Source organism: Serratia sp. J2, assembly GCF_046269175.1.
GTDB lineage: Bacteria > Pseudomonadota > Gammaproteobacteria > Enterobacterales > Enterobacteriaceae > Chania > Chania fonticola_C.
This window is the reverse complement of sequence record NZ_JBKABN010000009.1, coordinates 1-57,671: the sequence shown is the minus strand read 5'-3', so window position 1 is coordinate 57,671 and position 57,671 is coordinate 1. Positions and strand designations below refer to the sequence as shown.

Genomic DNA, 57,671 nt, shown 5'->3' with positions numbered 1-57,671 from the left:
CTTCGAGAGCTTTACCATAGCGCCGTTTCAGCACTTGCGCCATCGCGGCATAGTCATCACCCGGCGTGATACCGGTAATATTGTAGCGCCGATACTCCGAGCGCAACGGGCCGTTACTGTCGAACACCACGCAGGAAGCAACGGTCTGCTCCCCCATCGTGTGGCTGATATCGAAACACTCCATCCGGTTTATTTCGGTCAGGTTCAGCGTTTTCGCCAGTTCCGCCAGCCGCTGATGGATAGTCGATTGCTGAGAAAGTTTGGTGACCAGCGCCGTCGAAGCGTTGGTACGCGCCAGCTTCAAGTAACGGGCACGGTCGCCACGCGGCTTGCTCTGGATCTGGATCTTGCGGCCAGCCAGTTCGCTTAGCGAGCTAGCCAGCAGATCTTTTTCCGGTAACGTAAAGTCCAGCAGGATCTCTGCTGGCAAGGTGCGCGCCTGGCTGCCTTGTAAATAGAACTGGCCCACAAAGGTTTGCACCACTTCACTCAGTTCTGTACCACCCGGTACTTTCGGGAAGTAGCTGCGGCTGCCTAACACCTTGCCCTGGCGAATAAACAGCACGTGTACGCAGGCCATACCCGCATCGAAAGCCACGCCGATCACGTCCAGATCGTCGCTGTCTCCTGAGACAAACTGCTTTTCCGTTACTCGCCGTACCGCCTGGATCTGATCGCGGATACGCGCAGCTTCTTCAAAATTGAGTAGTTTGCTGGCGTTTTCCATCCGCTCAATCAACTGGTGCAATACCTGCTGATCCTTACCGGACAAAAACAGGCGCACATAGTCTACTTGCTGGCGATAATCTTCCTCACTCACCAAACCGGCAACGCATGGCCCCAGACAACGGCCAATCTGATACTGCAGGCAAGGACGTGAGCGATTGCGGTAGACGCTGTTATCGCATTGACGCACGGGGAACAGTTTTTGCAGCAGCGCCAGCGTTTCACGCACGGCGTAAGAATTGGGGAACGGGCCAAAGTATTCGCCTTTGGCATGCTTGGCACCACGGTGTACCGTCAGCCTTGGGTGGCTATCGGCACTCAAAAAAATCAGCGGATAGGATTTATCGTCGCGCAACAGAACATTATATCGGGGTTGATACAGCTTGATATAATTATGTTCCAGCAGTAACGCCTCGGTTTCCGTATGAGTAACGGTAACGTCAATTTGCGCGATATTTTTGACCAGCGTTTCCGTCTTACGGCTACTGACCTGAGTGCGGAAATAGCTCGCGAGACGTTTTTTCAGGTCCTTGGCTTTACCCACATAGATCACCGTCCCCGTCAGATCATACATGCGATAAACGCCAGGCTGACTGGTTACGGTTTTAAGAAATGCCGGTGCATCAAAACGATCATTCACTGCTTAACAATGTCTCCGCGTTGAACAGCCCGTGTCTGATCGCCAGATGGGTCAATTCAACATCCCCGCTGATATTCAGCTTGGTGAACATACGATAACGATAACTATTCACTGTTTTAGGGCTGAGATTCAGCTGTTCTGAGATCTCATTCACTTTCTTCCCTTTAGTGATCATCAACATAATTTGTAATTCACGCTCAGACAAGGTGCTGAACGGGTTTTCCGCCTGCGGCTCCAACTGGCTTAATGCCATTTGCTGGGCGATGTCCGAAGCGATGTAACGCTGGCCGGCATGTACCGAACGGATCGCGTTAATCACCTCTTGCGGTGCTGCGCCTTTGCTCAGATAGCCAGCCGCGCCCGCTTGCATCACCTTGGCAGGCAACGGGTTCTCAGTATGAATAGTCAACATGATGACCTTGATATCGGGCGTGTAACGTACAATCTTACGGGTGGCTTCCAGCCCCCCAATACCCGGCATATTCATATCCATCAGAACGATATCGACAGAGTTGCCGCGGCACCATTTTACGGCGTCTTCACCGCATTGTGCTTCGCCAACAACTTTAATGCCTTTGATATCTTCAAGAATGCGTCGTATCCCTGCGCGCACCAGTTCGTGGTCATCAACAAGAAGAACGCTAATCAAGGAAAATTCTCCAAAATAAGGGAGTAACGCAATCAATCAGCCTCTGTCATCTAAACAGATATTACTTGGTTTTCAGCAAAGAATGAATACAGATTAATACTTACTCTCGGTTAACTATGGCCAGGTTTGTCGACCCCTGCGCCACCTTTGTTACGATTAAACCACTGGCTAGCGGATAAAAAACCATCAAGCCTATTAGGCTCAATACATTATCACCATGATACGCCATTTTACGCCATCTGGCGGGAAAATTAATCGCTGTTTTCACAAAACCAGATAATAACCACCCCACCAATTATCACCCGTAACTATATGAATCACAAAAAAATAACAAAATTATGCCATTTTTAATCACGTACAAACCGCTATAGGGAAACCCTTATTCAGAATACATAACCGCTGTGGACGGCGAAAAAGGTGACATTTCAAGAGAAAATAACCGACCTAAATGTCAATAGCTTGCAGATGAAATAGTTATTCATCACGTCGAATTAAGCCAGTATTACTTTATAAAATCCACGCAGTCTGAAAGCACGCACCCCATCACTAACTATAAATGAGTATGTGAAGGAATTACACCACTAACGGAAAAAATGCCCTGCCAACCAGCCCTCACGGGCATCGTGCCCCCGCCACCCGGCCACACGCGATACGAACTGCCAATGCTGTGATATACTCCGCGCCCTAAATGAGGCACGGGGTCTGCCTGGGTGAGTCGGCAGCCGGTTGTTGTGCATCAAACCACATTTTCACATTTCACTTCAGGCTTACGCCTTAAAATTCAGGAGATAAAATGAGCAACGTTGACTTCACTACGTCTGCAGACCCACAAGCGCTGGCCACCGAAGTTGCCTGCCTAAAAGCGACTTTGACGTTGATATTAAAGGCCATTGGCCAGGCTGATGCCGGTAAAGTGATCATCAATCTGGAACGCTTTGCCGCTCAGGTGGATGACCCGGATCAGGCTGAAATCTTCAAGAACAGTATTCAGCAGATCAAGCACGCCTACCGCCAATAATCCGTGCACTATCAGGCCCCCCGCTTGGGGTCTGATAACGGCTTGGCGGTGTATTTTAGCCCCCCTCAGCGGTTGAATGATAAGTTTCGTAACAGAATATTTTCTATCATTGTCTTAATCAAGATCTACCCCCTCCTATTAATCAATAGTTAAAAAACAACAATAGGATTAGTCCCATTTAAACATTAATAATGTTGTGGGATTTTTATTACCCCATTATTGTTCGTGATGCGAATAAATAGCCCTATAGACTAGGAATTAACTCATCTTTCGCACAGTATCTGCACGGGCATGCTGGCAAGCGCCGTTTTCTTTGGGGGTAATTGGCCCGCAAGGCGCGGGCCGGGTTTGATGAAGGCTAACCAGTGAATTATCGGACTACCATCACCGAGATCTTGGCGTGGCGTACAATGGCGGCCGCATTCGAGCCGAGCAGGTAAGTTTTGACACTAGGACGGCGGGAGCCAATCACGATCAGATCGGCTGAGATTTCCTCAGCAAGTTGTAACACCTCGTCACGTGGCGAACCGAAGCTGATGGTATAAGACAGACGCTCCAACGGCAGGTCGATCTTCGCCATGAGTTTCTTCAACCCCTCCACCGCCTTCACTTCAGCCTGATTTTCAAACTCTTTGATGCCAAACGAATAGGCGGTCACAAACGCCGAAGCATCCGGCAAGGCATGGAAGAAATGCACCTTGGCCCCAGACATCTTGGCCAGATACTCCACGTGTTCGAGCGCATGTTCAGTCAATACGTCTTCTGCAAGATCTACCGGTACTAAAATGGTCTTGTACATATTCAATCCCCTCTCTGTATTACCGTGATGAACACAGCTTACCGCTGGCCAATGGGAGCTTGTACCTATTTATGATGCTTTTGTGATCAGCAGGTGTAGCTGGTGGCTTCTCGACCTTTTGGCCACAGTGACTCAACCAATGATTTATACTTTTGTGATTTGAACCGCAAAACTAACCAAATGTGCGCTGCACGCTCGGCGATCCTCTGCCAAGCCGCGCCAGCTGCAGCAATAAACTGATTAGAACTCAACTGCTCCCCGCGCAACACCCGCTATTAACGCCCCTCAAGCACCGGCAGGCATCTGGATTAGTTTAATCGCCTTTTATCATTAGTTTTTCTCATGCGAATTTTATAAGCCCCTGTTTAATCAATGAGATAACCACTGCCGGTACTGTTCATTTACCGCAGTAAAGAGTAATCTTCCGCCCCCTAGACGTCCGATTTGCCTCCCCTGAGTAAAGAATAATCGGCTTTTATCCCACCCCATTATGTTGTAAATATGTTGCACAAAGGTGGTGATATTGAGTTACCTTAACTTTTGTCGGAAAAACCGGCGAATACAGATAAAAAAGAGCCACTTCAGAGCTCGCCATTCCACTCATGACAGGTAAAAACAGGACAGCATAAGATGGTAGATCATTCTAAAATAGCAGTGGACGCCACGCCCGGATCAGAAGATCACCTAAGGCGAAACCTCTCAAACCGACATATCCAGCTGATCGCCATCGGCGGTGCCATTGGTACAGGTTTGTTTATGGGTTCCGGTAAGACCATCAGCCTGGCCGGGCCTTCCATCATCTTCGTGTACATGATCATCGGCTTTATGCTGTTTTTCGTGATGCGCGCGATGGGCGAACTGCTGCTCTCCAATCTGCAGTACAAATCTTTCAGCGACTTTGCCGCCGATCTCCTCGGCCCTTGGGCAGGGTTCTTCACCGGTTGGACTTACTGGTTCTGTTGGGTAGTGACCGGCATTGCCGACGTGGTGGCCATTACCGCCTACGCGCAGTTCTGGTTCCCCGATCTCTCCCAATGGATCGCCTCTTTACTGTGCGTGTTGCTGCTGCTCAGCCTGAACCTGGCAACGGTGAAAATGTTCGGTGAGATGGAGTTCTGGTTTGCGATGATCAAAATCGTCGCGATAGTGGGCCTGATCATCGCCGGTCTGGTCATGGTGGCGATGCACTTCGAATCACCAACCGGCAGCGTGGCCTCCTTCTCCCACTTATGGAATGACGGCGGCATGTTCCCGAAAGGCATTAGCGGCTTCTTTGCCGGCTTCCAGATTGCGGTGTTTGCCTTTGTGGGTATCGAGCTGGTGGGAACCACCGCCGCCGAAACCAAAGATCCGGAAAAAGTGCTGCCACGCGCCATCAACTCCATCCCGATCCGCATCATCATGTTCTACGTCTTCGCGCTGATCGTGATCATGTCGGTAACGCCTTGGAACTCTGTGGTGGCCGATAAGAGCCCGTTTGTCGAGCTGTTCGTACTGATTGGTCTGCCAGCCGCAGCCAGCGTGATCAACTTCGTAGTGTTGACCTCTGCCGCCTCTTCCGCCAACAGCGGCGTGTTCTCCACCAGCCGTATGCTGTTCGGCCTGGCACAGGAAGGCGATGCGCCTAAATCCTTTGCCAACCTGTCCAAACGTGCGGTACCGGCAAACGGCCTGACCTTCTCCTGTATCTGTCTGCTGGGCGGCGTGGTGCTGATCTATCTTATCCCGAACGTCATGACCGTATTCACGCTGGTCACCACCGTGTCGGCTATTCTGTTTATGTTCGTCTGGACCATCATTCTGTGCTCGTATCTGGTCTACCGTAAGCAACGTCCGGCTCTGCACCAGAAATCGATCTACAAGATGCCTGCCGGTAAGTTGATGTGCTGGGTATGCATGGCGTTCTTCGCATTCGTGCTGGTGCTGCTGACGCTGCGCGAGGACACACGCCAGGCGCTGGTCGTCACGCCGCTGTGGTTTATCATTCTGGGGATCGGTTATCAGTTTGTGCGCCGTAAGAAGGCGGCCTGACCTTGGTTATTGCAACGCCGCGTTCTCACGCGGCGTTTTTACAGGCGCAGCATGCAGCGCCTCTACGTTAACTCCGCAGGCTTTGGTTTTCGCCGAATACGCAACTCACTGACAATCACCCCCAACACAATCAACCCTGCGCCAATCAATGCCAACCCTGGCAAACGCTCACCGGCGATACGGCCGACTATCCCAGCCCATACCGGTTCACCGGCATAAATAACCGTGGCACGGGTAGGTGAAACGCTGCGTTGTGCCCAGTTCATCGTCAGTTGGATCACCGCACTGGCTATCCCCAGCCCTACTGCGCTATAAAGCAGATAGTTGGAAAACGCCGGAACCGACTCCCCGGTAGGGGCCATCATCAAAAACGACAACAACGACGCGGTAGCCAACTGCACAATGGTCACCCGCCGCACGTTGACCTTGCCCGCAAAAGCACCGATTAAAATCACCTCGATGGCGATCGCCAGCGCACTGACCAACGTGAGGAATTCACCGCCGCTGAATGCCAGGCTGGAACTGCTTGGCCCGCTCAACAGCATCAGGCCGACGAAAGCTAGCAGAATGCCAATCCAGGACATGATCCCCGGCATACGCCCAAGGACCAACCACTGCAATAACGGCACAATCGGCACGTACATGGCAGTAATAAACGCCGACTGGCTGCTGGTGATGGTTTGCAGCCCCATGGTTTGCAGGCCATAGCCGAACATGATCGAGGTGCCGATAAACACTCCGGCCTTGATTTCGTACCAGGTCATCCCCCGCAGCGAACGCAGAGAGAACAGCACTAGCGCCAACGTCGCGGTGCCAAAGCGTAGCCCGACAAAAAAGAATGGCCCACTGACCAGCATCGCCTGATGTACGGCCAAAAAAGTGCCGCCCCAGAGCATGGTGATAAAGACCAGCACGGCTTCTTGGGGTTTGATTTTCAGAAACAGCGTGGGAGTAGAGTTTTTCTTGACCGTTGACACTGACTTGCCCTTCCTGCTGGCTGCAATAAAATACACAATTTCTGCCAGTATGGGGAAAAGGCTGGCAATGGGCAATATCGTGCCGGATTGGCAGCAGCAATCACCGCCCGGTGCCGAGGGCTTACAACCCATCCTCCTGGAGCTTTTTACTCTTCCTGGGCCGGGACTTCCGGCAGCGTTTCCAACGGCGGCTGTATCCCCTCAGAGATGTAATCTACGGCAGCCAGGGGGCGCTCGTTGCCCATAGCGTCTTCCACCACCACATGTTTGATAGCACCGTCAGAAAGTATCACTCGCTTAATGCCGCGTTCGGGTTCCATATCTCCTCCCTGTGTGAATGTCTGCCCCTCAAGTTTAGCCTGTGCGGCGCTTGTCGGGTTGCGGTCTAAGCGTTTATCTGAATACCCTTCGCATTTTTTATCATCTCCCCCGGTTATCAGCTACGTGCGGCAATACACTTTGTATGGTCAGCGAAAAATCATCACTGGCAGTTATACATAGAAGGTGAAACATCAATCATCCCTATCTTGTTTGCGGAACCCGAGCAGGGTTAAAATGCCGCTCAACCTACCGCTCATCCGTTGAACGTCCGGTCGATCCAAGCTGTGTCCGCCTGTCCACCTACCAAAGCCAGGCGTTCTATTTTTTGCGTACTGCAAAGGGAAATAAGTCAGTGTCTAAAGATTTTGATGAACTAATAAGAGACATGGATCTTATTATTGAAAATGTAGACAGTTTCAAGGCTATGGCCCCACGCATGCCGCCACCGGCGGTAGAAGCGCCGCCAACAGCTCACTCCTACGATTCATTCTGCGAAAACATTGCGCTGAAAGTGGTATTGAAGGTTCTGCTGTCATCGGTAGACAAGATCGTCAAGGTGCAAATCGCCAACCGAGTTGAGCAAGAGATCACTCAGATCGAGCAGCAGGTCGTCTTGGCTGGCGGAGGCCCGGTTGCACCCGAAGACCTGGCACAAATGACCCACTACGTGCGCCGTACCGTTCACGATTTACTCAATTGAGCTCCGCCAGAAAAGCGGTTGTGCGTTGGGAATGGATTGTTTCAGCCCTGATAGCATGACTTGGCGAGTATCGGCATTCAGAGAATGGTTGAATAATCATCGGGTATACCCGAATCAAGCGTACTCCAGGCGTTTCGGCTGCAAGCCGGGCGTTTGGGGTCTCGTCACCTTGATGGCTTTCGCCGGATCGCCTGCCACAAACTCCAGAGTGGGCGAGTAGTAAAAAGGCAGCCATGCCTCGAAATTCTCTTCCCACTCCCATTTGACTGGGCAGGGCCACAGAATATCTTCGTACAGAATGTAATAGATCCACCTCCCATGAGGGCGGCGTGGCTTAAGTGTTTTCATAATGCCATCAATACTTTCTCACCTGTTGCAAGCTGGCCGCGAAATGGGCCGCTCAGCCATAATACCTCAGTGGAGCCACTTGAAGCGAGGAGGCACCACGAAACGCGGTACTTGACAGGTAATTATACGATAACGGCGCGGATTTTGCGGCAAAGTAGCGGAGTTTAATCCACTACTTTGCCGCAATGCATTACTGTGAAGTGATGGTAAATCTTACTACATGTTCAGTGAGGCATAGTGCTGTTGGCAAGTTGGCTTGCTCTTGTCACTACCCTCTGCCCTTAAGGGCGTATCCCTGGTGAAGCACAATATTTTCTATTCGGTATACTGTTGAGAAAGGTCAATTATTCCCTTCTCTTGCCAACAACATACCCATTTTTTGCCACCAGGAAAACAGGTGAAAAACACCCTTGTAATCACTGACAATAAATGTTAACAAAAGCTAATCAATACAGACACCTTAATGAACATTTGAATTATTAGCATGAAAAGGAAAGATTGGCCATGAAGATTAACGTAACGGACACTCCAAATCCGCAGGACGAAGAGTTCGTGATTGACAGCCTCTGGGCGCACAACCATCAGTATGATGCAGTAGATATTCATCCGTTATTCCTGACCGTCACCGACGAGCGTGGGCAGATCGTAGCCGGGCTGGTTGCCAGAACCTGGTGGGGTGGATTAGAAGTCCAGTACCTGTGGGTAGGTGACGAGTATCGCAAAAAAGGCTACGGCCGTGACCTGATGCTGCGGGCAGAGCAGGAAGCCGTCAAGCGCGGTTGCCATATGGCCTATGTCGACACCTTCAGTTTTCAGGCGCAGGCGTTTTACGAAAAACTGGGGTACCAACCGTATGGCAACTTAGCGGGCTATGCGCACCGCCATACTCGCATCTATTTAGCGAAAAACATCTGATAACGCTGAAGTATGAGGGGTTCAAATGGATTCATTTTGGCAGAGCAATGAATTATATTTAAAAGGTCTCATCACCATGATGGAACATTTAAATGAGCCTTGGGGCATTAAAGATTTATCTTCACGCCATATTTATATGAACAAGGCGGCCTATCTTTATACCAACACACCTCTCAATTTCGATATTGCGGGCAAGCTTGATGCCGAATTCCCTGCCGATTGGGCAGAGTTCGCCCCAGACCTGCAAGAACACGATAGGAAAACCGAAGGAACTCGGGATCGCGTAGCCGTCATCGAGACGCACTTCTGGTACGGCAGCGACAGCCTGGTCCCCTTTATCAGCGAAAAATTGCCTATTTATAATGACAAGGAAGAGCTGGTTGGCACCATGTGGAACGCGCGTCCGCTGGACAGTTTCTCACCGCTAAAATATATCAACCAGCAAAAACCCAGCATATTAACCACCGAAGTCAGCATCCAGATTTTTACCCAGTCGGAGCTGGATATCATATTTTTGATGCTGCAACGCTACACCAACAAAGAGATTGCCAGGTTATATGACGTCAGCAATAAAACCATAGAAAATAGAATCTACAACATCTACCAAAAAGCCGATGTGCATACGCTCCAACAGTTCGAAGAGTATTGCAAACTGGTGAATTTGGACAGCTACATTCCAGTACGCCTGATTGAAAAAGGCATCCAATTTATTTAAACGTTAACGAGAGATTATCGTGATTAAAATTGAAGACTACCCATTGAGCCGGGTACCGCAGGATAAGAGGGTCTCCTTCCTCAGCGTCGCCATCGTGCATATGGGTATGCTAACGGCCTTGGACCAGTTTATGTTGGGTGCCGTATTGGGCAACTCAATGACCCTGACCGATGCCTTTATCGCCATCTCTATTGGCAGCTTGATTTTTGGGGTCGTGACGTTCGGGCTAGGTTTGGCCGGGATGAGAGAAGGTATTTCCGGCAGCCTGCTGGCTCGCTGGTGTGGCTTTGGCCGTATAGGTTCGGTGCTTATCGGCCTGGTAGTGGCCGTCAGCCTGTTGGGCTGGTTTGGTATTCAGAACGCCATCTTTGCCAAATCGCTTAACTTCGCCTTGGGCGATCGCCTGGGCTTCCCGCTGTCAGCCTCACTCTCCGGCCTGTTTTTGACGGTGCTGGTCGCTTTTGGTTTTAAAGCGCTGCGCATCACAGCACGTATTGCGGTGCCGCTGTTTATCCTGCTGGTGTTCTTTATTTCCTATAACGTCCTCTCTGGGCAGAAACTGCATGAGGCCATTCTGCTGGCCCCTATGGGGGAAGCGTTAACCATCAGCGCGGGCATCACCATCGTGGTCGGCGGCGCCATTGTTGCCAGCCTGATGACTCCGGACCTGACCCGTTACTCCAAAAACAAACGTCACGTGTTTGGCATTACGCTGCTGACCATTATTGCCGGTGAATTCGTGGTTAACGGCCTGGCGATTTTTATTGCCAAAACGCTCGGCACCGCAGACGTGGTAACGATCATGGCCCAGAGTGCGGGCGGCATCGGTTTGCTGGTAGTGGTATTCTCCACCCTGCGCGTTAACGATCTGAACCTCTATTCGTCGTCCTTGGGCGTGGTGAATGCGGTTGAAGGGATTACCGGTAAAAAGCTGAAATACACCGCAACCACGGTGATTATCGGTCTGTTGGGCACGCTGCTTTCGGTTCTGGGGATCCTGGATCGGTTTGTGGATTTCCTGACCGTGCTGGGCGTGGTATTCCCACCGATCCTCGGCGTCATGCTGGTGGACTATTTCCTGCTGCGCAGCCACCGAGACGCTTTGGACGCCAGCCGCCAGCTTGGACAACTGCCGCAGGAAACGCCGCTCATCGGTTGGGCAGCGATTATCGCCAGCATCGTCGGTAGCGTGATTGGCCTGGTGACGGAATGGGGCGTGCCAACCATTAACTCACTGCTGGCAGCCAGCGTGATTTACTGGCTGTTTAAACGCCTGTTTGGCCGGGCAACCAGCCTGCAAACCGCCTAGTTCCAAGAACGCGAAACAAGCGAGCGCAGCATTCTGCGCTCGCTGAGTTAATCAACCGGTCAGGTCGCGCTACCGGGAATTACAATATTACTGTCCGCCAACGACCCCATCTGATTAAACATCACGCAGGCCGCATCCACGATATGCATGGCAATGGCGGCACCGCTGCCCTCCCCCAGTCGCATATCCAGATGCAGATAAGGTGCCAATTGCAGGTGCTCAAGTGCGGCAGCCGCGCCCTTCTCCGCAGAGAAATGGGACGGCAGCAGGTAATCCCGAGCCTGAGGCGCAATGCCGCAGACCGCCAGCGCAGAGGCATATGAGAGAAAACCATCGAGGATCACCGGCAGACCGGCCGCCGCAGCCCCCAACATCACGCCAGCCATTCCCACCAGATCGTATCCACCCAGCTTCGCCAGTACGTCCAGCGCATCTTGAGTATCCGGCTGATTTACCTCAATAGCCCGGCGCACCACGTCCACCTTGTGGTGTAAACGGTCGCTGGGGAAGTTGGCACCAATGCCGACCACTTCCTGCGGATCGCGGCCGGTAAAGACGCTGACCAGCGCTGCGGCTGGCGTCGTATTAGCCATCCCCAGTTCCCCGACGCCAAACAGCTTCACCCCAAGCGCCGCCTGTTCCAGCGTCAGTTGAGCCGTAGCCAACAGCAACTCCTTCGCCTGCTGGCGCGTCATTGCCGCACCGCGCGCAATGTTACCGCTGCCACGTCCGACTTTCATGTCGATCAGACCCGGCAAGGGGTCGCTGTCGATGCCAACATCCACCAGCTTTACCTCGGCACCAGCATTGGCGGCCAATACGCAGACGCCGGTATTGCCTTTCACCATATTCAGCGCCTGGATCACCGTCACTTCACGCGGTGACACCGCCACCCCTTCGGCATAAACGCCGTGATCGGCCATCATGACGATGATTTGTTTGCGGCTGGCGGCCATCCCACTAAAACCGCGCATCCCGGCTAACTGGGTTGCCAACTGTTCCAGGCGACCAAGGCTGCCCGGTGGCTTGAGCAGGCCATCAATCTTTGCCGCTGCCTGTTGCATGGCAGCCGCGTCCAACGGCTTAATCGAGTCGATTAACGATGACAATGTTTGCATAACTTTATTCTCTGCTTGCAGGCTGCCAATGAGCCTGGCTGTTAAATACTTTTAGCGTGACAAACCCCTGGTTGAGTTCCACCACGCTGTAGGCTCCCTGGGTAAACGGGAAATGCCACATCCCAGCGGCAGGCAGCTTTAGCAGCCCGGCCAGCAGCAGGCTCAGAGAGCCTTGGTGCGCCACCAGCAGACGATCGCCATCGCCCGGTTCGTTCAGCAGACGTTGGGCCTGTTGGTCGATCCTATGTGAAAACAGTGGAAAGGACTCTCCTGCTGGCGGGCAAGCTAGTTGCCAATCCGCCACCCAGTCGGCCCAGGCAGCACTATCCTCCCGCTGTAAATCCTGGTGATGGCGCATCTCCCAGTCGCCAAAATTCATTTCGTTAAAGCCACCGTCGGGTTGGATCACCAGTTCCCGCTGCCCAAGCACGATCTCGGCGGTATGTCGGGCGCGTCTTAACTCACTGCTGATCGCCTGGGTAAAAGGCACCTCGGCCAGCCATTGTGCGATCTGCCTCGCCTGCTGCTCACCTTGTTCGGTCAACGGCAAGTCGGTCATGCCGCAAAATACGCCCTGCCGATTCGCTGCCGTTTGCCCGTGTCGTACCAAAAATAGCCGCATAGCGCCCACTCACAGCAGTGCCAGTAAGAAGATCAACTCGGCAATTTCTATCGCCGCACCCAGGGTGTCACCCGTTTGCCCGCCCAGACGGCGGCGCAAATAGGCCCGCAGCAACAGCACGGCGATCAGCGCATAGCCAAGCGCAAACAGCCCCTGCCCATGCCCTAACAAGGCGACCAAAGCGGCCCCTAGCACCAGAGTGAACAGCGTCTGTCCGCCGCTGATCTTGCCAATGTAAAGGTTCCCCAGCCCATTACCCTCACGGGCATAGGGCTGGCGATACATCATCAACACCACCAGGCTCCGGCAAGCCACTCCTGCTGCCGCCAACGTGGCCAACATCGGTACCCCACGCAGTGCCAGTTCGCTGATCACCAACACCTTGGCCACGACGATAAAGATCAGCGCCAGCCCACCATTGGTACCTAGGCGGCTGTCGCGCATGATCTCCAACATTTTTTCCCGAGTGCGGGCCGAGAACACGCCATCACAGGTATCGGCCAATCCGTCGAGGTGGAAGGCACCGGTCACCAGAGCCAACGCCAGCACGTAGCCCAACGCTGCCAACGGCCCCCCACACCAGGGAGCCAACAGAGTGAATACGGCGCCGCCAATTGCACCGACGATCAGGCCAATCAAGGGGAAACCGACGATGCCACGCTGATAATTGTCCATCGCTAACCCCTGTGTCCAACTGGCAGGCAGCGGGATACGTGTCATCAATTGCAGGGTGGCCCAAAACAGTCGCAAACTCATTTGATCTTGACCTCAATACCAGAAATTACCAATAGCACCGACTCGGCAGCGGCGGCCAAACGCTGGTTAACACGCCCAGCAATATCACGGAAGTGACGTGCCAGACGGTTTTCCGGCACGATGCCCATCCCCAACTCGTTGGTGACCAGATAGATCGCCGCCGGGCTGCGGGCGCAGGCGGCCAGCAAATCGTCGATCTGCCGTTGGATTGCCGTTTCAACCACGGCAAAATCGATGCTTTCCACCGGCGTCTCCCCGGTCAGGTCAAACATCAGGTTGGCGATCAGCGTGGTAATACACTCCAGGATCACCGCCTCTCCCGCCGCCGCCTGTTGGTCGATCACGCTGGCCAGTTGCTGGCTCCCCTCCCAGGTACGCCAATGTGCAGGCCGGGCCTGGCGGTGCAACTTAACCCGTTCGGCCATTTCCTCATCGGTGACCACCGAGGTGGCGATATACAACACCCGGTCACTGACACCACTCGCTAACCTTTCGGCCAGCGAGCTTTTGCCGCTGCGTGCTCCGCCGGTGATCAGGATCATTGGGCCCCCGTTTGTTGGTGCTCGGTCATCAAGCGGTAAATTTTATCCATATCAATATGTTCCCGCATCTTATCGGCCAAGAGATCAAACTGTTGCTGCTTATAATCGGCATAATCGAAAGCCGGGCCGTCATAAACCGGCAACCCTTTACGCTGGCGCAGCTGGTTTAGCAGCGCGCGGCAAAAAGGCGCGCTGTCGAATAGGCCATGAATATAGCTGCCCAGCACGTTACCGGTGGAGTTAACAGCCCCGTCAAAAGCGCTGTCCGGTTGGCCGTTACGTAGGGAAAGGCGGGAGAAAGGCGTAGCCTCTGAGCCAAGCTGGGTGGTGCCCATATGGATTTCATAACCAACGATATCCTGCTCGCCACAGCCAGACCAGAGGCCGGGCAACCCAGGCTCACATTGTGCTGTCACCTGTGTAGTGACTTTTTGCGGTGCGAAGCGGGTGGTAACATCCAGCAATCCCAAACCTGCCATCTGTTCCAAACCGGATTCCACGCCATCAACAATGTGCTTGCCGAGCATTTGGTAGCCGCCGCAAATACCCACGATCTGCACTCCAGCACGGTGCTGATCCTGTAACGCCGCCGCCAACCCGCTCCGTTGTAGCCACTGCAGATCCCCCAGGGTGTTTTTGCTACCCGGCAGGATGATCAGATCGGCACCGGCCAGCGCCGCCGGGTGCGAAACATAGCGCAGCCCTACGTCCGGCTGGGCCGCCAAGGCATTAAAATCGGTAAAGTTGGACATATAGGGCAGCTGTACCACCGCGATGTCCAGCTCATGGCTGCTGCCTGTCGGGGCATACTTACCATTTTGCAACGCCACACCATCCTCATCTTCCAGATCGATATTCAACCAGGGCATCACACCCAGCACCGGCACACCGGTCAGCGCCTCAATCTGCTCCAGACCCGAGTAGAGTAAAGCAATATCGCCACGGAATTTATTGATGATCACCCCTTTCACTCGGGCTTTCTCTTCTGGCTCTAGCAGGGCCAGTGTGCCGTAAATAGCGGCAAACACCCCGCCACGATCGATATCCGCCACCAACAACACTGGCGCATCGGCAATCGCCGCCATGCCCATATTGACGATGTCGCGGTCGCGCAGGTTGATTTCCGCCGGGCTACCAGCACCCTCCAGCACCATGATGTCGTAGCCGCTGGCCAGGCTGTGATACACCTCGCTGATTTGTTGCTGTAACTGCGGCTTGTACTCGTGATAGCTGACCGCGTCCATATTACAGGCCACTTTGCCCATCAGCACCACCTGTGCCTGGCAATCGCTGGTCGGTTTCAACAGTACCGGGTTCATCCGCACATCGGGTGCGATACCGGCGGCTTCGGCCTGAAAAATCTGTGCCCGGCCCATCTCTTCGCCACGGGCGGTAATGCCAGAGTTAAGCGCCATATTCTGCGATTTGAACGGCGCACAGCGATAGCCATCCTGCATGAAGATCCGGCACAGACCGGCCACCAGCACACTTTTACCCACATCAGATGCGGTTCCCTGCACCATCACACACCGTTTCATCACATGTTCTCCGCGTCGCGCTAGCTGAGCCGCGCAAACAATTATTATTTCAAGCGCCAAGCCATAGCAGGCGCAACGCTGCAAACAGCAGCAGAGCCAATAGCGAGGCCGTCATCATCAGACGCGTACTGCGTGGAATATCTGCCAGCTCGATCTCCCGCCGAGCCTCGCCGATCCACGGTTTTTCGACCCGCTGACCAAAGTAGTTACTAGGACCGCCAAGTCGCACTCCCAACGCTCCAGCCACGGTGGCTTCCGACCAGGCGCAGTTGGGGCTGGTGTGCTGATAGCGATCGCGCCAGCCAATGCGAAGCGCCTGGCGAAAGTCCAAACCATTCAGCCAAGCCGCACAGCTCAGCAGTAGCCAGCTAAGCCGGGCCGGTAACCCGTTGGCGAAGTCATCCATCCGCGCCGACACATAGCCGATAGCGCGGTATTTCGGCGTTTTGTAGCCCACCATTGAATCGAGGGTGTTAACCGCTTTATACGCCATCGCCAACGGCGCTCCGCCTATCAGCAAAAAGAACAGCGGCGAAATGACGCCATCCACACTGTTTTCTGCCACCGTCTCCACCACCGCCCGGGTGATTTGCGGTTCTTCCAGGTGTGAGGTATCCCGCCCGACAATCCACGACAGCTTGCGGCGGCTCTCCTCAAGATCGGCACTTTGCAGTGCCCGGTGAACTTCCATGGCAGCCTGTTCCAGACAGCGCCCGGCGAGCAGGGTATAAATCAGCCAGACTTCCGCCAGCCAACCCAACCATGGGTGGATATACTGCATCAGCGTTAAAAAGCCCCAACTGACCAGCCAAACCACCCCGACGACGCCCAGCCACAGCAGCACGCCGCCAAGTTTTAGCGCCCTCTCGCTATGGCAAATCCGGCGGATCGCGCGCTGTAGCGCCGTGATCAGGTTACCGATCCAGCGCACCGGATGCGGCCAGTGTGGCGGGTCCCCCAACAGACTGTCGAGCAGAAAGGCCGCAAACCAGGCTAGCAGCGTCATGGCGCGCACCTTATAGAAGCCTGATGGTGGGTTAATGGCATAAAAAAATCCCGACCTCTCGGGCGGGATTTGGGCGTCAACAGGATACGACCGGGCGGTACAAAATAGCCGCACGTATCTCATGACAACCCCCTTCCCACCGAAGGTGTTGAATGTGTGACCAACTGGCCGGTCTTCTGGCTTAGCGTCATCCTCATCCACTCCCTTCCCAATCCTCAGATCAGTGGCGCAGTGGACTCGTCGGCATCACAGCAGCGGGGGCTGCGGGGGAGTTACACCCCCTTCCCAACCACAACCTGTCATCGTTCAGGGTGTGGGTTATCCAGTTGGCAATAATATGGTTAATAAAACGTTATGGGTTCAATGCACTCAACGCTTCAATTTATCACTTAGTTTTCATCTCGATAGCCTCGACAATGGCCATGCCATAATAACCTGTTGATATGGCGAATACACGCCAAGATCTGGCATTTACCTGGGCGACAGCTTTAGTTTGCAACGGATCAACGGCAATTACCCTGTGCTATCCTGCACGCAAACTTGGCAGGGGAATAGCAAAACCGTGAGTGAACATGGTGGTAACGTACTGGAAATGGCGTTGAAAAACGGCCTGGATCCGGCCGAGATGATTGATTTCAGCGCCAATATCAATCCATTGGGCATGCCCGCCAGCCTGAAGGCGGCGATTATCGAGCATCTGACCAGCGCCGAATGCTATCCCGACGTCGAATATCGGCGTTTGCATGCGGCATTGGCGCGAGTCCATCACTGCCCGCCGGAAAATATCATGGCAGGTAACGGGGCCACCGAGCTGATTTACGCCATAGTGAACCGGCTACGCCCCCGCACGGCGCTGCTTCTTACGCCAGGGTTTGCCGAATACCGCCGGGCATTGCAGCGGATTGACTGCCAGATCGAGGACTTTCCGCTGGATGAAGCCGGTGGTTTTCAACCCGATGAGCGGCTGCTGCAGGTGCTGGCCGAGCGCCAACCGGACTGCCTGTTCCTGGCCACCCCCAACAATCCGACCGGGCTGATGCCTGACCCCACGCTGTTACAGGCCATTGTAGCCTGTTGTCGCCAGCACAATATTGCGTTGATCGTTGATGAAGCCTTTATCGATTTTCTGCCGGATACACCGGGCCTGATCCCGCAAATGGCAGAGTATTCCCGCCTTTATATCCTGCGTTCGCTGACCAAATTCTTCGCCATTCCCGGTCTGCGACTTGGCTATCTGGTCAGCAGCGATCGCGCTGGCCTGCAGCAGATGAAGCAACTGCGCGAACCCTGGACCATCAATGCCTATGCGGCACTGGCCGGCGAAGTGATCCTCGACGATCTCGATTACATCCAGCAAACCCACCAATGGTTGGCAGAGCAGCGTGCTTGGTTGTTTGACGCGCTGACAGCCTTGCCGCACTTGCGCATCTGGCCAGGGGCGGCGAACTATATTTTCTTACGCTGCCTGCGCCCCGGCTATGATCTGCAACAGGCGTTGTTGCAGCACCGCATCCTGATCCGCCACTGTGCCAACTACCCTGGCCTTTCCGCCGACTATTACCGGGTGGCTATCAAAAGCGCAGCGGCTAACCGCAAGCTGATCGCCGCGCTGCAACAGGTGCTGGTGGAGGACTGAGGCGTTTTTAGATATCAAACGTTACCCTTTGATTATTGGAACGGATGCAGCATGGCAATTACGGCGGAGTGGTTGTCTCATACACCAGGCCGTCGCTATTGCCCAACTTAGGGTAATCGAAATCATGGGCTGGAAAGCGGAACAGGCGGTTACGCCAGCGGTCAAACTGCACGCGATAGTTATAGCTATCAGGCAGTTTTTTCATTCTGAACCAGTGCTGGCCGCCATCGGTAGAGACTGTCATATGCAGCGGGTCGTTGAACGCTTTCTCCATCATCAGCAGATCATTACCCGCATAAAGCGTGCCCAAGGCTTTTTTACCGGTTTCCAGCAGCGGTTGCAGCGCGCCATTCTCCCGCAGCCGGTTCAGGCTATAAAGCCACCGTGGCCGCTGGCGTAAGACAAAATCAAAATCCCCTTGCGGGCTGATGTCGGCCGCAACGATATCTCCGCCCACCCACTGGCTGGACTGGATTTGAGCGGATTTCAGATTGAAATCAAGCAGCAATGAAGCAGTTAACCGATCCTCTTCCCCGGTGTTATGGGGCTGATTACTGACGATCACCCGATCGCCGCCGTTATAGTGCCAACTGGCCGCATAGAGAGCAGGCTCGATCCCGCGTTCCGTTAACAACCTGGCCAGATCGAATATCTGTTGCCAATGCTGGCCGAGATCGTCCGACCGGTAGAGTTTATCCTGTTGAACCAGCAGCACGCTCCGCGATCCAGAGAGCCCCAAGAGCTGATAAGTCTGGTTACCACCGGGTGCTTGCCAATGGGGTAACCAACACCAGTTACGCCCACCATCGGCAGAATAAAATACGGCATCTTTGCTATAAGAACGGGTGCCGAACACCACCAGGCAATGCCCCTGAACATCACACTGTTGCTCAGCCACGTAGCCCAAAAAACGGGCGCTGACGCGCAGCTTGCCATTCTCTTCGATGATGAGTTGGCTGACCGGGATCGTGGCACTGTCATCATAGCTCCGGTGCCGGATTGTTCCACGGCCAACCTTTGCCTCCAGCATCAAGCGTAACATGGTGGTATCAGGGGATATCTGCAGGTTTAACAAAGGGGGACCAATGTCTGCCAGCACATCGATCTGCACCGAATTTTCATAGTGAGAGATCAGCGTATTCTGGTCACGCTCAATATCCGTGATCCGCGTATTTATTACATCGCTGATACCCGTTAACAGCACCCCTTGTTGAAAACTGCTCAGGCGTTCCCCACTCATGACTACCGCAGGACGTTCTGCCTGATAGTTTCGCTGCCACTGCCAGTCGGGGGCAAACCCGGCAAAGCTGTCGATATAAAACAGCATCCAGGAAATGATAAGCCCCAATGCCAGCAGGATGATGCGCGTTAGGCTATTGCTGAACATCAGGGGACTTCCTGAATATAGGGTTTGCCACCGTTGCGTTTTTTAAACAACACCAACAGTTGGCGGGCAAAGACAAAGCGCGCCGCACTGAGCGAGTTCCTGCGCGTTATCCAAGTGCAGACCTCCACCAACAGCATGAACACGCAGAAAATCATGATGCTCATCAGAGCAAAGTCATAAAACATGCCTGCGGCGTCCAGCCAGTCCCACTTATCCGGCGCACCGCCCTGCTCCCACCAATCATGCAGGGTGAAAAACACCAGCATCACCAGTAAAAAAGAGCAGCAGCCAAACATCACTTTATACATTAGCTTGAGCTGGTGAAAAGAAACGGCAATCCCGCCGAGCTTGAGATAGGCGCTGCCATCCCTTTCATTACACAGGCCCAGCACCGCATTATCTTGCTGATTGACCACCAACATCAGCGGATCTTCGGCCGCCAGGAAGAACGGATGTTGCCGATAGAACAGCGGATTGAGGTCTTCCATCAGCGAGTTAATTCCGCTACGAAATGAGAACCGCTCTCCATTGCAGCTAAATTGGTACTCGATAAAATCCCGGCGGCTTTTGCCTCCGCCGGTAAAATCGCGGCGGGCGCTAACATCGGCAGCCTCTCCGCTCACGCTGGTCAAGGTGACTTTATCGGTCAATAGCAAATCATTCGGCTGCAGCGCATCCAGATCGTTAGCCAATTCTTTGCTGGCCTGTAGTGACGGCGCACCGCCCCCCGGCTCGGTTAATGATTCGGTGGTGGTAAGGCAAAGGGACGTGTCGCCTTGTTTGACGCTCTCCAGCCCTTTTAACAACTTACGCGTATGACGGCTGGTTCCCACCATCAGCGTATGTAACGAAGCCACGAACCACCAGCAGCCAAAGATGAAAACAAAAAGCAGTAGCACCATCACCCAGATATTCAGCAACTGGAAATAACCCACCGCTGAGAGCGTCATCACCATGATCGCGCCGACCAGCTTCATCAACGCAACCGGTTTGCTAATGTCGGCCAGCTTCGGTTGCAGCTCCCCCTTTTCAGGCGAAACCAGCCAATGCAGCCAGTAGCTACCATCAGCCAACTGATGGGCACCGATATACACGCGATCTCCCGATACCAAACGGTATAACACTTTGGCATCAACAAACTGTTTGCTGTAGGTATAGAACACCTTGTCCCCGGCCAAAATGCGCCGTAGCTTACTTGCGCTGGGCGCGTTGAGATCGTGGCGGATAAAAGACAGCTCATAGAAGCAGATTTTTTTCATGGTTGCTAACGACCAGGCACGGATTAAAAACGATGATCGAGCAGCTTATCCTGCTCTACGGGATAGGCTTTACCATCGAACTTGAGCTCGACGCGGGTCTTGGCAACGACTTTGTTGCTTTCCACGCAATCCTCCCCTTTTCTGCTCGCCCCCTTGTGCGTCGCTATGGTCTGTAGCTGCAGATCCTGGAAGCCGTTATGTGCGCTCTTGCCAAGCGCCAATGCGCGATTGGTCGCGGCGAAATCCCCGACACACTGGCCATCCCACTCACCGCTATATTCATTCATGGTCAGATTATTAAGCACCAAAGTGACTTGCTGATCTTGCAGGGTATAGAGGTTAAGGCGTTCGATGCTGATGGGATTGACCGAGGAAGCTCCCCGGTGGTCAAAGCGCACCCCGAAAGCGCGTATCGCCGGAGACAATTGGTAGCGTGCAGTGTCAATGGTCACGCTGCGGGTAGAAATGGCATCATCCATAATCGCCCTGGGATGATATTTGCTGGCCAGCACCTTGCCGGACTGGCTATCGACCACCAAGACTGCGACGTCATAGTCGGTAAAATCAGGTTGGGTCTCCTCCTTGGGCTCCAGCATCAGCACCGCAATGGTTTTATCCGGGGCATAGGGCCACACCTTGCAGGTGGATAGCTCGGTATTCATGGTCGCTTTGGCGGCAAAGGGCTTAGCCAGATCGGCAAGGAGAGGCTGGCAATCGGCCAGAGAAGAAAAAGAAACCAGGCATAACGAAAGTAAACCTATAACCCTGTTCATAGCAACGTTCCCTGTAACTCTTGAATTAACTCATGCAGTTAAAAGTTGTGCGGAAGATAGCGCAGTACCAAGCGCACTTGGTGTGCAGGGAATCTAACTATAAAATAGGCACAAATCCAGCCGCTTGTTATTTTTTGAGATAAACAGGGTGACTGCTGGCAGCTATCGCAAAGTCACTGCCAGCAAACCATGGTGAGTAATTGGATAAACTCAGATCACTCCACTGAGCAGGCCGATCCCCAGCAGCGATGAACCGCCGCCAATCACCCGCGCCCAGCCGCTATGCGTAGACGAAGACGCCAGCAGATAGCCGATACCCAACCCAGCCACGTGCAGCAACACCGTTGCAATCACCATACCGGAAAGCGCCGCCACCGAATGGGAAAGCTCCGCACCGTGGGCCAGACCGTGGAAGATGGCAAAAGCACCAATAATCAGCGCGCCCGTTATCGCCGACAGTTTCAGCTGTAAGGCAACCATCACCCCTATGCCCAACAGCGAGGCGGCAACGATAAACTCAGTGCCTGGCACGGTCACGCCTGCCATGCCAACCAGCGCACCGGTCAGCAATAAACCGGCAAACACCAGCGGAGCCAGCCACCACCGTTTGGTGTTCATGGCACTCCAGATACCCACCAGAACCATGGCGACCAGATGGTCCATCCCGGTCAGCGGGTGGATAAAGCCTTCGGTAAAGCTTAATACGTGATGAGCGCCACCGTCATGGCCCACATGGGCAAAGGCCAGCATGGGGAACAGCGCCAGTAGGGATACAGCCACAGCTTTGACATTAATACGCATAATGAATACCTAAATTTTCCAGTGAATGAAGGTGATGTTTTTACTCGTGAAAACAGTTGATTACGTTATAAATTCATCCTTATGCTTGCCTGAAATAAGTCGATTGGCGGCAATCAGCGCCTGTCCCAAGGCCAACCCACCATCTCCTGCCGGTAGGCGGGATGGCAGTAAGACCTGTGTTCCGTCCAACTGCTGAAGCAAGAGTTGCCGCAACAGCGCGTTATGCATGACTCCACCGGACAGCACGACGGTATTGATGCCGTATTGCTGCATGGCTCTACGGGCCAGTGCGGCAAACCCTTGGGCCAAGGCAACATGAAACGCATAAGCGCGCTGCGCCGGGGGGGCCTGATAGGCCAGCCATTGCCGCCAGAAAGTAGCCAGATCCAGCTGATTATCGAGCAACGGCAACGAAACCGGCGGTTGATGAGGCGGACTTTGCCATGCCAAGGCTTCCAACTGGCAGGCGGCCTCCCCCTCCCAGGAAAGTTGTTGCGGCACGATCTGCAATGCTGCGGCCACCGCATCAAACAAGCGCCCGGCCGAAGAGGCCAACGGCGAGTTGATTTGCCGCTCGACCGCCCGCAGTAAGATCGTCGCCTGCGGTTGAGGGATCGCCGCGGCCTCTGGCAACGTCTGCCAATCGGGGACAAAACGCTGTAACTGGGCCAACAGGTTGCGCCATGGCTGGCGGGCGGCAACATCGCCCCCCGGCAATGCCACTGCGGGCAACCCACCCAGATGTTCACAATGCTGATAATCCACCAGCAGACATTCTCCGCCCCACAGTTGCCCGTCAAGGCCATATCCCAGCCCATCCAAAGCCAGACCAATCACCTTACCGCCGTCGCGCGGCCAACCATGTTCCGCCAGGCAGGCAACCAGATGGGCATGATGATGCAACGTGGTGACGCAAGGGATCGCCAGCTCTGCCGCCAACGCCTGGCCCTGCTGATGGCTGAGATAACCGGGGTGGGCATCGATGGCGATCGCCTGCGGCACCACGCCGTAGATTTCACCAAACAGCGCAAGCAGTTGCTGCTGCTGTTGCCGGGTGGCTTCATCCCCCAGCGAGCCTAAATGCTGGCTGACCACCGCCTTGTCACCCCACAGCAGGCAAAAGGTGTTCTTGCTGTCGGCCCCCAGCGCCAGAATGGCCGGTTGGGCGGTAAAGCCAGGGGGGAGAGGCATCGCATCCGGGACATAGCCACGTGCCCGCCGCAGCATCTCACTGCCCTGCTCGGTCAAGCGTATTAAAGAGTCATCGGCTCGCTGGACGATCTCGCGGTTATGCAGCAGCCAGACGTCGGCCACGCCAGCGAGTTCTTCCAGTGCCTGCTGGTTGCTCAACGCTGGTGGTTTACCTGCCGGGTTGCCGGAGGTCATCACCAGTGGCCGCGCAACCTGTTGCAACAGCAGATGTTGCAGCGGATTGGCCGGTAACATCACCCCTATCTCATTAAGCCCCGGCGCAATCTCGCCACACAAGGGGCTCTGTGGGTGAGCCGCCACCAGCACTATCGGGGCTGGTGGGCTACGCAACAGCTTTAACAGTGCCGTCGGTTCCGCGACCTGAACACATTGTTGCAGCCAGTAGGTATCCGGCATCATCACCGCCAGAGGCTTGGCCGGGCGATGTTTGCGAGCTCGCAGACGCTGGACCGCAGCAGGGTTGGTAGCGTCACAGGCCAGATGAAAACCGCCGATCCCCTTCACTGCTACGATCTGCCCGGCAATCAGCGCCTGCGCGGCCAGTTGCAGTGCGTCATCGGCGCTGGCGGTGGTTTGGCCTGTGGCATCACTGAGCCACAGGTGCGGGCCACACTCCGGGCAGGCGGTAGGTTGTGCATGAAAACGACGGTCGGCAGGATCCTGATACTCCGCCAGGCACTGCGGACACAGCGGAAAAGGCTGCATCGAGGTATTGGGCCGATCGTAGGGCATCCGGCGTATGATGGTAAATCGTGGGCCGCAGTGGGTGCAGTTGATAAACGGATAGTGATAGCGCCGATTATGCGGCATGTTCAGCTCTGCCAGGCAGGCATCGCAGGTGGCCGCATCCGCCACGATATGGGTATCCACTTGCCCCGCGCCGCTGCTGGCAATGGTGAAACTCGCTGGCTGCTGCGGCCAGTTAAAAGGTGTAGAGGTGACGCTATCGATCCGCGCCAGGGGTGGACACTCTTGCGGCAATACCCGCAAAAAATCCGTTATGGCTGGCGATTGCCATAGCTGGACGATTACCCCGGCTCCGTCATTACTGACCTCGCCGCACAGGTTAAAGCGCCTCGCCAGCAGCCAAACATAGGGACGAAACCCGACCCCTTGTACCTTGCCCTTGATCCGCAGGCGAAGGCCATTGCTGCTGGCGATATTCTCCGGCTCAAAATCTGCCATGTTGTGTTAACTCTCCTGTTGCACTGGCGATCTTTTCCGCGCTTCCTAAAAGGGAAGAAGGTGATTCGGAGCCTCGGTCAGTTATCGTGATCAATCTGTATTTCCCTCACCCCAACCCTCTCCCTAAGGAGAGGGAGCTGCTTTGGTGTCGTTAGCGGGTCCTGTTATCCCTCACCATCGGCTGTGGTCAAGTGATCCTCTGCCACAAACGCAAACTCGATCGGGCCCCTCTCCCTGTGGGAGGGTTAGGAATACCCACACGCTTCCGCCAACCGAATCACTAACAGATCCGTGGCAGAGGCTCATCCAACGGCAGATCCAGCCGACGGGAAACCCCGAACAACCCGGTGAGGCTCACCTGCTGCCGCTCGGTGGTACGGCCAATCACCGCCGCATCGCGCCCCAGCGGATGCTGATGCAGAGCAGCCAACACTTCAGCCTCAGCCTCGGGGGCCACCACCAACACCAGCTTGCCTTCGTTGGCAAAGTTGAGCGCATCCAGCCCCAGCAGTTCGCAAATCCCCCGCACCGCCGGTTTCAACGGCAGCGCCGCCTCTGAAATCGCCATGCCACAGCCGCTAGCGGCGGCAAACTCATGCAGCACCGCCGTCACGCCGCCGCGAGTCGCATCGCGTAAAGCACGCACTCCGGCAATCGGTAACAATGGAGCAATCAGCGGAGCCAACAGTGCGCAATCGCTGCTTAATTCACTCTCCAGGCCCAGCCCTTCACGCAGATTCAGAATGGTTGCGCCGTGATCGCCCAAGGTGCCGCTGACGATAATGCTGTCACCCAGGCGGATGTTAGCGGCCCCCCAATGGACGCCAGCCGGGATGGTTCCTAACCCGGTGGTATTGATAAAGATTTTGTCTGCCGCACCGCGGGGTACCACTTTGGTATCGCCGGTCACAATCTGGATCCCGGCCTGCTGCGCCGTGCTGGCCATCGACTGGACGATGCGTTCCAGCGTGGCATACGGCAACCCTTCCTCCAGGATCATGGCGCAGCTCAGATAACGCGGCTGGGCACCACTGACGGCTACGTCGTTAGCAGTGCCGCAAACCGCCAGTTTGCCGATATCACCACCGGGGAAGAAAATAGGATCGATAACGTAACTGTCGGTCGATACGGCCAAACGATCGCCCGAGATGGCGAGCTCATCCAGTGAGATTCGTGCCTGATCTTCCCGCGCATTTAACGCCGGATTGGCAAAGGCGGGCAGCATGAGTTCTTCAATCAGGGATTGCATGGCGCGGCCACCGCTGCCATGGGCCAGGGTAATTTCCCGCCCGTTGTTCACTTCACGCATTATGCGGTCTCCCTGCGATACTGATAGTAAGCCGAACAGGCCCCTTCTGAGGACACCATCAAGGCACCAAAGGCGTTCTCCGGGGTACATTGTTTGCCAAACAGCGGGCAGGCATCCGGTTTGCAGCGCCCGGTCAACACTTCACCACAGCGCGAACGCGGATCGTCCGCTACCCGCTGCGCCTGTGGTTTAAACCGCAGTTCGGCATCAAAATCCGCATACTCCGGTTTGATCTGCACGCCAGAGTGGGCAATCTCGCCCAAGCCGCGCCATTCGCTGCTCTCTTTCAGGCCAAACACTTCTGCCATCGCCCGCTGAGCCAGAAGATTGCCCAGTTCGGGCACGATGCGCCGGTATTGGTTTTCTACCGCGCAGCGGCCATCACGCAGCTGTTCCAGCAACATCACCAAACCTTGCAGAATGTCCAACGGCTCAAAGCCGGTCACCACCAGCGGCTTATGATAATCCGCAGCGATAAACTGATAGGGTGCGTTGCCGATCACCATGCTGACGTGGCCCGGTGCCAGGAAGCCGTCGATGCGCACATCGGGCTGCTGCAACAGGCTGCGTAAGGTGGGGATCAGGGTGATATGCTGGCAAAACAGGGTGAAATTGCTCAACTGACGCTGGCGGGCTTGCTGCAACGTTAAGGCGCTGGCGGGCATGGTAGTTTCAAAGCCCAGGCCAAAAAACACCACTTCGCGCTGGGGGTTATCCGCCGCCAGCTGTAACGCATCCAGCGGCGAGTACACCACCCGGATATCGGCACCACGGCGGCGAGCATCCAGCAAAGACCCATTGCGACCAGGAACCCGCATCGCATCACCGTAGGTGCAGAAAATCACCTCCGGATGGGCGGCAATCTCCAGGCAGCTATCAATGCGCCCCATCGGTAATACGCAAACCGGGCAGCCGGGGCCGTGGACAAATTCCAGGCTTTCCGGCAACAGTTGGTCAAGACCAAACTTGAAGATAGCGTGGGTGTGACCACCGCAGACCTCCATCACCTGTAACGGCAGGCGCTGCGACTGGGGAATGGCTTGCATCAGCGTTTCGATGCGCCGTAACAGCGCTTGGCACAACGCCGGATCGCGGAATTCATCAACGTAGCGCATTGGCATCCTCGTCATCCCGTGCCAGCCCGACGGCGCGCATATGCTGCAATGCTGCCAGCGTTTCCAGCGCTTCCTGCTCATCGAGCAGGCTCATGGCAAAGCCGACGTGCACCAACACCCACTGGCCGATCAGTTCCTGCGATGAGCCTTCACAGACCAGCGCAATATTGATCCTGACCGCCACGCCGCACACGTCGGCCCAGGCCAGTTGGTGGATATCCTCCCCGACTGCGGTCACCTTACCGGGCACTCCGAGGCACATTATTGCTCCCCCAGCCAGTTCAGCCAGAGATCCATTCCCTCACCGCTGGTGGCCGACAACGCGATCACCTGGATGGACGGATTAACCTGACGGGCAAAGGCGATGCAGTTTTCCACCGAGAAGTTTACATAGGGCAGCAGATCGATCTTGTTGATGATCATCAGCGTAGCGGCGGCAAACATATGGGGGTATTTCAACGGCTTGTCTTCCCCTTCCGTCACCGACAGCACCGCGACCTTGTGCCGTTCGCCCAGATCGAAGCTGGCCGGGCAGACCAGGTTGCCGACGTTCTCGATAAACAGCAGGCTGTGATCCTGCAAATCCAGGCGGTGTGCCGCGTCGTGTACCATCTGCGCGTCCAGATGACAGCCCTTGCCGGTATTAACCTGAATGGCCGGTACGCCGGTGGCGCGAATACGCTCGGCATCGTTACTGGTTTGCTGATCGCCCTCAATCACCGCGCAGGGTAATTTGCCCGCCAATCGTTCCAGCGTGGCCGTTAGCAAGGTAGTTTTGCCCGAACCTGGGCTGGAAACCAGGTTCAGCACCAGAATATGTTGCGCGGAAAAGTGTTCGCGGTTGTGGGCCGCCAGATGGTTATTCTTGCTCAGTACGTCCTGTTCAATCTGCACCAGACGGCGCTGCCCGATACCCGGTGCGTGGCTCCCCGCCTCGCCGTGCCCATAGTGTAGGTCTTGCGAATGCGGTTGCACCTCTGGCGTAAAACGTTCCGCCGCAGCGACACCCGCGTAATGGTGATGTACATCGCCTTGATGGTGATAGTGATGATGGTGATGGATCACTATGCCTGCCGGTGCTTGATGTTCCCCGTCGTGATGATGATCAGGATGATGGTGGTGAGCATCATGATGGTCGTGATGATGGTGGTCGTCGTGGTGATGATGTTCGTCACCTTCGATGGTTTTTTCGCCACTGGCGCAACCGCAAGTCGTACACATCGTTATTCACTCCTCAAAATTATTCCACTTCCAGCTGCTTTAACCGCAGGCTGTCACCGCTCTCAACGCGCAGCTGGTGGCTACCACACTGTGGGCAACCTTCATCATGTTTTTCAATCTGCACGCTCATGCTGCAACTCCAGCACCAGGCGCGGGCCGGCTGGTAGTCCAGCAATAACTGGCACCCCTCTGCCAGCGTATGGCGGGATGCCGAGGCGAAGCTGAAACGCAGCGCGTGCTCTTCAATACAGGAGAGCGCCCCAATTTCCAGCCACACCGCCGTCACCCGTTTAGCTCCGTGCTGCCGAGCCTGCTGTTCAATCAATTCCATCGTGCTCAGGCACAGGCTGATTTCATGCATCTATGCCGTTCTCTGTGACAGGCCAAATAGCGCCCTGCGCCCCGGATTACTGGGGATGTTGCCATCCACCACCGGTAGCGAAAGCGCCATCCGCGCGCTCTGTTGTGCCAACGCCAGCGCCTGCTCGGCCCCCAGATGGCGATCCAACGGAGACATCAGTGAACAGGCCAGGTATTGCCCGCAACCCGCAATCTCACCGACGATGAACCGCACGCTGCCGCAAGGCAGGCTTAACGCCAACTTGTCTCCCACTGCATGGGGCTGCCAAACCTGTTCAGGACCGGGCAACACCAGCAGGCTAAGCATCCACGGCGTGAGAATGGTGCCGACCCACTGCCGTTCAAACAGCTGAAAGCCACAGGCACGCACCGGGATTTGCGGTTGGAAAAACGGCAAATCCTGCATCTCACCGTCGGCAATCGCCTGAAAGGCGGTTTCCAACAGCGCGCTGGGGTTGAGCTGAAAACCGTTAGTCACAGTCTGCATTGGCCACCTCTTTTGGCTCCGCCACCACGCCGCTCTCTTGCAGCGCCAGCAACACCTGGGCCAACGCTGGCTCAATCGCCTGGCTGACCACGGCGCTCAGTCCAATTCCGGGCTCCAGCGACTCTGGCACCACGCCCACCAGGGTGAGCCGACGGGGAAACTCATCCGTCAGCCGCAGCGCCATCAGCACGTCGGAAAGCCCCAGTTGATGGGGCGAAACCTTACGGGTAAACAGCGCCGGGATCTCTTCGTCATACAGCACGGCGACGCTGCCCGGAGCAGCACCGGTCAACACCGCGTCCGCCACAATCAGATGATCGCGATCGGCCATCATTTCCATCAGTTCCATCCCCGAGGTGCCGCCGTCCAGCACCTCAACATGGGCCGGTAAACGATAGCGCTGCTCAAGGGCTTCGACGATGCGCACGCCCACCGCTTCATCGCCCAACAACAGATTACCTATGCCTAATACCAAGATTCTCATTACAGCACCTTGACCCTGGTCACTTCATTGCCAGTGGTGTCTACAATATGTACCGCACAGGACATGCACGGGTCGAACGAGTGGATAGTTCGCACCACCTCCAGCGGTTTGCTCGGATCGGCCACCGGCGTGCCAACCAGCGAGCGCTCGTAAGGACCGGGCTCATCGTTAAAGTTGCGTGGCCCGGCGTTCCAGGTTGAGGGCACTACCGCCTGATAGTTGGCGATCTTGCCGTCCTTGATGACCACCCAGTGCGACAACGCGCCGCGCGGGGCTTCGATAAAGCCCACGCCCCGGATCTCACCGGTCAACGGAATATTCGGTGGGATAAAGGTTTCGTGGTCGCCGCTGCCAATGTTGCTCACCAACGCCTGCCACTGCTGGCCCAGGGTTTCATGCAGTACGCAGGCATGTACCGTGCGCCCGACAATGCGGCCCAGGGTCGACGGCAACTGATCGGCGGTTAACGCTTTGCCGGTCAGGGCCTGGTAATTGCTGTTGACCTTGGCAAAATATTTCTGGGTTGGCGGGTGCTCGGCTTGCAGGGTACACATCAGCCAGGCCAACGGCCCCATCTCTACCGCTTTGCCGTAGAAGGTTGGCGCTTTAACCCAGGAGTATTTGCCATCTTCCTGCCAGCCGGTGTATTTAGGCCTCGTCAGCCCTTCCCACGGTGCCAGCGGTTCATCGTCCTGATACCAGGCGTGCTTGCCGCTCTCCTGAATACCCTTGATCAGATACTCATCGCGCTGGTTGGCGATCGGTCGGAACTTGCCGTTCTCCAGATAGCCCCCCGGCATCAGGAACTGGTCGCCTTTACGATCGATCGGCAGTTCCGGCACGCAGAGATAGCAGTCCGAGCCTTTGCCGAGGGTTAGCCACTCAGGGTAATGCGCCGCGATCACCGCGCTGTCCACCAGGTAAACCTGCTCGATAAAGTCGCCCAGGCGGTCGATAAAGGTTTTCAGGTACATCAGGCGCTCAAGGTTCAGCACGCTAGGCGCATCGAGGTTGATCGGGTTAGCCACCCCGCCCACCGCCAGGTTCTGGATATGCGGCGTTTTACCGCCCAGTATTGCCACTACGCGGTTGGCATCACGCTGGCATTCCAGCGCCTGCAGATAGTGGGCGACGGCGATCAGGTTAATCTCCGGCGGTAACGCCATAGCCGGGTGCCCCCAGTAGCCATTGGCGAAGATGCCCAGTTGGCCGCTGGCGACCAGATCTTTAATCTTCTGTTGCACTCGGGTGAACTCGGCAGCGCTGTTCAACGGCCAGCTAGACAGGCCACTGAGCAAATCGGCAGCCTTCTGCGGATCGGCCTTCAGCGCCGAGGTGACGTCCACCCAGTCCAGCGCCGAGAGCTGATAGAAATGCACGATATGGTCGTGAATGCTGTGGGCGGCGGCAATGATATTGCGGATGTACTGGGCATTGACCGGGATCTCCATCCCCAGCGCATTTTCCACCGTCCGCACGGAGGCTAACGCGTGAATGGTGGTGCACACGCCGCAAATCCGCTGGACGATCATCCACGCGTCACGCGGGTCGTTACCTTGCAGGATCTCTTCCATTCCGCGCCACATGGTGCCGGAGGACCAGGCTTTAACCACCTTGCCGTCTTCGATTTCACAGTCGATGCGCAGGTGGCCCTCAATACGGGTGACGGGATCAATGGTGATGCGTTGGCTCATGCTCTACCTCTAACTGGTTGTTTTCATTCTTATGTTGATGCGCAGGCAGCACCGGTAACAACCGGATCAACAGGATGTACGCACAAACTTCAATTGCCACAAAGCCGATGGAGATCAGCAGTTCGCTGGCCGTCGGGAAATAGTGGTAGCCATTGCCAGGGTCGTAGGCCAGCAACGCGTAATTCAGCCGCCAGAACGACGCTCCGCAGACCATGCTCAGCGCGCCGAGAAACAGCAGGCGTGAGTTGCGGCGGTTACGCTTCCAGCGGAACATCACCAGCGGCACCAACATCAACAGCGTTTCCACCCAGAACGAGATGGCAAAGCGATCGAGATGCCACAGATAGTCCGTTTTGCCGCGCCAGATCAGCTCCCCAAAGCGCAGCACAATAAACAGCAGTAAGAACCCATCGATGATGTAGGTCATGCGGGCAAACAGCGGCGTTTCCTCGGGCCCTTTCCCCCGCAGCCCGGCCTGCACCAGCGAGCCTTCAAATATCACTATCGAGAAGCCCAGAATGCCTGCCGTCAACAGCGAGAACAGCGGTAGCATTTCGTAGCTTTGCCACAGCGGGTGGATTTTGATCCCCGCCGCAATCATCAGCGAACCCATCGAGGATTGGTGCATGGTTGGCAGCAATGCGCCCAGGGCGATCACCAGGAACATCACCTTGTTGAGCCGTTTGAGCGACACCTTCCAGCCCAGCCGTTCCAGCAGCGCCGGGGCGAACTCCAGCGCCACGATGCCCACGTAGATCGTCATACAGACCGCGGTTTCAAACAGCACCGACGAGGTATTGAAATGGCCGGGAATATAGAAGTAAGGCAGGTTCCAGTAACGGCCGACGTCGATGGTGATCGACAGCCCGCCCAGCGAATAGCCGAACAGGCTGGCCAACAGCGCAGGCCGCACCAGCGGGTGATATTCCCCCCGGTTGAACACATACACCGCCCAGGCCAACGCCCAGCCGCCGCAGGCCAAACCGGTGCCCACCAGCAGATCGAATGCGATCCAGATACCCCATGGGTAGCCGCCGTTCAGATCGGAAACATCGCCCAACCCCAACACCAGACGTTTGAGGATCAGCAACAGGCACAGCACCACAAACGGTGCCAGCATCATCACCGGCCAGCTCACCAGCCGCCCGCCGAGTGGCTGCGTTTTATGCGTCGTCATGTTTATCTTCCTTCTTGTCCTGACGCTCGTTACGCTGGTTACGCTGCACCAGGAAAGTGATCCCGGCCAGAGCGGCAAACGGCAACACCATGCCTTTGTACAGCGTGTGCTGGATATGCTCGGAACGTGCACCGGTTGACAACTCCTCCAGCGCTGGCAAGCCGAGATCCTCGAAAGGCACGCCGGTCAGTACCAGCACCTGCGTTCCGCCGCCCTCGTGCTCGCCATACAGGTGTGGTTGGTAATGCGGCACCGGGTGTTCGTAATGGTCGTTGCCTTGTAGGGTTTGGCGCGGGTAACGGTAATTCTCACCGGGCTTACTGGCCAGACGCTGCTTGGCTTCGGCCATTAACTGCTCGCGGGTGCCAAAGATCACCGCCCCGGTTGGGCACACCTCGACACAGCCTGGCAGCCCGCCCTGATCCAGCCGGGCAACGCCTTTCTGGTTACAGAGTTCGCATTTGTGGATCTTGCCGAACGGGTTGTCGTAGTCGTATTTCGGCACGTTGAATGGGCAGCCCACCATGCAGTAGCGGCAGCCGGTGCAAACATCCGGGTTGTAATGCACGATGCCGGTTTTGGCATCTTTGTGCAGCGCCTGAACCGGACAGACAGAAACGCAGTTGGGGTCGACACAGTGCATGCACTGTTTTTTGATATAGGCATAGCCGTTGTCCACCTGGTCTTTGTGCTTGCCGTCTCCGCTGGTCCACACCTGAATAATGTTGTTGGTGTAAGGGCTGAGCTTGTCGTTGTTCGACCAGGTCGGTTCGGTACCCGCGTAGGCATAGGTTTCGCCATGCGGTTCATCGGTATGGTTGATACGTTGGCATTTGCTGACACAAGCCTGGCAACCTACACACAGGGTCGAGTCATACAGCATGCCCAGCGAGTTGGGGATGGGCGGCTTGTTCTCCGGCCCGGCCTGCGCCGCAGGGGCAACCCCTGCCAACATTGCGCCACCGCAGGTCAGTTTTAGAAAGTTACGTCGATTCACGGCTTACTCCTTGCTTGGCGGCTGCTCGTCGTCTTTACGCTGCGTTTTTTGCTGCCGCCCCAGCTCTTTCACCGCCATCAGGCTGACACCGGCAACCAGGCCGACGACACCGCCAAGCAATCCCATCGCCGTTGGGCTGACATGCCCGCCTTCAACGCTACCCACCTCGGGTTTGGCGTTGCGGGGGGTAGGATTTTCGACGCTGGCCAACTGGGCGATCCCTTTGGTAAAGCCGATACCCTGCTCGTTACAGCCGTAGCAGGGATGACCGATCCCGACCGGCCAGATGCCACCGCCCACGTCGCAGAACTCCAGCGTTGAGCAGTTGCCATAAGTTTCTGGCCCCTTGCAACCAAGGTGATACAGGCACCAGCCCTGCCGATGACCTTCATCACCAAACTGTTTGGCAAAACGCCCGGCGTCAAAGTGCGGACGGCGCTCGCAGTTTTCATGGATCAGACGGGCATAGGCGAACTCAGGGCGATTTTTAGCATCCAGCGCCGGTGGCCGTTGATAGGTGATGATATGGGCCACCGTCGCCAGGAAGTTGTGCGGGTTAGGTGGGCAGCCGGGGATGTTGATCACGGTTTTGCCGGGTAAAATATCTTGCAGGCTGACCGCACCGGTCGGGTTAGGACCGCTAGCCGCGACGCCGCCCCAGGCAGCACAGGAGCCGATGGCGATCACCGCAGCGGCATGCTCTGCCGCATTACGGATATGCTCAACGATCGGCTTACCCGCCACCATGCAGTAGACGCCGCCATCCTTCATCGGAATGGAGCCGTCGACCACCAGTACGTATTTCCCTTTGTATTGCTCAATCGCGCGGTGCTTGTTTTCTTCCGCCTGTTCACCGAACGCAGCAGAGAGGACTTCGTGATATTCCATGGAAACCACGTCAAGCAACAGGTTCTCGATCGTTGGGTGAGTGGCCCGTAACAAGGATTCCGTACAGCCGGTACATTCCTGAGCCCCGATCCAGATGACCGGTGGCCGCTGTGGCGAACCTACCGAGTGGGCTATTTCGGCGGCGGCTTTGGTGCTGAGCCCCATGGTGGCGGCGAGTGCCGCACATAACTTCATAAAATCGCGGCGATTCACGCCATCCCGGAAAAATGTTTGATTTTCCCTTATCATTATTATCTATCCCCTGTTGATGACCGACATACAAGCCCGTAAACACAGTGTGCGGGTGGTTAATATATTGTTATTTTCCGGCTACCCTGAGTTGATCTTTATCAACCTTTGCGGAGGTAACAGTTAATATTTGCGTAACATGAGAAAAATCGCTTCAGCAAAAAATATTTTTCTTGCATATTTATCTCGCTAGATTTATTCGCGCACGTATTTAAATAACAATAACTCTCATTATCTTTTAAATAAAAATCCTAACGCCATTAAATAACCCACAAATCAAACAACAACAATAATAATGTATTCTCTTGCATAGTTTTGTAACAATTAATATCTCCCCGGCTTCAGCATAAGCTTTACGACACAATCAAGCGTGATGAGTATAGAAAAGGCCGGGGCAGGAAAACACGTAATATGCCGTTTTAGTTTAAAATTTTATTGCAGAGTCATCGGCGGGGTCATGCATGGCAATGATATTGCATTATGCCGCTATTTTATCGGATGCTGCGTGCATCAGTGACGGTTGGCGGGCGTTGGTCTTTATGCGAACCCGTAGGAATAAAGCAATAAATGACTTTGCTAATCCCTCTGCCAAGCGCGCAATGGGGGGCTTATGTTGCACGAGGCCATAACAATATTGTACCGCCGCTGGATATAATTCACCAACATCCCCTAATTCCACCAACCAAATATGCTACAGATTAAGACTCCGGCCTGAACACAACAATTGCTGCTATAGAAAAAAGGCAACCATCCTGCTTTATTCGCTTGCGCAAAGCGAAAACTTGACCTCAAGCAAACTTCAACTAGCCCGCGCGTGGGTATACTTATTAAGAGGTAATCCAATTATCAAGCTGATAGATGAATTTGCATGGCGAATATTATCAATGCAAATTCATTAATGCAGACGACTTTACTCGCTACAGGTTAGCACTTTTAATAGATCACACCACGGTTGCCTGGCTTAAAACGTCTTGCCAAGAGACATCATGGGTTAATAACAAACCAGACATCAGGCGTTATCGGCAAAGAAATAGGCCAGCACAGGGAGCACTATCATGAACGATAACAACATCCCCGACCTGCTTCATCACCCGTTCAGCCGCCGTAAGCTAATCAAAACCGGCTCGGCTACCGGCTGCTTACTGGCCGCCACCTCAGGGCTGGTGTTGCCCTTCCGTAAAATCGCCGCCGCCGAGCCGTTGCCAAATCCCCAACAGCCGCAAGACAAGGTGGTCTGGAGTTCTTGCACCGTAAACTGCGGTAGCCGCTGTGCACTGCGCCTGCACGTGCGGGATGACGAAGTATACTGGGTGGAAACCGACAACACCGGCGACGATCACTATGGCAACCACCAGGTGCGGGCCTGCCTGCGCGGGCGCTCTATCCGCCGCCGCATGAACCACCCGGACCGGCTGAAGTACCCGATGAAACGCGTCGGCAAACGCGGCGAAGGCAAATTCAAACGCATCAGTTGGGAAGAGGCGCTGGATACCATCAGCGGCCAGTTGAAGCACACTCTGGCGGAATACGGTAATGAGGCGGTGCACGTGCTGTACGGTACCGGGGTCGACGGCGGCAATATCACCAACTCCAACGTGCCTTATCGCCTGATGAACTCCTGCGGTGGCTTCCTCAGCCGCTATGGCAGCTACAGCACCGCGCAGATCACCGCCGCCATGCCCTACCTGTACGGCGCACAGCAGGGCAACAGCCCGGATGATATCGCCAACAGCAAGCTGGTGGTGCTGTTTGGCAATAACCCGGCGGAAACCCGCATGAGCGGTGGCGGAGTAACCTATTATCTGGAGCAAGCCAGGGCAATCTCTAACGCCAAGATGATTGTCATCGATCCGCGCTATACCGATACCGCCGGTGGCCGTGAAGATCAGTGGGTGCCGATTCGCCCGGGCACCGATGCGGCGTTGGTTGCAGGCATAGCCCATGTGTTGATCAGCGAAAACCTGGTGGACCAGCCGTTCCTGGATAGATACTGCATAGGTTATGATGAAACCACCCTGCCCAGCAGCGCGCCAAAAAACGGCCATTACAAAGCCTATATCCTCGGCCAGGGTGACGATGGTACCGCCAAAACGCCAGAGTGGGCGGCTCGTATTACCGGGATACCGGCCAACACCATTATCCAACTGGCCCGCGAAATCGGCATGACCAAACCGGCCTATATCTGCCAGGGCTGGGGGCCGCAGCGTCACGCCAACGGAGAACAAACCGCCAGGGCTATTGCCATGTTACCGATCCTGACCGGTAACGTCGGTATCAACGGCGGTAATACCGGCTGCCGCGAAGGCAGCTTCGATCTGGGCGTGGAATGGTTCGATATGCTGACCAACCCGGTACAGGCCAAGATTTCGGTGTTTACCTGGACCGACGCGATCATGCGCGGCCCGGAAATGACCGCCAAGCGTGACGGCATCCGTGGCAAAGATAAGCTGGACGTACCGATCAAATTTATCTGGTGCTATGCCAGTAATACGCTGATCAATCAGCATGGTGATATCAGCCGTACCCACCAGATCCTGCAAGACGACAGCAAGTGTGAAATGATCGTCGGCATCGAGCACTTTATGACCTCATCGGCCAAATATTGCGACATTCTGCTGCCCGACCTGATGCCAACCGAGCAGGAAGACCTGATCTCTCATGAATCCGCGGGCAATATGGGCTACGTGATCCTGGGCCAGCCCGCCACCACGCGCAAGTTTGAACGCCGCCCGATTTACGAGATCCTTTCTGAGGTGGCCAAACGGGTTGGGCCACAGGCCGAAGCGACCTTCACCGAGGGGCGCAACCAGCAGCAGTGGATCGAATACCTGTGTGAGAAAACCCGCGAACGCAACCCGGAAATGCCAAGTTATCAAGAGATGAAAAGCGCTGGCATTTATAAACGCAAATGCCCGGAAGAGCACGTGGTAGCCTTCAAGGAGTTCAGAGAAGATCCGCAGGCCAACCCGCTGAAAACACCCTCAGGCAAGATTGAAATTTACTCCGAACGGCTGGCGGAGATCGCAGCCACCTGGGAGTTGGCACCAGAAGATGTGATCCACCCGTTACCTGTCTATGCCGCCGGGTTCGAAGGTTGGGAAGATCCGCTGAGCAGCCAATATCCGCTGCAGCTGTTTGGTTACCACTACAAGGCCAGAACCCACTCCAGTTACGGCAACATTGACGTGTTGCAGCAGGCTTGCCCGCAGGAGGTGTGGATCAACACGCTGGATGCGCAGGCGCGCGGCATCAAGAACGGCGATCGAGTGAAGGTCTTTAATGGCCGGGGAGAAACGCAGATCCAAGCGAAGGTAACGCCACGCATTATGCCTGGCGTCACCGCTATGGGCCAAGGTGCCTGGCTGGCGGCAGATATGTTTGGCGATAAGGTCGATCACGGCGGCAGCGTGAATATTCTGACCCACCATCGCCCTTCCCCGCTGGCCAAGGGCAACCCTCAACACACCAATCTGGTGCAGATTGTGAAGCTGTAGGTGGTTTGGGGCGGGTTGCAGTCGGCCGGGATAACGGTGGTCTGCGTATTCAACTGCGGCGCGGAGAATTAATGCTGACGGTGGAGGTGTGCGACGGTAGCGACTCGCTACCGTACTGGCATACAACGCAAGGTGCGGTATGACTGCGATTTAACCATCAAAGCCACGGCAAGATTGGCCCCAAACTGATTAACCGTTATGGGGCCAATCTTTTGCCTTGATTAGGCTGGCAATCATTTTTCTTTCGACATTCTGGCCACTATCTTACGCACCGCGTTGTAAACCAGATCGACCAAACGGTAGCAACCTAAAGGTATGACGAAAACAAGAATTGCCTTAGTAAGCCATGAAGGGAGTTCGATAACAGAAACAGCTAAAATGCCAACGCAATAAAACAGAGGGTTAATAATGAAAAGCATAAGAACAAAAATCCATATGCTAAATAAAAAAGTTGATTTTATCATCATTGTATAATCCTCGGTTTAGGTGATGCGGTATGTCACATGCCGGTATTGGTTTTTAGCCATAAGTCACATTACCAACTACAGCTGTTACCTGAATTCCCACCACAATTGCTATTATTACCTTTCCCACCGCCATTGCCATTGCCGGTGTTGATACAGTTGCCAACGCCTGTAATTGCGCCGCCAAACGCCCCGGCAGCAGCAGTTCCAATGCCACCCCATGCGCCACCAGCCGCACCACCTATAACACCCAGTGCAAGACCTGTGGCACAAGCTGCATCCATACCAGGAGATGAATTGCCGACAAAGCCATTGGCCTGCCCGCCATAGTTAGTGGACGGCCCCCGGCCCTTATTGTTATTGCGGCCTCCGTTATCCGTCCGGTCCCCCCGATTATTCCCTCGGCCGCCAGAAATTTGATCAAGCATCGAATCATCAATCACTTCCATAAACAACTCCTTTGTTAGACAATATAAGGCAACCTCAGTCGAATTATTATTAATCCAGAGCAATTTTATATGCAACACATTATTTATTAGCAATTCAAGTAACAGTTATTAATAAAAGTGATTGACGCGTGGCATATCTCTTTGATTCATCTTATTTTCATGTTCATCGCATGACCACATAGAAAGATGTATAAACCATAAAAACCCCGGAAATAAATCCCAGGGTGTTATATGAAGCAGTTACTTATTTATTTAACCTCAAAGAATAAAGTCTTCGGTATCCGACTGTGCGGCGGTAATAAAGCGAGCAGCACTGCTATTGACCGTAGCACATTTCTCAGTCAATAAGGTGTTATCCGCCACCAGTGCCTGATACCGCGTATTGGTCTGCGCCGCCAGTTGCTGTTGGTAGGCGGCCTGGTGAGTATCCCAACCGTGCTTTTGTGCTAGCCGCATCGCGGTCCGTTGCAGCTTGATATCATCGGGGATATCGCTGCGATCGCAGTTCTCGCGTAGAAAGCGGCTATCAGCCAGTAAGGTAGCAAGCTTCTCTATTTGCATCGGCACTGGCGGTTGAGGTTGATGGGCTGCCTGTTGGCAACCAGCCAAAACGAATAACGGTAGCGCGAACCAACAAAGTTGACGTAGTGAACGAGTCATAATCATTCCCTATAAATAACCAGCGACTCACATCAGCTTAGGTTAGCCCGGCATACACCTCAAGCCTGCCCGAGAAATTTAACATCAGCCCTATTATCAAGCTGATAAGCCCCTCTCAGAATGATAATTTATCACACTCTGTTGTGGACACTACCTGCCGCTAATCCTCTCTGCGATCACGAAAAAACCTGCCCATTCGCACACAAACCGGAAGTCACTCACAAAACCCGCATCCGGCAGGTTTTTCACACCATTATGGCCTGTAAGTTGCTGCTGTTGGCTATCGCGACTTTTTCTCTCACTGAGGAGAGCAAGATGCCTGTAGGAACCTCGCCCGAACGCGTCGATGCGCAAGCCAAAGTCACCGGCCGGGCGCGCTATACCGACGATATGACCCTGCCCGGTATGCGTCATGCCAAATATGTCCGTAGCCCGATTGCCCATGGTCTGGTTATGAGTATCGACACCAGCAAAGCCCTGCAACTGCCGGGGGTTGAGGCCATATTTACTTATCAGGATGTGCCGCAGCACGGTTTTCCGACGGCGGGCCATGCCTGGTCATTGGATGCCAATAAGCGTGACGTAGCGGATAAACAGTTGCTGACCCAGCATGTACGCCATCACGGCGATGGCGTGGCGATCGTGGTCGCCTGCGACGCGTTAACGGCAGAGAAAGCCGCCATGCTGGTCGAAGTGGAATATCAGGAACTGCCGGTGATGACCACCGCAAAAACCGCGCTGGCAGCCGAAGCGCCGTTGTTACACGGCGGTAAAAGCAATCTGCTGAAACAACACCAGCTCAGCGGCGGCGATCCCGAAGCGGCACTGGCTGCGTCAGAGGTAGTAATCGAAGGCAACTACAGCACGCAGGTAGTGCAACATTGTCATCTGGAAGGGGTGATCTCCTACGCTTATATGGATGAGATGGATCGCATCGTAATTGTCTCCAGCACCCAAATTCCGCATCTGGTACGCCGCGTGGTGGGCCAGGCGCTAGATCGGCCATGGTCATCCATCAGGGTCATCAAGCCCTATATCGGCGGCGGGTTCGGCAATAAGCAGGACGTACTGGAAGAGCCGATGGCCGCATTCCTGACCTGGAAACTCGGCGGCGTGCCGATCAAGGTTGAACTGAGCCGCGAAGAGTGCTTTTTGGCATCACGCACCCGGCACTCGTTCGCCATCAGCGGTAAGATGGGCATTAACCGCGACGGCACCCTACAAACCTATAGCCTGGAAGTACTTTCCAATACCGGGGGATATGCTTCTCACGGCCATTCCATTGCCTCAGCCGGGGCCAATAAAATCGCCTATTTGTATCCGCGTATCGCCTTCGGCTACAAAGCCACCACCTTTTACTCCAACCTGCCAAACGCCGGGGCCATGCGCGGCTACGGTGCACCGCAGGTAACCTTTGCCCTGGAATGCATGATTGACGAAGCCGCCGCCCAACTGGGGATGGATCCGCTGGAACTGCGGCTCAAAAACGTCGCCCGCCAAGGAGATCTCAACCCACTCAATCATAAAGAGATCAAGAGCGCCGGGATTATCGAGTGCCTGCAAAAAGGCCGGGAACTGTTTGATTGGGATGCCCGTCGAGCCGCCTGCCTGAATCAGAGTGGCCCCATCCGCCGCGGCGTTGGCGTGGCCTGCCTTAGCTATGCGTCTAATACCTATCCAGTTGGCGTCGAGATTGCCAGCGCCCGGTTGTTACTGAACCAGGATGGCACCGTCCATCTGCAAGTCGGCGCGACGGAAATTGGCCAGGGATCGGATACCGTGTTTGCACAAATGGCGGCACAAACCATTGGCGTGCCCTTTTCTTCCATCTACGTTATCTCCACCCAAGACACCGACATTACCGCCTACGACCCCGGTGCCTTCGCCTCGCGGCAAAGCTATGTCGCCGCCCCCGCCATCCGTCAGGCCGCTACGGAGCTGCGCGCCAAGATCCTGACCCATGCAGCCTATATGTGCAACCAGCCCGAATGGGCGCTGGATGTGATCAACGGCGAGGTGGTGCTGAAGGAGATGCCGGAAAAAGTGTTGTGCTCGGTGCAAGAGGTCTCCATGAGCGCCCATTACGATCAGGAGGTCGGCGGGCAGATTATGGCCGAGGTTTCCTGCAAAACCCGCAGCAATCCGCCCGCCTTTGGCTGCACCTTTGTTGACCTCACCGTCGATATTGAGCTGTGTAAGGTCACCATCAACAAGATCATGAATCTGCACGACTCCGGCCAGATCCTTAACCCGCTGTTGGCCGAGGGCCAGGTGCATGGCGGCATGGGGATGGGCATCGGCTGGACGCTATTCGAAGAGATGATCATCGACGAGCAAAGCGGCATCGTGCGCAATAACAATCTGCTGGATTACAAGTTCCCTACCATTCTCGATCTGCCAGAGTTGGACTGTGCGTTTGTCGAAACCTATGAGCCGCAATCCGCCTATGGGCACAAGGCGCTAGGTGAACCGCCGCTGATCTCTCCCGCCCCGGCGATCCGTAACGCCATCTGGATGGCAACCGGCGTGAAAATAGATGAACTACCGCTGACGCCAAAAACGCTGTATCGCTATTTTTCGCAGGCGGGCCTGATCGAGTAACTGGAGAAAACCATGTACGATATTGCAAACTATTATCGGGCGACCAGCATAGACGATGCCGTACGGCAATTAGCCGCCAATCCTCAGGCCAGGCTGATTGCTGGCGGTACCGACGTGTTAATCCAGCTCCATCATATGAACGGCAAATATCGCCATCTGGTGGATATTCACGGCCTGAACGAGCTGAACGGTATCGAGTTGCTGCCGGATGGCACACTGCGCATCGGCAGCGGCACCACCTTTAGCCAGATTATCGATTCACCGTTGGTGCAACGCCATATCCCGATCCTGGCAGAGGCAGCCGCGACGATCGCCGGACCGCAGGTGCGGAATATGGCCACGCTGGGCGGGAATATCTGCAACGGTGCCACCAGTGCCGATTCCGCCTCACCCTGTGTGGTGATGGAAGCCGAACTGGAAATCGCTACCCCCGCAGGGCTGCGCCGCACGCCGATCCAAGGTTTCCACACCGGCCCAGGCAAGGTTGCGCTGGGGCAAAATGAGGTCGCCGTGGCGTTGCTGTTCAGGCCACAGCACTATCAGCACTTTGGTGCCAGCTATTACAAATACGCCATGCGTGGTGCGATGGATATTGCCACCATCGGCTGCGCTGCGGCCTGCCAAATCGAAGACGGCCACTTTAGCGCGGTGAAAATCGCCTTTGGCGTAGCGGCCCCAACGCCGATCCGCGCCCCCCATGCCGAGGCCGCAGCACTGGGTCAGCCATTCAATGCGCAAACGCTCGCCGCCGTGCGTGAGGCGGTCATACGTGACGTGCTGCCACGTTCATCCTGGCGCGCCAGCAAAGAGTTCCGTATGCAAATCATCCGTACGCTGGCAGAGCGCGTGCTGGCCCTGGCGGCCCAACGCGCAGGAGGAGAGTTATCATGTTGATCAATTGCACCATCAATGGCCGCCCCTATCAATTCGAGGTCGATCCCCGCCTGTCGCTGATGGAGTTACTGCGCCAGCAAGGGCTTAACAGCGTCAAACAAGGGTGCAGCGTGGGAGAGTGCGGTGCCTGTACCGTATTGATCGACGATGTCGCTACCGATACCTGTATTTACCTGGCACTCTGGGCCGATGGCAAAACCATCCGCACCACTGAGGGCGAGGTGAAACAGGGCAAACTGTCTGCCGTACAGCAGGCTTATGTGAATGTGGGGGCGGTACAGTGTGGTTTTTGTACGCCGGGGTTGGTGATGACCAGCACCTCGATGGTGGAGCGTTTTCGCGGCCACCGCCTTACCGAGCAGGAGATCCGCCGCGGCCTGGCCGGGAATTTATGCCGCTGCACCGGCTATACCTCGATCGTCAAGGCGGTGGAAAAGGCGCAGCAGTTGGATGAAGAGATACCGCGTTGAGAAACGCGGGTAAACGCTAGTGACGGATTTGCGCCAACTCTTCTTCTGAAAGACGGGTCAACTGTATGACTATGGCGCTCTCGAAGCCGTTAACTAGCATGGAGCGGGCTATTTCCATAAACGCTTCGCGTTTACCTTGTTTTAGTCCTTCCTGAAGTCCTTCCTGAAGTCCTTCCTCTCGCCCTTTTTGTTCGAGATATTCGGCAATAGTCATCAACTCCTCCTCATGCTGCGGCGCGCGCCTAGCCAATTCACGGATCAGTCTCTCCGGTTTGGTCGTCCCCCCCACCTGCAGCATATAGTTTATCTACGATATGATTCATGATCATCAGAGGAAGCGGTAAGCCATTCAAATAAAAACAACTCAATCCATTGATTTAACTAAAAAATAAGGCCGATATTATTACCTGTCAGCGTTGTTCTGATCTGTAATCCTTCAGGACGTTCATATGAGTTGATGTATTGAACTGTGAATGGGCGCAGCATGCAGCGCCCCTACATGAAGAATCGAGTGTTGATTGGTCAGTAAACGACTAACCCTGAGTTTTCCATCAAATCGCCCAGCCGCCAGCATAGAATGCCACCAGCGCCACCGCGATAATCACCGTGCCAATATTCAGTTTGCGCCACTCGTTAGAGAACACGCGGCCAATCACCAGCGTGCTGAAGCCCAGCATAATGCCGGTGACAATGTTACAGGTCAGCACGATAAATACCGCGCACACCAGGCCGGACATAGCATCGACAAAGTCGTCAAAGTCCAGCTTGGCCACGTTGCTCAGCATCAGCAGCCCCACATACATCAGCGCCGGTGCCGTCGCATAGCCGGGGACCAGATAAGACAGCGGTGACAAGAACAGGATCAGCAAGAACAGTACCCCCACGACCGCCGCCGTCATGCCCGTTTTACCGCCAGCAGCCGTTCCCGCAGCGGACTCGATATACACCGCAGCCGGTGAGGCTCCAACCAGCGCAGAAAACATGCTGCTCATGGAGTCGGCAGTTAATGCCCGGCCACCGTTGATAATCTGCCCATCCTCGTCCAACAGGTTAGCCTGCCCGGCTACCGCTCGGATGGTGCCGGTAGCATCAAATACCGCCGTCATGACTAACGCCAATACGCTGGGCAGTATCGCCGGGTTCAATGCCCCTTTGATATCCAGGCTAAAAATCAGCGAGCTGCCATCTGGCCCGGACAGGCTCGGCAGCGCAAACAGCCCCTGATATCTTACGTTCGGATCAAAGATCAGGCCGATAAGGGAAATACCAATGATCACCAATAAAATCCCACCCGGCACGCGCAGTTTCTCCAGCCCGAGGATCATCGCCAGACCGAGCAATGACATCATCACCGGGAAAGACACAAACGACCCCAGCGCCACCGGCAAACCGTCCAGCGGGTTCTTGATCACCATGCCGACGCCGTTGGCAGCGATCAGCAGCAGGAACAGCCCGATACCAATCCCGGTACCGTGCGCTATGCCCATCGGCAGGTTACGCAGGATCCATGAACGCACCCCGGTCACCGAAATGGCGGTGAATATCAGCCCCATCAGGAAGATGGCCCCCAGGGCGACGGGTATGCTGATGTGCTGGCCAAGCACCAGGCTGAAAGCGGTAAACGCCGTCAATGAGATGGCGCAGCCAATAGCCATAGGTAAGTTAGCCCACAGGCCCATCACCAGCGACCCCACACCGGCAACCAGACAGGTGGCGACAAACACCGCAGCCGGAGGGAAACCCGCCTTGCCCAACATGCCAGGCACCACGATCACCGAATAGACCATCGCCAAAAAGGTGGTCAACCCTGCCAACACTTCCTGCCGTACGCTGCTGCCCCGTTCGCTAATCTTAAAATAGCTGTCTAGCGAGCTGGCCGCTTTTTCTGACGTCGCCTGCGATAAATTATTAGACATATCAATGCCCTCTGAAGGTTTACACTCACCTACCCCGTTGGCTTGCCGTTACGGCATTATCGTCTGGCCGCAACGGCACTCGCTTGGGGTAACGCCAATCCTGGCAAATTGCAGTGCGGTTGATTAAGTACGTTCATACACCAGCCGGCCATCGACATAGGTGCGATAGATCGACCGGTCATCCCCTAGTGTCATCATGACAAACAGCTTATCCATCAAGGTTTTTGAGTTGTCGTAGCGCAGCTGTTGCAACGGCGTGGCCGTCGGCTCCAGCACCACAAAGTCCGCCTCTTTCCCCAGGTTGAAGTTACCAATGGTGTCCGCCAGTCCCAGAGCATCGGCCCCACCCAGCGTCGCCAAGTAGAACGCCTCATACGCCGAGAGCCGGTAGCCCTGCAGCTGCATGATTTTGTAAGCCTCATTCAGCGTTTGCAGCATGTTGAAGGTGGTGCCCGCGCCGATGTCGGTGCCCATTCCCACCCGCACCTTTTTCCGCCAGGCGTTGGGCAAATTAAACAGGCCGCTGCCGAGATACAGGTTGGAGGTCGGGCAAAAGGCGATGGATGATTGGGTCTGGTGCAGACAATCCCACTCGGCGTCTTCCAGATGCACGCAGTGGGCAAATACGCTTTTTCTGCCGGTCATGCCGTAGTGATGGTAAACATCGAGATAACTTTTTCGCTCTGGATATAGGGCTTTAACCCAAGCCACTTCATCCTTGTTTTCCGACAGGTGGGTATGCAGATAAACATCCGGGTATTCCTGGCGCAGGCGTTGCACCATCTCCAGTTGTTCCGGTGAGGAGGTTGGCGCAAAACGCGGGGTGATGGCGTACAACAGGCGGCCATTGTTATGCCAGCGCTCAATCAGCGCCTTGGTTTGGCTATAGCTGCTTTCTGCGGTATCCAGCAGGTAATCGGGCGCGTTACGATCCATCATCACCTTGCCGGCGATCATCCGCATATTGATATGGCGCGCCGACTCAAACAGCGCCTCTACCGATTCGGGATGTACGGTGCCGAACACCAGCGCGGTGGTAGTGCCATTGCGCAGCAGTTGCTTGATGAAAAACGCCGACATCTCGCGGGCGTATTCCAGATCGTTATAGCGTTTCTCCGCCGGGAAGGTGTGCTTGTTCAGCCAGTCCAGCAGTTGTTCGCCATAAGCTCCCACCATTTCACACTGTGGATAATGAATATGGGTGTCGATAAACCCTGGCACGATCATTTTACCGCTATAGTCGCGCACCCGGATGCTATCGGGGATCTGGTGGTGCCCCTCTTCCCAGTCGCCAAACCACTCCACCCGGCCATCACGAACGATCAGTAGCCCGTCTTTAATAAAGCGCAGATGGCCCTCGATTTCTTCCGGATGCTGTACGGTGCGGGTGATATCGAGAAAACTGCCCCGCACGGCCTTGATTGATTGCTCACGCTCCATACTCAAATTCCTTATCACCATAAAACGGCTGTTGCTAGAAGGGCGTCGTGTGCAGCGCCCGGTCAATCGGTGTTTTTTTCCGCCGGAACCACCTCAAATTCAGCCTCACTGACCCCAGGTTTCTCACTCTTGTTCTGCGGTATCAGCAAATTAAGGAAAATGGCAGTAAGCCCACCGGCGCAGATCGGGTTTTCCACCAGCACATAAATCGACTCGGGCAAAATACGAAACACTTCCGGATCGTAAGAGACGCCAAGACCCAGACCCAGCGAAGTCGCAACGATAATGGTTTCGCGGCGGTTTAAGCCGTCGGAGATAATGATGCGTATCCCGGCGATGGCGATCATCGAGAACATGAGCGTCATCGCCCCGCCCAGCACTGGCGCCGGGATAGTGGTAAAGAAGCGGCCAATGACGGGGAACAGCCCCAGTACTACCAGGATCACGGCGATATATTTGCCGATATGACGCGAGGCGACACCGGTCATCTGGATCACGCCGTTATTCTGGGAAAATGTCGTCAGTGGCAACGAGCCCAGCATGGCAGCAATCACCGAGACCAGCCCATCGGCCAGCACTCCACCGCTCAGGCGTGCGGTATATTCATCCCCTTTGATGGGCTGCTCGGACACTATTGCGGTAGCGGTGATACTGCCGACCGCCTCCAACACGCTGAGCAGATAGATGATGCCAGCCACCAGGAAGGCATGCAGATCGAAAGAGAATCCGTATTTAAAGGGAACGGGAACGGTCATTACCGGCAGGTTTTGCATTACCGAGAAATCCACCATGCCCAGGCACAAAGCCACGACATAACCGACAATCAAGCCGATGGCGATGCCCCCCATGCGCAATAATGCGTTCTGGCAACAGTTAAACCCGATCACCACCAACAGCACCAACAGGCCGATACCAATATTTTCGTAGTTGCCAAAGGTGCCGCTGCTTTTCGCTGAATAACCGCCACCAAAATCGATAATGCCCACCTTGATCAGGCTCAGGCCAATCATCAGCACCACAATGCCGCTCACGGTGGGTGTGATCACCCGTTTCAGATAGGGCAGAATAAACGAGGAGCCCACCACCAGGAATGCCCCAACAAAAGAGATGCCCAGCAGAGTGGACATGATCGCTTCCACATGCATGCCATCGGCTTTCATGGTGCTGCCCAAGGCGATCATCACCGTCACAAAGGAAAAATTGACCGATTGAATGGACAATAAGCCGGAGCCTACGCGGCCATAGCGATTCACCTGCAACCAGGTGCCAATCCCTGAAGCAATCATCGCCATCGAAACCAGATAGGCTGTGACGTCCGGCGGCAACCCCAGCGCGGTGCCGACAATTAACGCCGGGGCCACCATCGGCACAAAAATAGCCAGTAAATGGGTAATCGCCCCCACGATGCATTGGTCAAAGGGTGGTTTATCTTCCACCCGATAAATAAGGTCGTTATTTGAACTAGGCATATCAGACATCTCTTTACTCCATTCCAGTAAATTTGATCATCTGATTCAATAAGCTCCACGCCCTGCACTTTCGCCATGTTAAATCCACGGGCTAGCCTGAGCGATTAGCTCATATATGGCGGCAATAACAGATTAGCCTTTGGCTAATATATTGAATCGTTTATACCCGCCGCCGGTTTAACTCGGCAGGTATAGCGGGATAATGACCGTAATTGGTCACTATCCCGGTACGACTTATTACAGAGTCTACGCTGACAGCTTATTTAACCCCCTCAAGATCTTCTCTGGGGTGAAATGCCATTCGCGCAGCCAAACGCCACAGGCATCGTGGATCGCCATGGCGATGGCCGGAGCCGCCCCGTTGACGCCAATCTCGGAGATCGACTTGGCTCCATACGGCCCCACCCGATCGTCGCTGGGCACCAGGAACGCCTGGAAGTCCAGCGGGATATCGCCAATCTTCGGCGCGCCATAGCTTTGCAGATCTCGGGTGATCGGCGAGCCTTGGCTATCATAGATAATCTCTTCCGTCATGCTGTGGCCGATGGCGCGCATTGAAGCCCCGTAGATTTGCCCCAGCGCCAGCTCCGGGTTAACCGGGGTGCCACAATCGAGCAAGGCATAGAACTTATCCAACCGGATCTCCCCGCTGCGCACGTTGACCGCCACTTCAGCAAAGTTGGCACCAAACGGGAAGGCAAAGTCAGAAGAAATATAGCTGGCGGTGGCCACCAGGGTGCCAAAGCCGGTTCCCGTCTCTGCCTTATGGGCAATCTGCGCGAACGTCACTTCGCCCTGTTTACCGCGCACCACGCCTGGAACCACCAGCGTGACATCGCTTTCTGGCTCACCCAGCATCTGCGCGCCGTGGAACAGGATTTTCTTCCTGAGATTTTCCGCCGCATTCTTCGCCGCATTGCCGGAGAAACAGGTGCCGGAAGAGGCGTAGGCCCCTTTATCAAACAGGGCATGATCGGTATCACCGGAGATCACATGCACCTCGGAGAACGGGCAGCACAGCACCTCCGCCGCCAGTTTGCCCACCACCGTATCCAGCCCGGTACCGATGTCCGCCCCGCCGGAATGCACGATAAAGGTCCCGTCCGACTCCAGCTTGATCATGCAGTTGGCCTGATCGATATCTGGAATACCGGATTTTTGCATGATAATGGCCACGCCACGACCAATCTGCCAGTCTCCCTGACCCACTTTCGGTGAACTCCACTGGATCAGCTCACGCCCTTTACGCAAAATCGGCTCCAGCGCACAGCTGGCGGCACTTGGCACCGAAGTCGGCATTTTGCCTTCGCCAATTGCCCCGAGGATTTTCAACTCTTGCCCTTCAACTACCCGGTTACGCTCAATGATATCCAGCGGATCCATCTGCAGTTTTTCCGCCATCTCCGCCAAGACCATAGTCAGTGCAAAGTTGCCTTTTGGCGCGCCATAACCCTGATAAGCCCCATTCGGACAGATGTTGCTGTAATAGGTAGTTACCTGGAAATTGACGTTATCGCAGGGATAGAGCGGCAACGACAGCGCCGGGCCATTGCTGGGCACCGTCAGCGCATGGTTGCCATAAGGGCCGGTATTGGCCAGGAAGTTCATGTCGATCGCCGTCAGGCGGCCGTCTTTTTTCGCCCCAATCTTCACCCGCACCTTGGCCACGTGGCGCGAGGTATTGCTGATGAACTCTTCTTCGCGGGTATAGTGGAAATAAACCGCACGGCCGGTCACGCAGGTAGCCCAGGCACATACCTCTTCCAACAGGATGTCCTGCTTGGAACCAAAGCCGCCGCCGACCCGCTCTTTGATCACGTGCACCTTATGCTGTTTGAGCCCGACGATCCTGGCAACCTGGCGGCGCAGGTGCCAAGGCACCTGGGTTGACGCGTGGATCACCAGCCGATCGCCATCCATGTAGGTGTAGCAGACGTGCATTTCCGCCGGGCACTGCTGCACCTGTTTGGATTCGTAGGTGCGCTCCAGCACCACGTCCGCCTCGGCAAAGCCTTGATCCACGTTGCCAATGCGCCCATGTACCGCGGCGGCAATATTACTGTGGGGTTGGGCACCAATCGGGAAGTTGATCGTCACATGTTCGGTGCCACGCTGTGCGCTGCCCTGGTTCTGCTCGGCCAAGTCATCCGGTGCACCGTGAACGTAGACAATCGGCTCGTCGTGTACCAGCGGTGCTCCTTCCGCCATCGCCTCATCAATTGACATCACCGGTTTAAGCACCTGGTATTCGACGTCGATCAACGCCAGCGCGGCCAAAGCAATTTCTTCGCTCTCGGCCACGACCGCCGCCACCCGGTCACCTACGTGCCGCAGTTTTTGGCCAAACATCCGGCGATCCAGCGGCGAAGGTTCTGGCGCGCTTTGCCCACCGGGGGTGTAATAAATATCTGGGCAATTGCGATAGGTGATCACATGCACCACCCCTGGCAACGCCTCGGCCTTGCTGACGTCCAGATGCGTGATCAAGGCATGAGGATGCGGGCTACGCAGCATCTTGATGATGCAGGCATTGCGGGCTACGCGGTCTTCCACATAGCAAGGCTTGGCCTGTACCATTTTCGCCGCGTCCACCTTAGGGCACAGCTTACCGACCACGTTCAGATCGCTGCGAAACTCAGGAGCGGCGAGCGACTGGAATTCGGGATCGTTACGGCGAATCACCGCCAGAGCCACGACCTGATAGAACTGCTGATAACCGGCGTCACGACTGAACAAGCCCGACAGCGCATCGTCAATCTGCGCGCGTGTTGGCTCCTCGATGCGGGCCAACAGGTCCGTCAGGATCAGCGCTGCCGCCGCGTCGTTATAACCAGACTGGACTATCCCCACGTCAACCATCGCCTGCTGCACCAGGCTGAGCTGGTTCCAACTCCCCAGCGCTTCAGCCGTGGTCACCGCGCCATCATCCAACTGGGCGGCGATCAGCAACGAGGCATTGACCACCACGCCGTTAAACAGGATCGCGTCCGAACCGGCAAACCCGAAGCCGTCATCGCTATTGCGGACCGAATGCATGCCCAACTTGAACAGCAGTTGCTGGACGTTTTCGCCGGGTTGGCATTGCATCTCCTGCGGGATGTCGTTAAGCGTAAAGCGAATATTCATCATGCTTTCTCCCCTGATGCTTGGCAATCCGCCAACAGGTCTGCCACCACCACACCGGCGATATAGCGCTTATAGGCGCGGCTGCCACAGATGTCATCTGGCGGAGATATCATCTGCGCCACTGCCTGTTCCAGCGCCGGGCCACTCAGGCCACTGTTCTCTGCATCACGCAGGCGGCCAGGTGCCACCACACCGCTCAGGGCGATACGAATTTTCGCCTGCGCATCGCGGGATACCGCCGCAGTCACCACCGGCAACCCCGCGGCTGAACGGGCAATTTTACGGGTAGCGCAGGTACGGTAAGGATCCGGCAGCACCACCGCCAGCAGTAATTCACTACCGCCGCACAGCGGATAGTCTTCCAGCGCCATCGTCTTGCCGCTGCCCACCACCACCTGGGCACTCAATGCCAGCAGCACCGGCAACAGCACCGAGTCTTTCGCCGCCGAAACGACTTCACCACCCAGCGTGGCCTGATTGCGAATATGGCGGGAATAGACAAACCCCAGCGCCTCACGCAGAGCCTGCGGGATAAGCTGGGTATCCATTAAACGTTGTAAGCTAATGGTGGCACCGATATGCAATGCCCCCTGCTGCCAGCTCACCTGATCCAGCCCCAGTTGCGATAGCGCGATGGCGATCTTTTGCCGTGTTTTAGTGGGTGTGGCGTTTAGTTTGCTGCCACCAGCGAAATAGACGGCATCCTGCTGGAACTGGCGTTTTAGCTCTAGCGCCTGCTGTACCGATCCTGGCCGATAGAATTGCTCAATCATATTGCACCCTCATCAATGTCAGCCGCCCCCGGTGTTCGCAGGGCGGCGACCGGTTTAATTCAAGGCATCCATACGCTGCCACAGCTTGGCCGCTACCTTGCGCGCCTCTGCATAGATCGGTTCCACATCGAACGGGAACTGGCGATCCTGATAGACCATGCGGCCTTCCACCATTACGCTGTTGACGCTGCCAGCCCCCATGCCGAAGGCCAGATGTCCGCCGATATTTTGCGCCGCCAGCGGCGTGGGTGACGGGTAGTCGCAGATGGTCAGATCCGCTTTGTAACCGGCGGCCAGGCAACCGAAATGGGCACCAAAGTTGCGCGCCAGCAGTTGGTTACCGTTGGCCAGGAAGCGGGCGAAACTATCTGGCCACAGCGGCCCACCCGCATCACGGTGTTTGAAGAAGGCAAACTTCATCTCTTCAAACATGTCTGAGCCGATACCATCGGTGCCGAGTGCCAGGTTGCGGTACTGCTCCAGTTGATGGTTATAGCCCACGTGGTTGTTCATATTGGAGCGGGCGTTGTGCACCAGGAAGGCATCCTGCTGGTTGATCAGCTCAATATCCGCCGCAGACAGATACAGACCGTGCGCGACCAACGTTTTTGACCCGATCAGGTCGTATTGCGCCAGGCGCTCGATCAGATCCTTGCCATATTTGTCGTGGCTGTGGGAAACGTCGTAGCTGTCCTCGGCGGCGTGGATATGCAGACCACGGCCGGTACTTTTAACCGCCGCTTGCAGCATCTCCAACCCGGCATCAGAAACCGTGAACGGTGCGTGAGCGCCAATATGCGCCTCCACCAGGTAAGGCTCCTTACCGGCTTTTTTGGCGACGTCGATCAACTGGGCAAAGGCAATATTCTCCTCCACGCCAGCACGCAGCTCTCGCTCCCCGCCGTTACGATCGGTGGTTTCAAAACAGGTCATGCCGCGCAGACCGGTCTCGATAAAGCCTGCGCGCAGGGTTTTCAGCGAACCGGCGATAAAGTTGGGCGAGGCGTGGTGATCGATCACCGCCGTACAGCCGCTCTTGATGGCTTCCAGCGAGCAGATCAGGCCGCTGTAATACAGTGATTCCTCATCCAGCGCCCGATCCAGCCGCCACCACAGGTTCTTCAGCGTGGAGATAAAGTCCGGGCTTGGCGCAATGTTGGCCATAATCCCGCGCGATAACCCGGAGTAGAAATGATTGTGGGCACACACAATGCCTGGCATCACCCATTTGCCGTGCATATTGCGCACTTCGGCCTGGGGATATTTGGCCGCCAACCCTTGGCCCACCTCTTTGATCAACACCCCTTCAATGGCGATATCGATACCGTGCTGTACGCTGGCGGGGTCGAGCTGCACGCCGGTTGCATTGGTTAATATCAGCATGATTACACCTCCACCTGGCCAAGGAGATAATGATGATGAGTGTGCACATGGCTGATAATGCGGCACATCTCCTCCAGCTCCGACGGCACTTGCTCAAGCTGGCCGTCACTATCGATCTGCAGTTGGTAAAGCTTGCCGTTCTGCCGTACGCTGACCTGCGCGCCATCTACCAGGAACCCTGGATTGGTGCTGTTGGCAAAGTCCTGCGGCAGGCTGTAGATCGTCACCTTGTCTTTGTATGGCTTACCCTGCCACGGGCAGAACTGGGCGCAGTTGCCGCATTCGTTGCAGTAGGCGTCCAGGTGCAGGGTCTGGAAACGATCCTGGAAGCCCGGTATGGCAATGGATACGTTGGCGCGGTTCGGGCAAACGTCGACGCATTTGCTGCACACGTAGTTACATTCCAGGCAGCGCTGGGCCTCTTGAGCCACGAAGGCTTCGCGCTCGGTTTTATCCACCAGCGCTACTGAAATAGTGCCTTTACGGCGATAGATTTCCGCCGGATCGACGTTCGACCAGTATTTATCGGCGTGATGGGTTTTGACGTTTTCCCGCGCCAGTACCGTTTCAGCGGCGTGGCGGGCGCTACCGATGGCAGCGACAATGGATGACGGGCCACGCTGCACGTCGCCGATCAGGAAGACATTAGGCCGGGTGGTTTCGCCAGTGGCGGTGTTGACCTGCGGATAGCCTGCGTCATCCAGCGGTACGCCCAGCTTATGCAGCACCTCCTCATCAGCCTGCTCGCCAATGGCGGTGATCAAGGTATCCATCTGCAGCGTCAGGGTCTGTTCGGTGGCGACCGGGCGGCGGCGCCCCTTCTCGTCCGGATCTCCCAGCACCATCACTCTGGCCGTCAAGGTGCCGTTGGCATCAAAGTGTTCCGGGTTGGTGAGGAACATAAACTGCACGTTGTCCTCTACCGCCTCCTGATACTCTTCGCGGTAGGCTGGCATCTCATTGAGCGTGCGGCGGTACAGCACGGTGACGTCCTGCACGCCAGGCACTTTCAATGCGGCCCTGGCACAGTCCATTGCCGTGTTACCAGCACCGACCACGGCCACGTGTTTGCCCAGGTTCATGGGCTTACCGAGGTTGAAATCGCGCAGGAACGGCAAGGATTTGTGGACGTTACGGTTATTGCCCGCCAGCTTCACGCCGCTGTTTTTATCGGTGCCGATGCCGATAAACACGTAGTCAAAGCCCTGCTGTTGCAGCTTGTCGACGGTCAGATCGGGATCGCAACCATAAACCATCTTCACGCCGTGTGCGGCCACGAAGTCGATATCGTGCTCGATAAGCTCCGCCGGGATGCGGAACTGTGGAATGATGTTTTTCACCACCCCGCCCGCATTGGCCTCGCGCTCAAACAGCGTAACCTGATACCCGGCCCGTGCCAGGAAGTACCCAGCAGACAAGCCCGCCGGGCCAGCCCCCAAAATGGCAACCGGGCGTTTGCTGCCAGAGCCTGCCGGTTTATGCCAGCGGCGCTGATACTCATCCCAGCCCTTCTCCAACGCCACTTTTTTCAGTTCGCGGATGTTCAGCGCGCTGTCGTAATCAAGACGGGTGCAGTTGTACTGGCACTGGTGATCGCAGATATGCCCGGTAATGGCTGGCAAGGCGTTACGTTGATAAATCAGCTCCAACGCATCGGCATAGCGCTGTTCTCCCAGCAGCCGGATATATTCCGGGATATCCTGTTTGATGGCGCAGGCGGTGACGCAAGGAGCCACGTAGCAGTCAATCATCGGCAGCGGGCCACCGGCGTCGATGCGATCCGTTGATTTCCAGTGTTTCTGGGTGTACTCCATGCTGACGGCCTTGTCTGCCAGCGCTTGCAGCTTATCGACATCAATGCGCGTCATCTGCCAGCTATCGGAAGCGTCCAGCTCTTGCATGCACTCCGTCAGGCGTAAATAGCCGCCGGGCTTGAGCAAATCGGTGGCCATGGTGATTGGCCGGATGCCGGTGTCAAAAATCTCGCGAACGTTAAACTTGCTTGCCCCGCCGGAATAGGAAATTGGCAGTTCCCCGTTGAATTCACGGGAGAGAACCGCCGCCACGTTGATGGAAAGCGGGAACAGCGCACGCCCGGACATATACATCTCTTCGCCCGGCAAGGCGCCTTTATGGTTGATCGCCCCCAGGGTATTGGTCAGTTTGACCCCGAAGCCTAAATTCTGCTGTTTCCCCAAGGCGGTCAGGCGGTGCAACATCGCAATCGCCTGCTCCAGTTTGAGATCGTGATCGAAAGACTCTTCTTTCAGCCCGACATAATCAAAGCCGCAGCTATCCAGAATGGAACGCACTCGCGGATAACCCAGCAGCGTCGGGTTTAATTTTACAAAGGTATTGAGCCGTTTTTCTGCCAGCATATAGCGACAGATGGCTTCAATTTCATCTGGCGGGCAGCCGTGCATGGTCGAAAGGGTAATACCGCTGACCAATTGCGCGGGAATATGCTCTGGCAGCTGTGCCAATGCCCCGCGCTGGTCGGATAAAGCGAACTGGCTAATAAAGCCCTCGTCCTTAACCCATTCGGCAAGAATATGTTGATACTCGGCATATTTCGGGTGCTGTGCAGAGTCCATCATATTATGGATAAAGTCCTGCATCGGCGGCTGTTTAATCCCGTCGAGGTTATAGCCCACGCTCATGTTGAAGATGAAGGATTTACTTTCCCCCTTGGCCCGTGGATCAAACATCTGTTCCAACAGGTGCAGGGCAAACCAGGCTTTTAAATATTCATCATAGGCTTTGAGCAGCGTGAACTCGGTCGACCATTCGGTGTTGAAGCATTCGTCTTCGGCATCGATACAGGGTTTTTCCAGCTCCAGCCGATCGAGGATCTGCAAGGTTTTCAATTCGATAAAGCGCCCGCCGGTCAACCAGGAGACGATGATATTCTGCGCCAGCTGAGTATGTGGGCCTGCGGCTGGGCCAAGCGGAGTTTCACAACTTTCGTTAAAGACGTTAATCCGCCGATCGTCATGTTTACGATAAAACTGCTTTTCTGGAATACCAAAAATAGACCGGCTCTCATGATATTCATCGAAAATCCGGGTTAACAGCGCCTTGAACGGAACGGGACGCATTAAATCTCCCATAGCTTTATCTCCTTGCGACGAAATGCCTGAATGATGAGTGAGTAAAAACCTGGGGGCGGTTTTTCACATCGGTTACGCATAACGCAGCAACAATCAGGCCAAATCTCCCCACGGGGTTGGGCAGCGGTTAAATTCGTGAGGCAGTTCTAATTGTTAATTTTATTTGTGAACAGGCTCACAATCGCAAGTGAGAATAAAAATCAGTGCCGGCAGTCGCTTAATCATCACGGCTACGCTAATAGAATCAATTATCAAAAAAACATCGCCAGCTATCACTTTGATACGGCCAGAAAACACTTCGGTTAAAAACGAGACCGCAATCGATAAAGTATGAATATTCGCTAAATATCGATTACATCAAGGTTGTTTGCTATTAAATCGGCACTCTATCCTAGGAAAACCGCCTATTGGTTATCGGTTAAATCACCGTAATTTCTCCCTCACCCCAACCCTCTCCC

General features: G+C 55.4%; 49 protein-coding genes and 1 riboswitch (1 of these 50 running past the window's edge). Of the genes, 11 read left to right on the top strand and 38 right to left on the bottom strand.

Features of this window, described 5'->3' with window-relative positions; genetic code table 11:
• Positions 1 to 1,366 carry the 5' portion of an excinuclease ABC subunit UvrC gene (gene uvrC, locus ACKWMY_RS11565; RefSeq protein WP_074031293.1) on the bottom strand. 467 nt of this gene lie to the left of the window's left edge, so the window shows 1,366 of its 1,833 coding nt (coding positions 1-1,366); its start codon is at positions 1,364 to 1,366; the stop codon falls past the left edge of the window.
• Positions 1,359 to 2,015: a UvrY/SirA/GacA family response regulator transcription factor gene (gene uvrY / locus ACKWMY_RS11560; RefSeq protein WP_024485703.1), complete on the bottom strand. Its 657-nt coding sequence runs from the start codon at positions 2,013 to 2,015 to the stop codon at positions 1,359 to 1,361. Before uvrY ends, uvrC begins: the two co-directional genes overlap by 8 nt.
• A gap of 793 nt (positions 2,016 to 2,808) precedes the next feature.
• Between uvrY and ACKWMY_RS11555 the strand changes: the two genes are divergently transcribed.
• Positions 2,809 to 3,033, top strand: coding sequence for a DUF2594 family protein (locus ACKWMY_RS11555; RefSeq protein ID WP_074031292.1), 225 nt, complete (start codon positions 2,809 to 2,811; stop codon positions 3,031 to 3,033).
• A gap of 370 nt (positions 3,034 to 3,403) precedes the next feature.
• Here ACKWMY_RS11555 and ACKWMY_RS11550 read toward each other — a convergent pair whose 3' ends face one another.
• Positions 3,404 to 3,832, bottom strand: a complete 429-nt coding sequence (locus tag ACKWMY_RS11550) for a universal stress protein (protein WP_021804757.1) — start codon at positions 3,830 to 3,832, stop codon at positions 3,404 to 3,406.
• A gap of 630 nt (positions 3,833 to 4,462) precedes the next feature.
• Here ACKWMY_RS11550 and cycA point away from each other — a divergent pair.
• The gene (cycA, locus tag ACKWMY_RS11545) at positions 4,463 to 5,863 is read left to right on the top strand and encodes a D-serine/D-alanine/glycine transporter (RefSeq protein ID WP_024486730.1); all 1,401 of its coding nucleotides are present in this window, start codon (positions 4,463 to 4,465) and stop codon (positions 5,861 to 5,863) included.
• Between the two features lie 62 nt (positions 5,864 to 5,925).
• On the opposite strand, the gene ACKWMY_RS11540 is transcribed toward cycA, so the two are convergent.
• The gene (locus tag ACKWMY_RS11540; protein ID WP_074031291.1) at positions 5,926 to 6,840 is read right to left on the bottom strand and encodes a DMT family transporter; all 915 of its coding nucleotides are present in this window, start codon (positions 6,838 to 6,840) and stop codon (positions 5,926 to 5,928) included.
• Between the two features lie 146 nt (positions 6,841 to 6,986).
• On the bottom strand, positions 6,987 to 7,160 hold the full coding sequence (locus ACKWMY_RS11535) for a hypothetical protein (RefSeq protein WP_199062812.1): 174 nt from the start codon (positions 7,158 to 7,160) through the stop codon (positions 6,987 to 6,989).
• 386 nt (positions 7,161 to 7,546) lie between these two features.
• On the opposite strand from ACKWMY_RS11535, the gene ACKWMY_RS11530 reads away from it, so the two are divergent.
• Positions 7,547 to 7,861: a hypothetical protein gene (locus ACKWMY_RS11530; protein WP_024528493.1), complete on the top strand. Its 315-nt coding sequence runs from the start codon at positions 7,547 to 7,549 to the stop codon at positions 7,859 to 7,861.
• Between the two features lie 114 nt (positions 7,862 to 7,975).
• On the opposite strand, the gene ACKWMY_RS11525 is transcribed toward ACKWMY_RS11530, so the two are convergent.
• Positions 7,976 to 8,209, bottom strand: coding sequence for a hypothetical protein (locus tag ACKWMY_RS11525; protein WP_074031289.1), 234 nt, complete (start codon positions 8,207 to 8,209; stop codon positions 7,976 to 7,978).
• A gap of 504 nt (positions 8,210 to 8,713) precedes the next feature.
• Between ACKWMY_RS11525 and ACKWMY_RS11520 the strand changes: the two genes are divergently transcribed.
• Genes ACKWMY_RS11520 through ACKWMY_RS11510 form a run of 3 tightly spaced genes read left to right on the top strand, consistent with a single transcriptional unit; the run spans position 8,714 to position 11,148 of the window.
• Positions 8,714 to 9,124: a GNAT family N-acetyltransferase gene (locus tag ACKWMY_RS11520; RefSeq protein ID WP_074031288.1), complete on the top strand. Its 411-nt coding sequence runs from the start codon at positions 8,714 to 8,716 to the stop codon at positions 9,122 to 9,124.
• Between the two features lie 25 nt (positions 9,125 to 9,149).
• Positions 9,150 to 9,839, top strand: coding sequence for a helix-turn-helix transcriptional regulator (locus ACKWMY_RS11515; protein WP_024528492.1), 690 nt, complete (start codon positions 9,150 to 9,152; stop codon positions 9,837 to 9,839).
• Positions 9,840 to 9,858: 19 nt separating this feature from the next.
• Entirely contained in the window at positions 9,859 to 11,148 is a 1,290-nt protein-coding gene (locus ACKWMY_RS11510; protein ID WP_074031286.1) for a cytosine permease, read from the top strand.
• Positions 11,149 to 11,207: 59 nt separating this feature from the next.
• Here the strand turns inward: ACKWMY_RS11510 and cobT are convergent, their stop codons facing one another.
• Genes cobT through cbiB form a run of 6 tightly spaced genes read right to left on the bottom strand, consistent with a single transcriptional unit; the run spans position 11,208 to position 16,730 of the window.
• Entirely contained in the window at positions 11,208 to 12,266 is a 1,059-nt protein-coding gene (gene cobT / locus ACKWMY_RS11505; protein WP_409486325.1) for a nicotinate-nucleotide--dimethylbenzimidazole phosphoribosyltransferase, read from the bottom strand.
• 4 nt (positions 12,267 to 12,270) lie between these two features.
• Positions 12,271 to 12,888 carry an adenosylcobalamin/alpha-ribazole phosphatase gene (locus ACKWMY_RS11500; protein WP_074031338.1) on the bottom strand — a complete coding sequence of 206 codons (618 nt, stop codon included), beginning with the start codon at positions 12,886 to 12,888 and terminating at the stop codon, positions 12,271 to 12,273.
• 9 nt (positions 12,889 to 12,897) lie between these two features.
• Complete coding sequence (gene cobS / locus ACKWMY_RS11495) at positions 12,898 to 13,644, bottom strand: adenosylcobinamide-GDP ribazoletransferase (RefSeq protein WP_074031284.1); 747 nt, start codon at positions 13,642 to 13,644, stop codon at positions 12,898 to 12,900.
• Positions 13,641 to 14,186, bottom strand: coding sequence for a bifunctional adenosylcobinamide kinase/adenosylcobinamide-phosphate guanylyltransferase (cobU, locus tag ACKWMY_RS11490; RefSeq protein ID WP_065685132.1), 546 nt, complete (start codon positions 14,184 to 14,186; stop codon positions 13,641 to 13,643). Before cobU ends, cobS begins: the two co-directional genes overlap by 4 nt.
• A complete protein-coding gene (locus ACKWMY_RS11485; protein ID WP_309048452.1) occupies positions 14,183 to 15,724 on the bottom strand; it encodes a cobyric acid synthase in 1,542 nt (513 codons plus the stop codon). Before ACKWMY_RS11485 ends, cobU begins: the two co-directional genes overlap by 4 nt.
• Before the next feature lie 49 nt (positions 15,725 to 15,773).
• Positions 15,774 to 16,730 carry an adenosylcobinamide-phosphate synthase CbiB gene (gene cbiB / locus ACKWMY_RS11480; protein ID WP_409486324.1) on the bottom strand — a complete coding sequence of 319 codons (957 nt, stop codon included), beginning with the start codon at positions 16,728 to 16,730 and terminating at the stop codon, positions 15,774 to 15,776.
• A 148-nt stretch (positions 16,731 to 16,878) separates the two neighbouring features.
• Positions 16,879 to 17,072: riboswitch (cobalamin riboswitch) on the bottom strand.
• A gap of 220 nt (positions 17,073 to 17,292) precedes the next feature.
• Here cbiB and cobD point away from each other — a divergent pair.
• Complete coding sequence (gene cobD / locus ACKWMY_RS11475; RefSeq protein ID WP_074031280.1) at positions 17,293 to 18,366, top strand: threonine-phosphate decarboxylase CobD; 1,074 nt, start codon at positions 17,293 to 17,295, stop codon at positions 18,364 to 18,366.
• Between the two features lie 58 nt (positions 18,367 to 18,424).
• On the opposite strand, the gene ACKWMY_RS11470 is transcribed toward cobD, so the two are convergent.
• The 16 genes from ACKWMY_RS11470 to hybO form a co-directional block, all read right to left on the bottom strand.
• Positions 18,425 to 19,753, bottom strand: a complete 1,329-nt coding sequence (locus ACKWMY_RS11470) for a hypothetical protein (RefSeq protein WP_409486323.1) — start codon at positions 19,751 to 19,753, stop codon at positions 18,425 to 18,427.
• Positions 19,753 to 21,012 (bottom strand): hypothetical protein, encoded by a 1,260-nt coding sequence (locus ACKWMY_RS11465; RefSeq protein WP_199062817.1) that lies wholly within the window; start codon positions 21,010 to 21,012, stop codon positions 19,753 to 19,755. The genes ACKWMY_RS11470 and ACKWMY_RS11465 overlap by 1 nt, the downstream gene beginning before the upstream one ends.
• A 23-nt stretch (positions 21,013 to 21,035) precedes the next feature.
• Positions 21,036 to 21,785 (bottom strand): hypothetical protein, encoded by a 750-nt coding sequence (locus ACKWMY_RS11460; RefSeq protein WP_199062818.1) that lies wholly within the window; start codon positions 21,783 to 21,785, stop codon positions 21,036 to 21,038.
• A 210-nt stretch (positions 21,786 to 21,995) separates the two neighbouring features.
• The gene (locus ACKWMY_RS11455; RefSeq protein WP_024528480.1) at positions 21,996 to 22,586 is read right to left on the bottom strand and encodes a HupE/UreJ family protein; all 591 of its coding nucleotides are present in this window, start codon (positions 22,584 to 22,586) and stop codon (positions 21,996 to 21,998) included.
• Positions 22,587 to 22,646: 60 nt separating this feature from the next.
• Entirely contained in the window at positions 22,647 to 24,983 is a 2,337-nt protein-coding gene (hypF, locus tag ACKWMY_RS11450; RefSeq protein ID WP_409486322.1) for a carbamoyltransferase HypF, read from the bottom strand.
• Between the two features lie 280 nt (positions 24,984 to 25,263).
• Complete coding sequence (hypE, locus tag ACKWMY_RS11445) at positions 25,264 to 26,292, bottom strand: hydrogenase expression/formation protein HypE (RefSeq protein ID WP_314727614.1); 1,029 nt, start codon at positions 26,290 to 26,292, stop codon at positions 25,264 to 25,266.
• Positions 26,292 to 27,407: a hydrogenase formation protein HypD gene (hypD, locus tag ACKWMY_RS11440; RefSeq protein WP_074031274.1), complete on the bottom strand. Its 1,116-nt coding sequence runs from the start codon at positions 27,405 to 27,407 to the stop codon at positions 26,292 to 26,294. Before hypD ends, hypE begins: the two co-directional genes overlap by 1 nt.
• Entirely contained in the window at positions 27,394 to 27,669 is a 276-nt protein-coding gene (gene hybG / locus ACKWMY_RS11435) for a hydrogenase maturation factor HybG (protein WP_074031273.1), read from the bottom strand. The genes hypD and hybG overlap by 14 nt, the downstream gene beginning before the upstream one ends.
• Complete coding sequence (hypB, locus tag ACKWMY_RS11430; protein WP_074031272.1) at positions 27,669 to 28,628, bottom strand: hydrogenase nickel incorporation protein HypB; 960 nt, start codon at positions 28,626 to 28,628, stop codon at positions 27,669 to 27,671. The genes hybG and hypB overlap by 1 nt, the downstream gene beginning before the upstream one ends.
• A 19-nt stretch (positions 28,629 to 28,647) precedes the next feature.
• Positions 28,648 to 28,989, bottom strand: coding sequence for a hydrogenase maturation nickel metallochaperone HypA (gene hypA, locus ACKWMY_RS11425; RefSeq protein ID WP_065685141.1), 342 nt, complete (start codon positions 28,987 to 28,989; stop codon positions 28,648 to 28,650).
• Positions 28,990 to 29,475 (bottom strand): hydrogenase-2 assembly chaperone, encoded by a 486-nt coding sequence (gene hybE, locus ACKWMY_RS11420; protein WP_024528475.1) that lies wholly within the window; start codon positions 29,473 to 29,475, stop codon positions 28,990 to 28,992.
• Positions 29,459 to 29,959, bottom strand: a complete 501-nt coding sequence (locus ACKWMY_RS11415; protein ID WP_024528474.1) for a HyaD/HybD family hydrogenase maturation endopeptidase — start codon at positions 29,957 to 29,959, stop codon at positions 29,459 to 29,461. Before ACKWMY_RS11415 ends, hybE begins: the two co-directional genes overlap by 17 nt.
• Positions 29,959 to 31,653, bottom strand: a complete 1,695-nt coding sequence (gene hybC / locus ACKWMY_RS11410; protein WP_024528473.1) for a hydrogenase 2 large subunit — start codon at positions 31,651 to 31,653, stop codon at positions 29,959 to 29,961. Before hybC ends, ACKWMY_RS11415 begins: the two co-directional genes overlap by 1 nt.
• Complete coding sequence (gene hybB, locus ACKWMY_RS11405; RefSeq protein ID WP_021804782.1) at positions 31,631 to 32,830, bottom strand: Ni/Fe-hydrogenase cytochrome b subunit; 1,200 nt, start codon at positions 32,828 to 32,830, stop codon at positions 31,631 to 31,633. Before hybB ends, hybC begins: the two co-directional genes overlap by 23 nt.
• A complete protein-coding gene (gene hybA / locus ACKWMY_RS11400) occupies positions 32,817 to 33,827 on the bottom strand; it encodes a hydrogenase 2 operon protein HybA (protein WP_074031271.1) in 1,011 nt (336 codons plus the stop codon). The genes hybB and hybA overlap by 14 nt, the downstream gene beginning before the upstream one ends.
• 3 nt (positions 33,828 to 33,830) lie before the next feature.
• The gene (hybO, locus tag ACKWMY_RS11395) at positions 33,831 to 34,964 is read right to left on the bottom strand and encodes a hydrogenase 2 small subunit (protein WP_024528471.1); all 1,134 of its coding nucleotides are present in this window, start codon (positions 34,962 to 34,964) and stop codon (positions 33,831 to 33,833) included.
• A 1,055-nt stretch (positions 34,965 to 36,019) separates the two neighbouring features.
• Between hybO and ynfF the strand changes: the two genes are divergently transcribed.
• On the top strand, positions 36,020 to 38,458 hold the full coding sequence (ynfF, locus tag ACKWMY_RS11390; protein ID WP_409486321.1) for a selenate/tellurate reductase subunit YnfF: 2,439 nt from the start codon (positions 36,020 to 36,022) through the stop codon (positions 38,456 to 38,458).
• A gap of 535 nt (positions 38,459 to 38,993) precedes the next feature.
• Here ynfF and ACKWMY_RS11385 read toward each other — a convergent pair.
• Positions 38,994 to 39,371, bottom strand: a complete 378-nt coding sequence (locus tag ACKWMY_RS11385; RefSeq protein ID WP_409486320.1) for a hypothetical protein — start codon at positions 39,369 to 39,371, stop codon at positions 38,994 to 38,996.
• Between the two features lie 258 nt (positions 39,372 to 39,629).
• Positions 39,630 to 40,031, bottom strand: a complete 402-nt coding sequence (gspS, locus tag ACKWMY_RS11380) for a type II secretion system pilot lipoprotein GspS (RefSeq protein ID WP_409486319.1) — start codon at positions 40,029 to 40,031, stop codon at positions 39,630 to 39,632.
• Between the two features lie 315 nt (positions 40,032 to 40,346).
• Here gspS and xdhA point away from each other — a divergent pair, with 315 nt between their 5' ends.
• Genes xdhA through xdhC form a run of 3 tightly spaced genes read left to right on the top strand, consistent with a single transcriptional unit; the run spans position 40,347 to position 43,996 of the window.
• A complete protein-coding gene (xdhA, locus tag ACKWMY_RS11375; protein ID WP_409486318.1) occupies positions 40,347 to 42,632 on the top strand; it encodes a xanthine dehydrogenase molybdenum-binding subunit XdhA in 2,286 nt (761 codons plus the stop codon).
• Positions 42,633 to 42,644: 12 nt separating this feature from the next.
• Entirely contained in the window at positions 42,645 to 43,526 is an 882-nt protein-coding gene (xdhB, locus tag ACKWMY_RS11370; protein WP_409486317.1) for a xanthine dehydrogenase FAD-binding subunit XdhB, read from the top strand.
• On the top strand, positions 43,520 to 43,996 hold the full coding sequence (gene xdhC / locus ACKWMY_RS11365; protein ID WP_024528464.1) for a xanthine dehydrogenase iron sulfur-binding subunit XdhC: 477 nt from the start codon (positions 43,520 to 43,522) through the stop codon (positions 43,994 to 43,996). Before xdhB ends, xdhC begins: the two co-directional genes overlap by 7 nt.
• Positions 43,997 to 44,012: 16 nt before the next feature.
• On the opposite strand, the gene ACKWMY_RS11360 is transcribed toward xdhC, so the two are convergent.
• The 8 genes from ACKWMY_RS11360 to ygfK form a co-directional block, all read right to left on the bottom strand.
• The gene (locus ACKWMY_RS11360; RefSeq protein ID WP_409486316.1) at positions 44,013 to 44,210 is read right to left on the bottom strand and encodes a hypothetical protein; all 198 of its coding nucleotides are present in this window, start codon (positions 44,208 to 44,210) and stop codon (positions 44,013 to 44,015) included.
• 337 nt (positions 44,211 to 44,547) lie between these two features.
• On the bottom strand, positions 44,548 to 45,912 hold the full coding sequence (locus ACKWMY_RS11355) for an NCS2 family permease (protein WP_024528462.1): 1,365 nt from the start codon (positions 45,910 to 45,912) through the stop codon (positions 44,548 to 44,550).
• Between the two features lie 123 nt (positions 45,913 to 46,035).
• Positions 46,036 to 47,352 (bottom strand): guanine deaminase, encoded by a 1,317-nt coding sequence (gene guaD / locus ACKWMY_RS11350; RefSeq protein WP_211134514.1) that lies wholly within the window; start codon positions 47,350 to 47,352, stop codon positions 46,036 to 46,038.
• 62 nt (positions 47,353 to 47,414) lie between these two features.
• Positions 47,415 to 48,830, bottom strand: coding sequence for a nucleobase:cation symporter-2 family protein (locus ACKWMY_RS11345; RefSeq protein WP_024528460.1), 1,416 nt, complete (start codon positions 48,828 to 48,830; stop codon positions 47,415 to 47,417).
• A 237-nt stretch (positions 48,831 to 49,067) separates the two neighbouring features.
• The gene (locus ACKWMY_RS11340; RefSeq protein WP_409486353.1) at positions 49,068 to 51,947 is read right to left on the bottom strand and encodes a molybdopterin-dependent oxidoreductase Mo/Fe-S-binding subunit; all 2,880 of its coding nucleotides are present in this window, start codon (positions 51,945 to 51,947) and stop codon (positions 49,068 to 49,070) included.
• Positions 51,947 to 52,720, bottom strand: coding sequence for a molybdopterin-dependent oxidoreductase FAD-binding subunit (gene ygfM / locus ACKWMY_RS11335; RefSeq protein WP_173409465.1), 774 nt, complete (start codon positions 52,718 to 52,720; stop codon positions 51,947 to 51,949). The genes ACKWMY_RS11340 and ygfM overlap by 1 nt, the downstream gene beginning before the upstream one ends.
• Before the next feature lie 54 nt (positions 52,721 to 52,774).
• The gene (gene ssnA, locus ACKWMY_RS11330) at positions 52,775 to 54,103 is read right to left on the bottom strand and encodes a putative aminohydrolase SsnA (RefSeq protein ID WP_409486315.1); all 1,329 of its coding nucleotides are present in this window, start codon (positions 54,101 to 54,103) and stop codon (positions 52,775 to 52,777) included.
• Positions 54,104 to 54,105: 2 nt separating this feature from the next.
• Positions 54,106 to 57,213: a putative selenate reductase subunit YgfK gene (gene ygfK, locus ACKWMY_RS11325; RefSeq protein ID WP_409486314.1), complete on the bottom strand. Its 3,108-nt coding sequence runs from the start codon at positions 57,211 to 57,213 to the stop codon at positions 54,106 to 54,108.
• Positions 57,214 to 57,671 lie beyond the last annotated feature (458 nt).

Excerpts from the sequence above, each read along its gene's own strand:
- ACKWMY_RS11360 (WP_409486316.1), bottom strand. The coding sequence starts at position 44,210 with ATGACTATTGCCGAATATCTCGAACAAAAAGGGCGAGAGGAAGGACTT.
- ACKWMY_RS11550 (WP_021804757.1), bottom strand. The coding sequence starts at position 3,832 with ATGTACAAGACCATTTTAGTACCGGTAGATCTTGCAGAAGACGTATTG.
- ygfK (WP_409486314.1), bottom strand. The coding sequence starts at position 57,213 with ATGGGAGATTTAATGCGTCCCGTTCCGTTCAAGGCGCTGTTAACCCGG.
- hypF (WP_409486322.1), bottom strand. The coding sequence starts at position 24,983 with ATGGCAGATTTTGAGCCGGAGAATATCGCCAGCAGCAATGGCCTTCGC.
- ACKWMY_RS11535 (WP_199062812.1), bottom strand. The coding sequence starts at position 7,160 with ATGGAACCCGAACGCGGCATTAAGCGAGTGATACTTTCTGACGGTGCT.
- ACKWMY_RS11525 (WP_074031289.1), bottom strand. The coding sequence starts at position 8,209 with ATGAAAACACTTAAGCCACGCCGCCCTCATGGGAGGTGGATCTATTAC.
- cobU (WP_065685132.1), bottom strand. The coding sequence starts at position 14,186 with ATGATCCTGATCACCGGCGGAGCACGCAGCGGCAAAAGCTCGCTGGCC.
- ACKWMY_RS11355 (WP_024528462.1), bottom strand. The coding sequence starts at position 45,912 with ATGTCTAATAATTTATCGCAGGCGACGTCAGAAAAAGCGGCCAGCTCG.
- ACKWMY_RS11470 (WP_409486323.1), bottom strand. The coding sequence starts at position 19,753 with ATGTTCAGCAATAGCCTAACGCGCATCATCCTGCTGGCATTGGGGCTT.
- gspS (WP_409486319.1), bottom strand. The coding sequence starts at position 40,031 with ATGACTCGTTCACTACGTCAACTTTGTTGGTTCGCGCTACCGTTATTC.
- ACKWMY_RS11485 (WP_309048452.1), bottom strand. The coding sequence starts at position 15,724 with ATGAAACGGTGTGTGATGGTGCAGGGAACCGCATCTGATGTGGGTAAA.
- ACKWMY_RS11415 (WP_024528474.1), bottom strand. The coding sequence starts at position 29,959 with ATGAGAATCTTGGTATTAGGCATAGGTAATCTGTTGTTGGGCGATGAA.
- hybC (WP_024528473.1), bottom strand. The coding sequence starts at position 31,653 with ATGAGCCAACGCATCACCATTGATCCCGTCACCCGTATTGAGGGCCAC.
- guaD (WP_211134514.1), bottom strand. The coding sequence starts at position 47,352 with ATGGAGCGTGAGCAATCAATCAAGGCCGTGCGGGGCAGTTTTCTCGAT.
- ynfF (WP_409486321.1), top strand. The coding sequence starts at position 36,020 with ATGAACGATAACAACATCCCCGACCTGCTTCATCACCCGTTCAGCCGC.
- ACKWMY_RS11385 (WP_409486320.1), bottom strand. The coding sequence starts at position 39,371 with ATGGAAGTGATTGATGATTCGATGCTTGATCAAATTTCTGGCGGCCGA.
- ACKWMY_RS11455 (WP_024528480.1), bottom strand. The coding sequence starts at position 22,586 with ATGCGTATTAATGTCAAAGCTGTGGCTGTATCCCTACTGGCGCTGTTC.
- hybE (WP_024528475.1), bottom strand. The coding sequence starts at position 29,475 with ATGCAGACTGTGACTAACGGTTTTCAGCTCAACCCCAGCGCGCTGTTG.
- ACKWMY_RS11520 (WP_074031288.1), top strand. The coding sequence starts at position 8,714 with ATGAAGATTAACGTAACGGACACTCCAAATCCGCAGGACGAAGAGTTC.
- ACKWMY_RS11345 (WP_024528460.1), bottom strand. The coding sequence starts at position 48,830 with ATGTCTGATATGCCTAGTTCAAATAACGACCTTATTTATCGGGTGGAA.
- hybG (WP_074031273.1), bottom strand. The coding sequence starts at position 27,669 with ATGTGCCTCGGAGTGCCCGGTAAGGTGACCGCAGTCGGGGAGGATATC.
- cbiB (WP_409486324.1), bottom strand. The coding sequence starts at position 16,730 with ATGACGCTGCTAGCCTGGTTTGCGGCCTTTCTGCTCGACAGTCTGTTG.
- hybO (WP_024528471.1), bottom strand. The coding sequence starts at position 34,964 with ATGATAAGGGAAAATCAAACATTTTTCCGGGATGGCGTGAATCGCCGC.
- xdhB (WP_409486317.1), top strand. The coding sequence starts at position 42,645 with ATGTACGATATTGCAAACTATTATCGGGCGACCAGCATAGACGATGCC.
- ACKWMY_RS11340 (WP_409486353.1), bottom strand. The coding sequence starts at position 51,947 with ATGAATATTCGCTTTACGCTTAACGACATCCCGCAGGAGATGCAATGC.
- ssnA (WP_409486315.1), bottom strand. The coding sequence starts at position 54,103 with ATGCTGATATTAACCAATGCAACCGGCGTGCAGCTCGACCCCGCCAGC.
- ACKWMY_RS11530 (WP_024528493.1), top strand. The coding sequence starts at position 7,547 with ATGGATCTTATTATTGAAAATGTAGACAGTTTCAAGGCTATGGCCCCA.
- ACKWMY_RS11460 (WP_199062818.1), bottom strand. The coding sequence starts at position 21,785 with ATGAACAGGGTTATAGGTTTACTTTCGTTATGCCTGGTTTCTTTTTCT.
- cycA (WP_024486730.1), top strand. The coding sequence starts at position 4,463 with ATGGTAGATCATTCTAAAATAGCAGTGGACGCCACGCCCGGATCAGAA.
- ygfM (WP_173409465.1), bottom strand. The coding sequence starts at position 52,720 with ATGATTGAGCAATTCTATCGGCCAGGATCGGTACAGCAGGCGCTAGAG.
- hypE (WP_314727614.1), bottom strand. The coding sequence starts at position 26,292 with ATGCGTGAAGTGAACAACGGGCGGGAAATTACCCTGGCCCATGGCAGC.
- ACKWMY_RS11465 (WP_199062817.1), bottom strand. The coding sequence starts at position 21,012 with ATGAAAAAAATCTGCTTCTATGAGCTGTCTTTTATCCGCCACGATCTC.
- xdhC (WP_024528464.1), top strand. The coding sequence starts at position 43,520 with ATGTTGATCAATTGCACCATCAATGGCCGCCCCTATCAATTCGAGGTC.
- ACKWMY_RS11555 (WP_074031292.1), top strand. The coding sequence starts at position 2,809 with ATGAGCAACGTTGACTTCACTACGTCTGCAGACCCACAAGCGCTGGCC.
- ACKWMY_RS11500 (WP_074031338.1), bottom strand. The coding sequence starts at position 12,888 with ATGCGGCTATTTTTGGTACGACACGGGCAAACGGCAGCGAATCGGCAG.
- hypB (WP_074031272.1), bottom strand. The coding sequence starts at position 28,628 with ATGTGTACGACTTGCGGTTGCGCCAGTGGCGAAAAAACCATCGAAGGT.
- hypA (WP_065685141.1), bottom strand. The coding sequence starts at position 28,989 with ATGCATGAAATCAGCCTGTGCCTGAGCACGATGGAATTGATTGAACAG.
- hypD (WP_074031274.1), bottom strand. The coding sequence starts at position 27,407 with ATGCGCTACGTTGATGAATTCCGCGATCCGGCGTTGTGCCAAGCGCTG.
- cobS (WP_074031284.1), bottom strand. The coding sequence starts at position 13,644 with ATGAGTTTGCGACTGTTTTGGGCCACCCTGCAATTGATGACACGTATC.
- cobT (WP_409486325.1), bottom strand. The coding sequence starts at position 12,266 with ATGCAAACATTGTCATCGTTAATCGACTCGATTAAGCCGTTGGACGCG.
- xdhA (WP_409486318.1), top strand. The coding sequence starts at position 40,347 with ATGCCTGTAGGAACCTCGCCCGAACGCGTCGATGCGCAAGCCAAAGTC.
- hybB (WP_021804782.1), bottom strand. The coding sequence starts at position 32,830 with ATGACGACGCATAAAACGCAGCCACTCGGCGGGCGGCTGGTGAGCTGG.
- ACKWMY_RS11515 (WP_024528492.1), top strand. The coding sequence starts at position 9,150 with ATGGATTCATTTTGGCAGAGCAATGAATTATATTTAAAAGGTCTCATC.